This window comes from Solirubrobacter soli DSM 22325 (assembly GCF_000423665.1).
In the GTDB taxonomy this organism is placed as follows: domain Bacteria; phylum Actinomycetota; class Thermoleophilia; order Solirubrobacterales; family Solirubrobacteraceae; genus Solirubrobacter; species Solirubrobacter soli.
The window spans coordinates 114,191-171,066 of sequence record NZ_AUIK01000021.1 but is presented as its reverse complement, the minus strand read 5'-3'; the positions used below and the strand labels follow the sequence as shown (position 1 = coordinate 171,066).

General features: G+C 73.3%; 52 protein-coding genes and 1 pseudogene (1 of these 53 cut by a window edge). 28 read left to right on the top strand and 25 right to left on the bottom strand.

Annotated features, from left to right (window positions below; translation table 11 throughout):
• Positions 1-40: 40 nt before the first annotated feature.
• The 4 genes from G569_RS58140 to G569_RS0116020 all read left to right on the top strand — a co-directional run bounded on the left by G569_RS58140 (position 41) and on the right by G569_RS0116020 (position 3,398).
• A complete protein-coding gene (locus tag G569_RS58140) occupies positions 41-697 on the top strand; it encodes a GNAT family N-acetyltransferase (protein ID WP_053226460.1) in 657 nt (218 codons plus the stop codon).
• Positions 697-1,479, top strand: coding sequence for a polysaccharide deacetylase family protein (locus G569_RS0116030; protein ID WP_053226459.1), 783 nt, complete (start codon positions 697-699; stop codon positions 1,477-1,479). Before G569_RS58140 ends, G569_RS0116030 begins: the two co-directional genes overlap by 1 nt.
• Positions 1,476-3,077, top strand: a complete 1,602-nt coding sequence (locus G569_RS63800; RefSeq protein ID WP_053226458.1) for an MFS transporter — start codon at positions 1,476-1,478, stop codon at positions 3,075-3,077. Before G569_RS0116030 ends, G569_RS63800 begins: the two co-directional genes overlap by 4 nt.
• Positions 3,078-3,185: 108 nt before the next feature.
• Positions 3,186-3,398 carry a helix-turn-helix domain-containing protein gene (locus G569_RS0116020; RefSeq protein ID WP_028064139.1) on the top strand — a complete coding sequence of 71 codons (213 nt, stop codon included), beginning with the start codon at positions 3,186-3,188 and terminating at the stop codon, positions 3,396-3,398.
• Here the strand turns inward: G569_RS0116020 and G569_RS48970 are convergent.
• The 7 genes from G569_RS48970 to G569_RS0115985 are packed head-to-tail and all read right to left on the bottom strand — an operon-like array spanning position 3,364 to position 9,648.
• A complete protein-coding gene (locus tag G569_RS48970; RefSeq protein ID WP_053226457.1) occupies positions 3,364-4,122 on the bottom strand; it encodes a polysaccharide deacetylase family protein in 759 nt (252 codons plus the stop codon). The genes G569_RS0116020 and G569_RS48970 overlap by 35 nt on opposite strands.
• Positions 4,119-5,138, bottom strand: a complete 1,020-nt coding sequence (locus G569_RS0116010) for a C45 family autoproteolytic acyltransferase/hydrolase (protein WP_028064138.1) — start codon at positions 5,136-5,138, stop codon at positions 4,119-4,121. Before G569_RS0116010 ends, G569_RS48970 begins: the two co-directional genes overlap by 4 nt.
• Positions 5,126-6,085: a sugar ABC transporter substrate-binding protein gene (locus tag G569_RS0116005; protein WP_084285029.1), complete on the bottom strand. Its 960-nt coding sequence runs from the start codon at positions 6,083-6,085 to the stop codon at positions 5,126-5,128. Before G569_RS0116005 ends, G569_RS0116010 begins: the two co-directional genes overlap by 13 nt.
• Entirely contained in the window at positions 6,082-6,855 is a 774-nt protein-coding gene (locus G569_RS0116000; RefSeq protein WP_028064136.1) for an ATP-binding cassette domain-containing protein, read from the bottom strand. Before G569_RS0116000 ends, G569_RS0116005 begins: the two co-directional genes overlap by 4 nt.
• Positions 6,852-7,847: an ABC transporter permease gene (locus tag G569_RS0115995; protein WP_211233006.1), complete on the bottom strand. Its 996-nt coding sequence runs from the start codon at positions 7,845-7,847 to the stop codon at positions 6,852-6,854. The genes G569_RS0116000 and G569_RS0115995 overlap by 4 nt, the downstream gene beginning before the upstream one ends.
• Entirely contained in the window at positions 7,844-8,611 is a 768-nt protein-coding gene (locus tag G569_RS0115990; protein ID WP_028064134.1) for an SDR family oxidoreductase, read from the bottom strand. Before G569_RS0115990 ends, G569_RS0115995 begins: the two co-directional genes overlap by 4 nt.
• Positions 8,608-9,648 (bottom strand): Gfo/Idh/MocA family protein, encoded by a 1,041-nt coding sequence (locus G569_RS0115985; protein ID WP_028064133.1) that lies wholly within the window; start codon positions 9,646-9,648, stop codon positions 8,608-8,610. Before G569_RS0115985 ends, G569_RS0115990 begins: the two co-directional genes overlap by 4 nt.
• A 133-nt stretch (positions 9,649-9,781) precedes the next feature.
• On the opposite strand from G569_RS0115985, the gene G569_RS48965 reads away from it, so the two are divergent.
• From G569_RS48965 to G569_RS58130, 3 genes are read left to right on the top strand one after another with little or no spacing between them, the layout of a single operon-like run.
• Positions 9,782-10,507, top strand: a complete 726-nt coding sequence (locus tag G569_RS48965; protein ID WP_084285028.1) for a FadR/GntR family transcriptional regulator — start codon at positions 9,782-9,784, stop codon at positions 10,505-10,507.
• Positions 10,504-11,232: an IclR family transcriptional regulator gene (locus G569_RS48960; protein WP_053226454.1), complete on the top strand. Its 729-nt coding sequence runs from the start codon at positions 10,504-10,506 to the stop codon at positions 11,230-11,232. Before G569_RS48965 ends, G569_RS48960 begins: the two co-directional genes overlap by 4 nt.
• Positions 11,229-12,326, top strand: a complete 1,098-nt coding sequence (locus tag G569_RS58130; RefSeq protein ID WP_053226453.1) for a TOMM precursor leader peptide-binding protein — start codon at positions 11,229-11,231, stop codon at positions 12,324-12,326. The genes G569_RS48960 and G569_RS58130 overlap by 4 nt, the downstream gene beginning before the upstream one ends.
• Here the strand turns inward: G569_RS58130 and G569_RS58125 are convergent.
• Complete coding sequence (locus G569_RS58125; protein ID WP_053226452.1) at positions 12,272-12,700, bottom strand: MarR family winged helix-turn-helix transcriptional regulator; 429 nt, start codon at positions 12,698-12,700, stop codon at positions 12,272-12,274. The genes G569_RS58130 and G569_RS58125 overlap by 55 nt on opposite strands.
• 38 nt (positions 12,701-12,738) lie before the next feature.
• Between G569_RS58125 and G569_RS48945 the strand changes: the two genes are divergently transcribed.
• Entirely contained in the window at positions 12,739-13,458 is a 720-nt protein-coding gene (locus G569_RS48945) for a FadR/GntR family transcriptional regulator (protein ID WP_053226451.1), read from the top strand.
• Between the two features lies 1 nt (position 13,459).
• Here the strand turns inward: G569_RS48945 and G569_RS48940 are convergent, their stop codons facing one another.
• Positions 13,460-14,242 (bottom strand): SMP-30/gluconolactonase/LRE family protein, encoded by a 783-nt coding sequence (locus G569_RS48940; RefSeq protein ID WP_306765043.1) that lies wholly within the window; start codon positions 14,240-14,242, stop codon positions 13,460-13,462.
• A 47-nt stretch (positions 14,243-14,289) separates the two neighbouring features.
• On the opposite strand from G569_RS48940, the gene G569_RS0115950 reads away from it, so the two are divergent.
• From G569_RS0115950 to G569_RS48935, 6 genes are read left to right on the top strand one after another with little or no spacing between them, the layout of a single operon-like run.
• The gene (locus G569_RS0115950) at positions 14,290-15,021 is read left to right on the top strand and encodes an SDR family NAD(P)-dependent oxidoreductase (RefSeq protein ID WP_028064132.1); all 732 of its coding nucleotides are present in this window, start codon (positions 14,290-14,292) and stop codon (positions 15,019-15,021) included.
• A gap of 55 nt (positions 15,022-15,076) precedes the next feature.
• On the top strand, positions 15,077-16,030 hold the full coding sequence (locus G569_RS0115945; RefSeq protein ID WP_053226448.1) for a phosphoglycerate dehydrogenase: 954 nt from the start codon (positions 15,077-15,079) through the stop codon (positions 16,028-16,030).
• Positions 16,027-17,307, top strand: coding sequence for a histidinol dehydrogenase (gene hisD / locus G569_RS0115940; protein WP_028064130.1), 1,281 nt, complete (start codon positions 16,027-16,029; stop codon positions 17,305-17,307). The genes G569_RS0115945 and hisD overlap by 4 nt, the downstream gene beginning before the upstream one ends.
• Complete coding sequence (locus G569_RS58120; protein WP_028064129.1) at positions 17,304-17,507, top strand: hypothetical protein; 204 nt, start codon at positions 17,304-17,306, stop codon at positions 17,505-17,507. Before hisD ends, G569_RS58120 begins: the two co-directional genes overlap by 4 nt.
• A complete protein-coding gene (locus G569_RS0115930; RefSeq protein WP_028064128.1) occupies positions 17,504-18,280 on the top strand; it encodes an SDR family NAD(P)-dependent oxidoreductase in 777 nt (258 codons plus the stop codon). Before G569_RS58120 ends, G569_RS0115930 begins: the two co-directional genes overlap by 4 nt.
• Entirely contained in the window at positions 18,277-20,091 is a 1,815-nt protein-coding gene (locus G569_RS48935) for a thiamine pyrophosphate-dependent enzyme (RefSeq protein WP_064750375.1), read from the top strand. Before G569_RS0115930 ends, G569_RS48935 begins: the two co-directional genes overlap by 4 nt.
• 903 nt (positions 20,092-20,994) lie before the next feature.
• Here G569_RS48935 and G569_RS48930 read toward each other — a convergent pair.
• The 5 genes and pseudogenes from G569_RS48930 to G569_RS0115900 form a co-directional block, all read right to left on the bottom strand.
• A complete protein-coding gene (locus G569_RS48930) occupies positions 20,995-21,843 on the bottom strand; it encodes a sugar phosphate isomerase/epimerase family protein (protein ID WP_053226446.1) in 849 nt (282 codons plus the stop codon).
• Positions 21,844-21,859: 16 nt separating this feature from the next.
• Positions 21,860-23,200, bottom strand: a complete 1,341-nt coding sequence (locus tag G569_RS48925) for an MFS transporter (RefSeq protein WP_053226445.1) — start codon at positions 23,198-23,200, stop codon at positions 21,860-21,862.
• 179 nt (positions 23,201-23,379) lie between these two features.
• Positions 23,380-24,222 (bottom strand): annotated as a pseudogene (locus G569_RS48920) (dihydrodipicolinate synthase family protein); the annotation flags it as partial.
• Complete coding sequence (locus G569_RS0115905; protein ID WP_028064127.1) at positions 24,222-25,646, bottom strand: aminotransferase class I/II-fold pyridoxal phosphate-dependent enzyme; 1,425 nt, start codon at positions 25,644-25,646, stop codon at positions 24,222-24,224. The gene G569_RS0115905 and the pseudogene G569_RS48920, both read right to left, overlap by 1 nt.
• Positions 25,647-25,667: 21 nt before the next feature.
• Positions 25,668-26,516, bottom strand: a complete 849-nt coding sequence (locus tag G569_RS0115900; RefSeq protein WP_028064126.1) for an NAD(P)-dependent oxidoreductase — start codon at positions 26,514-26,516, stop codon at positions 25,668-25,670.
• 82 nt (positions 26,517-26,598) lie between these two features.
• On the opposite strand from G569_RS0115900, the gene G569_RS0115895 reads away from it, so the two are divergent.
• Positions 26,599-30,051, top strand: a complete 3,453-nt coding sequence (locus G569_RS0115895; RefSeq protein ID WP_028064125.1) for a ThuA domain-containing protein — start codon at positions 26,599-26,601, stop codon at positions 30,049-30,051.
• On the opposite strand, the gene G569_RS58115 is transcribed toward G569_RS0115895, so the two are convergent.
• Complete coding sequence (locus G569_RS58115; RefSeq protein ID WP_053226444.1) at positions 30,026-30,631, bottom strand: TetR family transcriptional regulator; 606 nt, start codon at positions 30,629-30,631, stop codon at positions 30,026-30,028. The two genes, G569_RS0115895 and G569_RS58115, sit on opposite strands and share 26 nt — an antisense overlap.
• A gap of 70 nt (positions 30,632-30,701) precedes the next feature.
• On the opposite strand from G569_RS58115, the gene G569_RS48910 reads away from it, so the two are divergent.
• Positions 30,702-32,099: an MMPL family transporter gene (locus G569_RS48910; RefSeq protein ID WP_053226443.1), complete on the top strand. Its 1,398-nt coding sequence runs from the start codon at positions 30,702-30,704 to the stop codon at positions 32,097-32,099.
• Entirely contained in the window at positions 32,096-32,755 is a 660-nt protein-coding gene (locus tag G569_RS63795) for an MMPL family transporter (RefSeq protein ID WP_169542156.1), read from the top strand. Before G569_RS48910 ends, G569_RS63795 begins: the two co-directional genes overlap by 4 nt.
• Before the next feature lie 86 nt (positions 32,756-32,841).
• Here the strand turns inward: G569_RS63795 and G569_RS0115880 are convergent, their stop codons facing one another.
• Both G569_RS0115880 and G569_RS0115875 read right to left on the bottom strand, forming a co-directional pair.
• Positions 32,842-33,198 carry a hypothetical protein gene (locus G569_RS0115880; protein ID WP_028064124.1) on the bottom strand — a complete coding sequence of 119 codons (357 nt, stop codon included), beginning with the start codon at positions 33,196-33,198 and terminating at the stop codon, positions 32,842-32,844.
• Between the two features lie 52 nt (positions 33,199-33,250).
• Positions 33,251-33,811, bottom strand: a complete 561-nt coding sequence (locus G569_RS0115875; RefSeq protein WP_028064123.1) for a TetR/AcrR family transcriptional regulator — start codon at positions 33,809-33,811, stop codon at positions 33,251-33,253.
• An 88-nt stretch (positions 33,812-33,899) separates the two neighbouring features.
• On the opposite strand from G569_RS0115875, the gene G569_RS0115870 reads away from it, so the two are divergent.
• Positions 33,900-34,778 (top strand): SDR family oxidoreductase, encoded by an 879-nt coding sequence (locus G569_RS0115870; protein ID WP_028064122.1) that lies wholly within the window; start codon positions 33,900-33,902, stop codon positions 34,776-34,778.
• 7 nt (positions 34,779-34,785) lie between these two features.
• On the opposite strand, the gene G569_RS48905 is transcribed toward G569_RS0115870, so the two are convergent.
• Positions 34,786-35,304 carry an alpha/beta hydrolase gene (locus G569_RS48905; RefSeq protein WP_053226441.1) on the bottom strand — a complete coding sequence of 173 codons (519 nt, stop codon included), beginning with the start codon at positions 35,302-35,304 and terminating at the stop codon, positions 34,786-34,788.
• A gap of 37 nt (positions 35,305-35,341) precedes the next feature.
• Positions 35,342-36,082, bottom strand: a complete 741-nt coding sequence (locus tag G569_RS0115860; RefSeq protein ID WP_028064121.1) for an SDR family oxidoreductase — start codon at positions 36,080-36,082, stop codon at positions 35,342-35,344.
• Positions 36,083-36,195: 113 nt separating this feature from the next.
• On the opposite strand from G569_RS0115860, the gene G569_RS0115855 reads away from it, so the two are divergent.
• From G569_RS0115855 to G569_RS0115845, 3 genes are all read left to right on the top strand, one after another.
• Entirely contained in the window at positions 36,196-36,636 is a 441-nt protein-coding gene (locus G569_RS0115855; RefSeq protein WP_028064120.1) for a pyridoxamine 5'-phosphate oxidase family protein, read from the top strand.
• Between the two features lie 14 nt (positions 36,637-36,650).
• Positions 36,651-39,011 carry an ATP-binding cassette domain-containing protein gene (locus G569_RS0115850; RefSeq protein ID WP_028064119.1) on the top strand — a complete coding sequence of 787 codons (2,361 nt, stop codon included), beginning with the start codon at positions 36,651-36,653 and terminating at the stop codon, positions 39,009-39,011.
• A gap of 66 nt (positions 39,012-39,077) precedes the next feature.
• Positions 39,078-39,341 (top strand): hypothetical protein, encoded by a 264-nt coding sequence (locus tag G569_RS0115845; RefSeq protein ID WP_028064118.1) that lies wholly within the window; start codon positions 39,078-39,080, stop codon positions 39,339-39,341.
• 160 nt (positions 39,342-39,501) lie between these two features.
• Here G569_RS0115845 and G569_RS48900 read toward each other — a convergent pair whose 3' ends face one another.
• On the bottom strand, positions 39,502-40,344 hold the full coding sequence (locus G569_RS48900; protein ID WP_053226440.1) for a redoxin domain-containing protein: 843 nt from the start codon (positions 40,342-40,344) through the stop codon (positions 39,502-39,504).
• Positions 40,313-42,505: an LLM class flavin-dependent oxidoreductase gene (locus G569_RS0115835; protein WP_028064117.1), complete on the bottom strand. Its 2,193-nt coding sequence runs from the start codon at positions 42,503-42,505 to the stop codon at positions 40,313-40,315. The genes G569_RS48900 and G569_RS0115835 overlap by 32 nt, the downstream gene beginning before the upstream one ends.
• A gap of 73 nt (positions 42,506-42,578) precedes the next feature.
• On the opposite strand from G569_RS0115835, the gene G569_RS0115830 reads away from it, so the two are divergent.
• The gene (locus tag G569_RS0115830) at positions 42,579-42,923 is read left to right on the top strand and encodes a winged helix-turn-helix transcriptional regulator (protein ID WP_053226439.1); all 345 of its coding nucleotides are present in this window, start codon (positions 42,579-42,581) and stop codon (positions 42,921-42,923) included.
• Here the strand turns inward: G569_RS0115830 and G569_RS0115825 are convergent.
• Complete coding sequence (locus tag G569_RS0115825) at positions 42,904-43,086, bottom strand: hypothetical protein (protein WP_157592081.1); 183 nt, start codon at positions 43,084-43,086, stop codon at positions 42,904-42,906. The genes G569_RS0115830 and G569_RS0115825 overlap by 20 nt on opposite strands.
• Before the next feature lie 56 nt (positions 43,087-43,142).
• On the opposite strand from G569_RS0115825, the gene G569_RS0115820 reads away from it, so the two are divergent.
• The 3 genes from G569_RS0115820 to G569_RS48890 all read left to right on the top strand — a co-directional run bounded on the left by G569_RS0115820 (position 43,143) and on the right by G569_RS48890 (position 50,117).
• Positions 43,143-43,520, top strand: a complete 378-nt coding sequence (locus G569_RS0115820) for an arsenate reductase family protein (RefSeq protein WP_028064114.1) — start codon at positions 43,143-43,145, stop codon at positions 43,518-43,520.
• Between the two features lie 43 nt (positions 43,521-43,563).
• Complete coding sequence (locus G569_RS58105) at positions 43,564-46,338, top strand: serine/threonine-protein kinase (RefSeq protein ID WP_157592080.1); 2,775 nt, start codon at positions 43,564-43,566, stop codon at positions 46,336-46,338.
• 86 nt (positions 46,339-46,424) lie between these two features.
• Positions 46,425-50,117: a phosphodiester glycosidase family protein gene (locus tag G569_RS48890; protein ID WP_053226437.1), complete on the top strand. Its 3,693-nt coding sequence runs from the start codon at positions 46,425-46,427 to the stop codon at positions 50,115-50,117.
• A 46-nt stretch (positions 50,118-50,163) separates the two neighbouring features.
• On the opposite strand, the gene G569_RS48885 is transcribed toward G569_RS48890, so the two are convergent.
• Both G569_RS48885 and G569_RS48880 read right to left on the bottom strand, forming a co-directional pair.
• Complete coding sequence (locus tag G569_RS48885) at positions 50,164-50,709, bottom strand: calcium-binding protein (protein WP_053226436.1); 546 nt, start codon at positions 50,707-50,709, stop codon at positions 50,164-50,166.
• Between the two features lie 66 nt (positions 50,710-50,775).
• Positions 50,776-52,647 carry an RNA polymerase sigma factor gene (locus G569_RS48880; protein WP_037496942.1) on the bottom strand — a complete coding sequence of 624 codons (1,872 nt, stop codon included), beginning with the start codon at positions 52,645-52,647 and terminating at the stop codon, positions 50,776-50,778.
• 109 nt (positions 52,648-52,756) lie between these two features.
• Between G569_RS48880 and G569_RS48875 the strand changes: the two genes are divergently transcribed.
• Together G569_RS48875 and G569_RS0115790 are read left to right on the top strand one after the other, a co-directional pair.
• Positions 52,757-53,755, top strand: a complete 999-nt coding sequence (locus G569_RS48875; RefSeq protein WP_037497040.1) for a serine hydrolase domain-containing protein — start codon at positions 52,757-52,759, stop codon at positions 53,753-53,755.
• A gap of 50 nt (positions 53,756-53,805) precedes the next feature.
• Positions 53,806-54,105 (top strand): hypothetical protein, encoded by a 300-nt coding sequence (locus G569_RS0115790; RefSeq protein ID WP_028064113.1) that lies wholly within the window; start codon positions 53,806-53,808, stop codon positions 54,103-54,105.
• Here the strand turns inward: G569_RS0115790 and G569_RS48870 are convergent.
• Positions 54,092-55,801: a sensor histidine kinase gene (locus G569_RS48870; protein ID WP_157592079.1), complete on the bottom strand. Its 1,710-nt coding sequence runs from the start codon at positions 55,799-55,801 to the stop codon at positions 54,092-54,094. The genes G569_RS0115790 and G569_RS48870 overlap by 14 nt on opposite strands.
• 166 nt (positions 55,802-55,967) lie before the next feature.
• Here G569_RS48870 and G569_RS0115780 point away from each other — a divergent pair, with 166 nt between their 5' ends.
• A protein-coding gene (locus G569_RS0115780) for a S53 family peptidase (protein WP_028064112.1) crosses the window boundary here: on the top strand, positions 55,968-56,876 show its 5' portion. The gene runs 594 nt beyond the window's last position; 909 of the gene's 1,503 nt are visible here — the first part of the coding sequence; its start codon is at positions 55,968-55,970; the stop codon falls past the right edge of the window.

Here is a 56,876-nt window from a genome sequence, read left to right as displayed (position 1 = left end):
GGGATGGCGCGCCGGGCTCGCGCGGCCGAGGTTTGCCGGCATGTCCGAAATCCAGTTCCGCGACGCGCGCGGCGCCGAGCTCGCCGACGGCTGCGCGCTGCTCGCCCGGTCGCTCGCCTTCGCAGAGCGCGACGCGTTGCCGCCGTGGCTCGTCCAGACGAGCGCCGCGCACGGCGGGCTCGCGCTCGGCGCGTTCGACGGCAGCAGCCTCGTCGGCTTCTCGTTCGCGCTTCCGGGCGAGCCCTCTACGCTCTTCTCCTGTGGCCTCGCGGTCGCCCCGGGCGTGCGCGGCCGGGGTGTCGGCCGCCGTCTGAAGCAGTTGCAGCGCGACCGCGCGCGGGCCGCCGGCGTGCGGTTGATCCGCTGGACCGCCGATCCCCTGTCGGTGCCGGCCCTCGCCCTCTACCTCGGTCGGCTCAGGGCGCGCCTGGTCGCGTACGCGCCGGCGCTCTACGCCGCCGTGCGGCCGGGGGCGGCGGACGACGTCGTGATCGAGTGGCCGCTCGTTGAAGGTCCGGCTCTGGGGTCACCGTCAGCCCGGGTCGAGATCCCGCTCGACCGTGACGCCGGCGACCGCTGCCGCGGCGAGGTGCGGCGCGCGATGACGGACGCGCTGGCCGCCGGCGGCGTCGGTGTCGACGTCACCGTCGACCGCGCCGCCGGCCGCGCGTGGGTCCTGTTCCGAGAGGGGGCGTGATGGGACTGTCGATCACCGTCGACGTCGACGGCGCCGCGGGCCTGCCCGGCGGTGGCATCGGCTTCGAGCAACGGCTCTCCTGCTGGTCCGAACGCACCTACGGGCTCACCGCCGGCCTGCCTCGGATCCTGCGGGCGCTCGACGAGTTCGAGGCGCGCGCGACGTTCTACGTGGTGGGCGTGACCGCGCAGCGCCACCCGGACGACATCGCGGCGCTCGCGGGTTCGCGCCACGAGATCGGGCACCACGGCCACACGCACCGTCTGCCGTGCCGGATGGACGCGGTCACCCAGCGGCGCGAGATCGCCGACGGCACCCGCGCGCTCTCGGCCGTGACCGGTATCACGCCTCGCGGCTACCGCGCACCGGGCTGGGAGCTCACACGCGCGACGCTCGACGCGCTCGGCGAGGCGGGCTTCGTGTTCGACTCGAGCCTGATGGGCGACGACCGTCCGTACTTCGTCGAGGCCGCCGGCCGGCAGTTGATCGAGCTGCCGGTGCACTGGGCGCTCGACGACGCGCCGCACTTCGCCCACACCACCGATCAGGCCGGCCTGCTCGCCGTCTGGCTCGACGAACTCGCGCTGGCCGTGCGCGAGGACCGCCACCTCACGATCACCTGCCATCCGGAGATCCTCGGCCGCGGCGCCCGCGTCGACGTCCTCCGCCGGCTCCTCGACGCCGCCGCCTCGAGGGGCCTGCGATCGATCCCGCACGGCGAAGTCGCGGACACGGTCGCCGCCGCCCTACCCGCGGACTCGTTCGCCTCCACCTCGCCGTGACCCGCGCGGCGCTGTGCGCGTGTGTTCCGGCGGCGCTGGGCGCGTTCGACTTCGGTCTGCTCGCGCTCGCCGGCCCACGCATCTCATCGGAGCTCGGTGTCAGCGGGGACGCCTACCCGTGGCTCTTCAGCGCGTCCTCGTTCGCGTACGGCGCCGCCGTCATGGCGGCCGCGGCGGTGACCGCCCGGCTCGGCCCGCCGCGCGCACTCGCGCTCGGCCTCGCGGCCGCCGCCCTGGGCGTCGCCACCCTCGCGCTCTCGACGGGCCTGGCGACGACGCTCACCGCCCGCGTGGTGTTCGGCCTCGGCGGCGCGCAGGCGGCAACCGCGGCCCTGGCCCTGCTGGCGTCGGCCGGAGAGACCCGCGGCCGCGCGGCGGGCTTCGCCGCGCTGGGCGGCGCCGTGGCCGCGGGCTTCGCGACCGGCACCCTGGCGGCGGGCGTCACCGACTGGCGACTCGTCCTCGCGGCGGTCGCCGTCCTCACCTTGGCGACCGCCGTCCTCGCGTCCCGGCTCGACGTCGAGCCGAGTAGGCCCGCCGCGCCGCAACGAACGACAGCGCGGCCGGCCGCCGCGCCGACGCCGGCCTCTCTACCGCGGCGCACCGTGTCGCGGGTCGCCGCGCCACGCGCGGCGCCGCCGGCCGTGCCGGCGCGCAACGCCGCGCCGCTCGCAGCTCCGCCGGCCGTCCCGGCGCGGAACGCCGCGCCGCGCTCGGCGCCGCCGGCCGCGCCGGCGCGGAACGCCGCGCCGCGCTCGGCGCCGCCGGCCGTGCCGGCGCGGAACGCCGCGCCGCGCTCGGCGCCGCCGGCCGCGCCCCAACGTCGCGCCCCGGCGCCCGCCTCCCCGCCGCTCGCGGCGCCGTCGGCCGCGCCGGCGCGCAACGCCGCGCCGCCATCCTCCGCGCGGCGCGGCGCGCCGCTCGCCGCGCCACCTCGCGGCGGCGTCGCGCTCACCGCCGCGATCGTCCTCGTCGCCGGCGCCCTCGCGGCCGCCAGGTGGCCCGCCACCGTGCTGGCCGTCGGCGCCGGCGTGGCGTTCGTCGTGTTCGTCCGGCGCGCTCGGTGTGGGGCGGCGCTCGGTGCGGCGTGTGGCGTCGGCGCGGCCACGACCGCCACGGGCGTAGGGGCGACGGTCGTCCTCGGTGCCGCGCTCGCCGCCGAGGGGCTCCCGCCCTCGCTGCTCGTCGTGTTCGGGCTCGGCGTCGTTCCCGGGGCGTGGGTGGCACGGCGGATCGTGGCGCGGGCGGGACCGCAGGCCGGCGCTTCGGCCGGCATCGCGATGCAGGGCCTCGCGCTCGCCGCGGTCGGCCTCGCGCTCGCGACCGAGAGCCCATCGGTCGTGCTCGCGGCGGCCATCGCCTGCTTCGGCGCCGGTCACGTCGCGGCCAACGCCGGCGCGGCGGCCGCGGCGCTCACCACGGGCCCGGCCGCCCGCTCCGCGGCGCTGCTGATCGCGGCGCAGTACGTGGGCGGCGGCGTCGGGTCGTTGGCGGCGACGTCGATCGCTGCCGCTCACGGCGCGCCGGCCGCGGTGTTCGTGACCGCCGCGGTCGCCTTCGCCGGTGTCGTCCCGACACGACTCTTCCGGGCTGCGTGACCCGTCCCGCGACTGGGGCGCGCGGCGGACGAATCTCGCCGAGCATTTGCAGGGACTTGAGGTATTGGCCCTGGTACCGACGAGGGTGAACCCCGAGCATGCGCGCCCGTGGAGCCGCTGGCTCAGTTCTCGGAGAACCTGCGCCGGCTGCGGCTCGCGAACGGCATGACGCAGGAAGCGCTCTCCGATGCCAGCGAGCTCGACCCGGGCGAGATCTCGCGCCTGGAGCGGGGCGACCGCAACCCGCGGCTGTTGACGATCGTCCGGCTTGCGCGCGGGCTCGACGTCACTTTGCCTGAGCTGCTGTCCGGCGTCGAATAGTCTCGGCGGCGAGCGCGCCGTGGGTGACGGCCTCGAACCCGAGCTCGCGGGCGAGGTCGAGCACGCGGCGGAGGATGTCGGCACGGTGCGGTCGACCGAGGATCTCGGGGTGCAGGGTCAACGTGATCGCACGCCGCTCGTCCGCTGCGAGCTCGAGCTCGCGCCGCCACACGTCCCAGAGTCCGCTGCCGGCGGGCGACGCCTCGAAGTACGGCGCGTCGTCGAGGCTCCAGTGCACCGGCAGCTCGACCAGCGGGCCGGCGGTGTACGGCCGGTCGTCGCCCATCAGGCTGGAGTCGTACTCGAAGCCGTGCTCGGCGAGCAGCGCGACCGTCACCGGTGTCAGTTCCCACCCGGGCGCGCGATAGCCGCGCGGCCGGGCCGCGAGGTTCGACAGCGCCGCCACACCGCGCAGGATCTCCTCGCGCTGCTCGGCCGGGCTCAATGTGTCGGGACGGCGGTGCGTGTGCCCGTGGTGGCCGAGCTCGTGACCGCCTGACGCGATGGCATGGATCGCCTCGGGATGCCGCAAGGCGGTGAGCCCTGGCACATAGAAGGTGGCCACGACGCCATACGCATCCAACAGTCCCAGGATCCGCGGAAGCCCCCGCAGCACCCCGTACGTGCGCTCGGAGCGGCTGGAGAGACGGTCGGCGTACGCGCGCCCGCCGTCCGGCAGCCCGGCCTCGCCGTCCACGTCGACCGTGATCGCGAGGCTGGTCACCAAACAACCTCGAACGGCGTCGAACAGGGTGGCCCAGGCGCCACGCGCAGCAACCGCCGCGCGGGCTCCATCCACACCGCGAGCAGCGTCGCGCGGCGCTCATGCCACGGACCCGCACCATCGTCGTGCCGGCAGACCGACTCGAGCCGCCCGTCGTGCAGCGCCAGCGCATCCGGCGGTGCCAGTCCGTCGCGCGCCGCTTCCAGCAGCCGCGAGCGGCGTTCCAAAGTGCCGGGGTGGACACTCGGCGTCGGGTCGCTCCCCGACGCCGGCGGTAGCAGGAAGTGGTTCGTGTGCACGAGCCAACCGTCATCCGCTGGCGAGACGAACCGCGTCCCTCCCGGAGATAGCTCCGCGGCGAACAACGAGTCGCCCGCCGCGACCGTGATGCACGACGACGCCGCCGTCCGGACATCACGCAGCAGCGCCCGCGCCTCCGAGGCAGACGCGCAGCGCTCGAGCACGAGCCGCAGCAACAGGTGGATGGGCATGCCACCCGTCCGTCGGTCCTCCGAGCACGTGAGGAAGTTCAGCCCACACGCCACACCCGCGTCGTTGCACCCGAGCTTGGCGAGCACGCCGGCCTCGGTGACGGTGGTGAAGCGCCCTCCGGCGTGCTCGACCGTCCACGCGATCGCCGCGCCCGCCAGATCGGGATGCCAATCCCACGTCTGCGCGAGCCACGTCCCGCGACGAGCCACCAGCGAGCACTCACCCCGCGCCTGCGTCCCCGCGAGCAACTCGGTGCGAGCGTTGATCGCCAGCAGCTCGCGGGGATCGTGGCCGGCGCCCGCGGCGAGACCTTCGATCTCGTCCACGAGCTCCGGCCACCCCGCGGACACCGCGATGCCGACCTGCTCACCGAGCCGCAACACCTCGTCACGACACAGCCCGGCAGCGTCGGCGAAGAGCCGCCGGTACACCCCGACGGTGCGCGCGACCGCCTCCGCACAGGCGCTGCCGAACGCACGCCCGCGATCCCCCGGGGAGACCTCTCGGGAGACTAGCCCTTCCAACTCGCGGCGTTGTCGGCGCTGACGACCGTGACCGGGACGAGCGTCGTCTTCTCGACCGCCTGCTTGCGCGCGGCGGCAACCGCGGCCTTGACGGCGTCTGCCCCCAGCTCGTGCGCCGACCACGCGACCGACGCGTCCACGACCGTCCCGCTCTCGATGTCCTTGACGATCGCGGGCTGCGCGTCGAAGGACACGACCACCGGGTCCTCCTTGGCCGCCTGCAACGCCTTGATGACGCCGATCGACTGGCTGTCGCTCGTCGAGAACACCGCGTCGAGGTCACGGTGGCGCGCGAGCATGTCCTCCATCGCCTTGCGGCCCTTCTCGGGATCGCAGCCCGCATCGGCCTCGGCGACGTAGGAGAACCCGGGTCCCGCGCCCGCCTTGAAGCCGTCGAGCCGCGCCGTGGTGACCGGATGCCCGGCGACGCACAGGATCACGCCGACCTTCCCACCGTCCGGGAGCTTCTGCTTGAGCCACGCGCCGCCCGCCTCGCCACCCGCGCGGTTGTCGGTGCCGATGAACGCCGCGAGCTTGTCGTTGAGCTCCTCGGCCGGCGCGTCGAAGAGCACGAGCGGGATGCCCGCGTCGATGACACGTCGCAGCGCCGGGAGCAGCGGCTTGGTGTCGGAGCCGTTGACGGCGATGGCATCGACGCGCTTGGCGATCGCGTTCTCGATCAGGGCGACGACGTCGTCGGTCGACCCCTGCGCCCGCCCGGCCGAGACCGTGACCTCCGCTCCCGGCTCCGACGCGGCCTGCGCCTCGGCCCCGGCCTTCTGCGCGATGTAGAAGTCATTGCCGAGCGACGCCATCACCACCGCCACACGCACCGGCTTGGCCTTCGCCGCCGCCGATGCTGCCGGCGCCGCGGGCTCGTCCTCCCCGCCACAGCCGACGACCACGGCGGCCAGGACGGCCACGGCCGCCAATCCACGTCTCCTCATCCAAGCTCCCTCCTCGGGGGCGGCGGAGGCACCGCGCCGACGATCATCGACACGAGCGCCTCGTGGTTTTCGGATGTCGGTGCCGCTACGCCGACCGTCCGGCCCTTACGGAGCACGACCGCGCGGTCGGCGACCTGCGCGACGTGCTCGAGGTTGTGAGAGATCAGGATCACTGCGACGCCGCGCTCGGGCAGGCGGGCGATCAGCTCGAGCACCTTGGCCGACTCACGCAGTCCGAGCGCGGCCGTCGGCTCGTCGAGGATCACCAGCCGCTGGGCGAACGCGACCGCGCGCAGCACCGCGATCGCCTGCCGCTGTCCGCCCGACAGAAGCGCGACCTCCTGACGCGGATCGACGCGATCGACCGCGAGGCGCTCCAACTGCGCGATCCAATCGCGCTCCATCGCGCGCTCACGCAGGAGCCCGAGCCGCCCGAGCGCCCGCGGGCGCCGCAGCTCCCTCCCGATGCGAAAGTTCGCGACCGCGGACAGATTGTCGAAGAGCCCGAGGTCCTGGTGCAGCGTCTCGATCCCCGCGTCGCGCGACGCGCGCGGCGAGCCGAGCACGACCGGCCGGCCGTTGATGCGGATCTCGCCCGCGTCGAGCGTGTGCACGCCGCCGATCGCCTTGATCAGCGTCGACTTCCCCGCGCCGTTGTCGCCGAGCAGCGCGACGACCTCGCCGGCGTGGACCGACAGCTCCGCACCGTCGAGCGCCCGCACCGCGCCGTAGCTCTTGACGGCGCCGCTGACATCGAGCAACGGCGTCATGCGATCGACGCCCGGGTCCGGAGCCGCTGCTCGAGCCGCCCGCGCAGGACGTCGAGCTCCAGCGAGACGATGACGAGCGTCCCGACCGCGATCAGCTGCCAGAACGGGCTCACCCCGAGCAGATCGAGGCCGTTGCGGATCACGCCGATGATCAGCGCGCCCGCCAGCACATTGACCACACGCCCGCGGCCGCCGAGGAAGCTCGCCCCGCCGATGATCACGGCCGTGATGGCATCGAGCTCGAGGAGCTGGCCCGCCTGCGGCGAGGCCGAGTCGGTGCGCCCCGCGACGAGAATGCCCGCGACCCCCGCGAGCAGCCCGCAGAGCGCGTACACCGACAGCAGCACGCCGTCGGCGGGAATGCCCGCGCGGCGCGCCGCCTCCGGGTTGCCGCCGACCGCGTAGATCCAGCGTCCCCACTGGGTGCGACCGAGCAATGTGCCGACGCACAGCGCGAGCGCGGCGACGAGCACGACCGGCACCGGAATCCCCAGCACCGTGCCCGAGCCGAGCGTGCTCACCACCGGCGGCAGCCCGGTGCGCGTCTCGCCGTCGGAGATGACGAGCGCGAGGCCGCGCGCGATGCCGAGCGTTCCCAGCGTGACGATGAACGGGTTCATCACCCGCCCGAAGACGAGGACCGCGCCGTTGACGAGCCCGACCGCGAGGCCGGTCAGCACGAACAGCGCGAGGCTCGTCGGGCCGGACGCCGACGTCGCCGCGATCACGCCCGCAAGCCCGACGACGGATCCGACGGACAGGTCGATCCCGCGGGTGATGATCACCAACAGCTGCCCGAGCGCGAGCACCGCCACGAACGACGCCTGGAAGCCGAGGTTGGTGAGGTTGCGGCTCGTGAGGAAGTACGGCGACAGCAGCGCCATCACGACCAGCAGGACGACGAGGATCACGAGCGGACCGCCTTGGAGCGCCCGCAGGCCGAGGGCGGACGTGCGCCGGTCGGCGGCGGGGGTGACCGCCTCGGCGCTCACGAGCCGCCCTCGACCATGCGCTGCAGCGGGAGCGCCGCCGTCAGCAGCAGCCCGCCGTCGACCACGAACGAGCTGCCGGTCACGTACGCGGCGTCCGCCGACACCAGATGCGCGATCGTGGCCGCGACCTCAGCGGGAGCGCCAGGCCGCCCGAGTGGGATCGGTGGCAGCGACACGGAGTGCGGGTCGACGTCGGCCTTGCCGGTCATCGGCGTGGCGATGTGCCCGGGCGCGACGGCGTTGACCGTGATCCCGAACCGCGCCAGCTCGAGCGCCATCACCTGCGCGGCCATGCCCAGGCCCGCCTTGGCGGCGGAGTAGGCGGCCGCGAAGCGCAGCGGCACGTGCTCGTGCACCGATGTCACGAACACGATCCGACCTCCGGCGCCCGCGGCCACGAGCCGCTGCGCCGCCGCCTGCGCGCAGAGGAACGGGCCGGTCAGGTTGATCTCGAGCGCACGCCGCCACGCGTCTGGCTCGTCGTCGAGGGAGCCGGCCCGATGGTTGGCGCCCGCGCACGCGACGAGTGCCCAGAGGCTGCCGCCGAGCGACGCCGCCAGCTCGGCGATCGCGTCGCCCGGACGGTCCGTCAGATCCAGCCGCGCGACCTTGGCGCCAAGCCCGGCCTGGCGGGCGGTCTCGAGCGCGCCCGCCTCGTCCGTGTGCCACGTGACTCCCACCGCATATCCGGCGCGCGCCAGCGCGATCGCCGTCGCCCGGCCGATGCCGGAGTCCGATCCGGTGACGATCACCGCGCCGCTCACGTCGCCACCGCGCGGTAGAGCTCCGTCAACAGCTCGATGTCACGGGCGCCCTGCTCCGCGGGCGTCCGGCACGGCTCACCGGCGGTGATGCAGGCGTGGAAGTGCTCGAGCTGGCGCACGTAGGCATTCGCGGGTTCCCGCCAGCACGCGTTCCCGACGCGGAGCTCGGCGGGCGCGGACCCGAGATAGGGAGCGGGGAACCGCAGTCGCGAGACGCCGTCGCCGGTGTAGACCGTCAGCTCCTCGCTGAACTCGCCGGCGGGCAGCCGGTACCAGCCGGCCGTCCACCGGGCGCCGTCATCGCGCGCCCACGCGCCGTACGCCGCGTCGGCACCGCCCGCCGCGTCGGTGACGTGCCACGCGCCCGGGCACACGCCCAGCACCAAGTTCACGTCGTGGATCAGCGCACCGAGGAACACGTCCGAGAACGGGGCGACGTGCTGTGGGTCGTCGGTCTCCAGCGCCGTCGCGACCTGCGCCGCGGTGTCACGCCGGTACGCGGCCGTCGCCCGCGGGCGGGGAGCGATGAAGCCGGACGGGCGCAGCCGCTCCCCGATCCCGGGGTCGACGGTCGCGCTGGCGACGAGCCGGAGGTCGCCGGACAGGTTCGCCCGCAGGCGCTCGTACGCGGGGTCGAACCGCTTCATGTACCCGACCTGCACGACGCGCCCGGCGCGGTCGGCCTGCGCGGCGATGTCACGCGCGTCGGCGGGATCGAGGCAGAGCGGCTTCTCGACCAGCACGTGGAGCCCGGCGGAGAGCGCGTCGAGCACGACGCGAGCGTGGGTGCCGTTCGGCGAGCACACGAGCAGCGCGTCGAGGTCGGCGCGCTCGAGCATCGGCGCGTGGTTGGCGTATGTGGCCGCGATCCCGTACCTGCGGGAGAGCGCGTCGCGGGCGGCGAGGTCCGGCTCGGCGAGCGCGACGACCGCGAACAACCGATCGAGCCCGAGCAGCGCGGGGAGATGCGCGACTTGGGAGATCAGACCGCCGCCGACGACGCCGAGCCGGACCACGGCATCGGGGACGTTGAGCACACAGAGATTGGATCATTGGTTGACTTCCGGCGTCAACGCCACGGATCGGTCCAGCGAATCCGCCGATATGTCGGCAGATCGGGGGACGAAGTTCTGACTGGCGGACCTAGGAGGAGGGTGGTCGAATCACCCTATGTCTCGGTTGCACCGCACGCTGCTCGAAGCCTTGGTGGCCGACATCGTGCGCGGAACTCTCCCCGAGGGCGCGCGGCTGCCCACGGAGGCGGCGCTCGCGCAGCGCTTCGGCGTCAGTCGCGGCGTCGCCCGCGAGAGCTTGCGCAGCCTGGAGGAACGCGGGCTCGTGACCGTCAAGCACGGCAGCGGCGCGTCGGTCCGGCCCGCGACGGAGTGGGACATGTTCAACCCTGACGTGATCGCCGCCGTGCTCTCGAGCGACCGCGGGCCGCAACTGCTCGGCGACTATCTCGAGTGCCGCCGGCTGTTGGAGATCGAGGCCGCGGCGCTCGCCGCGCGCCGCGCCACCCGCGCCCACCTCGTCGCCCTCACGGACGCGCTGGACGCGATGACCGCGGCCGCCGTGGAGACGGCGGCGAGCCCGTCCGCCGAGGATCGCTTCCACGCCGCCGACGTCGCGTTCCACCGCGCGGTCATCCATGCCACGGGGAACCGTGCACTGGGCTCGATGACCGAGCCGGTGCACCGGGCTTTGGCCGCGGCGCGGCGCCCGCTCGCGCGGCCGGACCTCCGGCTCGAGCGCAGCCTGCCCGAGCACCGGCGGATCCTCGGGGCGATCGCCGACGGCGATGCCGACGCCGCCCGCGACGCGATGCGCACCCATCTGCTCACCGTCGAGCGCTACCTGTCCGAGTACACCGCGGGCCTGCGGAGCCGCGTGTGAGCGCGACCGAGGCGTACTTCGCGAGCCGCGCGATGCAGGCGCTCGAGGTGCTGGCGTTCGGCCCGTCGACCGCCACCCGGTTGGCGAACGAGCTGCAGGTGCACCCGCGCACGGCGAGACGGCTCCTGAACCGCATGGTCCATGACGGGTGGCTCGTGCGGCGCGAAGGCCCGCGCCCGACGTACACGCCGACGATGCGGATCGTCGCCCTGGCCGCGCAGCTCGCGCATCGGGCGCCGCTCGTCCAATACACGCTCGACGTCGCCGACGGGCTGCATCGCGGCCCGGGTGACGCCGTCCACCTCGCGGTGCCGAGCTACCGCTCGGCGCTGCGGCTCGTGCGGGCGGCGCCGTCAGCAGCGGCGGCGCGCGACCTCACGCCGGCCAACGCGATCGCGGCCGGCAAGCTCCTCCTCGCGTTCCGCGATCCATGGCGCGAGGCGGTCCTGGCATCGCCGCTGACACCGCTGACCGAGCGGACGCTGATCGAGCCCAGCATCCTGCGCGCGGACCTGGAACGCGCACGCGAACGCGGGTACGCGCTCGAGCAGGAGGAGTTCCGGGTCGGCACGTACGCGCTGGCGGTCCCCGTTCGCGGCGACGACGACGAGGTGGTCGCGGCCCTGGCCCTCTCGACCGCGGGCGGGTCGATCGACGGACTGCTGGAGCGCGCCGCGGACGTCGTCGCGGCGGGCGAGGAGATCTCGGCGAGGCTGCAGGCATGAGCGAGCCCCGCTATCGGCTGCGCAGCTCGGTCGAGGCCGTGTGCGGCCGTGACGGGTCGCTGTTCCTCGTGCGGGCGTGCGAGGAGGATCTCCTCGTCCGCGACGCGGTCGAGGCAGATCACGCACTGCTCGCGCTGCTCGGGGCGGGAGAGCCTTCGCTCTCCGAGCTGACCGCGGCGATCGGGCTCGACGCCGAGGCGAAGCTGACGTCGCTGATCGCCGCGGGCGTCGTCGTCCAGGCGGCGAGCTCGCCCGCGCTGGCCGGCGACGACGCGGAGCGGTACGCCAGGCAGCTGCCCTACCTGGCGGACTTCGGCGACGAGCGCGTCCTCCAGCGGCGGCTGGGCAACGCGTGCGTGGCTGTCGTCGGCTGTGGCGGGCTCGGCACGTGGGCGATCTGCGCGCTGGCCGCGGCCGGCGTGCGGCGGTTCCGTGTGGTCGACGATGACACCGTCGAGCTGTCCAACCTCAACCGTCAGGTGCTCTACTCGCCTGCACAGCTCGGCGCGGCGAAGACCGGCGCCACGGAGCAGTGGCTGCGGCGCTTCGACGAACAGGTCGAGGTGGAGGAGCTGCGGCTCCGCGTGGACAGTCCGGCCGCCGCCGACGCGGTCGTCGAGGGCGCGGATGTCCTCGTGCTGGCCGCGGACTCGCCGCCGTACGAGCTGGCGCGGTGGATCAACCAGGCGTGCGTGCGCGAGCGCGTCCCGTTCATCACGGCCGGCCAGCTTCCGCCGCTGGCGAAGGTCGGTCCGCTCTACTGGCCCGGGCGCACCGCGTGCTTCGCCTGCCACGAATTGGCGCTGCGGCGCGAGTCGCAGGACTACGACGCGTACGTGGAGCACATCGGGTCGGCGCCCGTGCGCGGTGCCACCCTCGGCCCTGCGTCCGGCGTGGTCGGGTCGATGCTCGCGATGGAGCTCGTGCATCTGCTGATCGGGGCGGAGCCCGCCAGTGCGGGCGCGGCGCTGCTCGTCGATCTGCGCACGTTCGGGGTGCGACGGGAGCCGATCGCGCGCGATCCCGCCTGTCCGGCGTGTCAGCCCCAGACGCGCCAGATCGGATCGACGGCGTCGGTGACCGGCGGGTCCTGATCGCGTTCCTCCACGAGCTGCCCGAGCGCGACGATGACGTCGGGATCGTGGTCGGCGAGCAGGAACTCGAGCCTCGTGGCCAACGCGTTGCGGCCGCCGGCGGAGAGCCCGACGAGCCTCAGCCGCCGGTCGGCCGGGTCGGTCTGGCGCTCGACGTAGCCCTGCTCCTCCAAGCGCTGCACCAGTGTCCCAGCGCCGCTGCGCGAGAGCCCGGTGACCGCGGCGAGCCGCCCTTGCGGAACGGCGCCGTGGTGCGCGAGGTGGAGCAGCGCGGAGAGCTCCTCGTCGCCGACACGCAGGCGCTGTCGCATGCGCCGGAGGTGCTCGATGGCTGCGAGTTCGAGCGCCGCGAGTGCGCGTTGCACGTCGGTCATTGACGTACGAGTGATCCTGTGATTGGGTCTGTGGACCAATGCGGTTGCACCGCGAGGCCATGCTGCAGTACGTCGCCGACATCGTGGACGGTCGATTGCTGCCGGGCGACGCCCTGCCGCGCGAGGTCGCGGTCGCGGAGCGGTTCGGCATCAGCCGCGGCATCGCGCGCGAGTGCCTGCGCGCGCTGGAGGAGCGTGGACTGGCGACCGTCAAGCACGGGAGCGCGACGACGGTCAATCCCCGCGAGGACTGGGATCTGTTCGATCCCGACGTGATCGCCGCATCGCTCGCCGGGTCGGCCGCGGTCGAGCTGCTGGGGGAGTACCTCGAGTGCCGGCGGATCGTCGAGATCGACGCGGCGGGGCTGGCGGCCCAGCGCGCGACCCCGGAGACGATCTCGGTGTTGGAGGCGCGCCTCGCTGACATCGAGAGTGCGTTGTCGGTCAAGCCCGCCCGTGACCAGGAGGCCGCGTTCCATGCCGCCGACGTCGCGTTCCACACGGCGCTCGTCGAGGCGACCGGCAATCTGGCGCTGCTCGCGTTGGTGCGCCGCGTCGACGCGGCGCTGCTCGCCGCCCGCTACCCGCTCGCCCGCCCCGCGTATCGACGCACGCGCGCGCTGCCGGAGCACGAGGCGATCCTCGCGGCGGTCAGCGCAGGGGACGCGGAGGCGGCGCGCTCGGCGATGCGCGCGCACCTGGACACCGTCGAGGGCTACCTCCAGGAGCATGCCCGCAAGGTCGCGCGGGCGGCCTGAGTCAGGACGCACGGAACCTCCAGGTGACTCGGCCGGCGACGCCTGGGCGCAGACGCATGAGCGGGCCTCGGCGTGCCGACGTGACATAGAGATCGCGCAGGTCCTCGCCCCCGAACGCCATGCTCGTCGGGTGGGTTGCGGGGAGGGGGATATGCGCGTCGAGGCGTCCGTCGGGGAGGTAGCGCCGGAGCGCGCCGCCGCCGAAGAGCGCGATCCAGATGCCACCTTCGGCGTCGACGCACAACCCGTCGGGGAGGCCGTCTGCCGGGTCGATCGCGATCAGCGGCCTGCGGTTGCCGAGCAGCCCGCGGTCGAGGTCGAAGCCGATGGCGTCGATGCGCTGCGTGAGCGAATCGACGTAGTAGAGGCGGGTCGCGTCGCGGTCGAAGTCCAGGCCGTTGGAGATCGTCACGTCGCGGATCGCCGTGTCCGGCGGGCCGTCGCCCGTGTAGCGGTACAGCGCGGCGGTCCCGTGGGTGCGGGTGGTCGACATCGTGCCCGCCCACAGGCGCCCGCGCGGGTCGACGACGGCGTCGTTGAAGCGGTTCTCCGCCCGGTCTGGTTCGACGGTCGCGAGCTCCGCCTGGTCGAGCGCGACCAGCGTGCGTCCGATCCCGGCCAGCAGGCCGCCGTCGGCGGTCGGCACGGCGAAGCCGACGTGGTCGGACACGGCGCGACGCCGCTCGCGGCCCGTGGCGACGTCGCGCACGACGATCGCGGGCGCGTGGATGTCCACCCGCAGCAGCTGCCCGGTGTCCGGGAGCCAGACCGGTCCTTCTCCCAGGATGTCGGCGCTCTCGATGAGGATCTCGACAGTGATAGAGTGATTATATCTCTGGCATCGCGATTGTCACCGGTGGCACTCGAGGAATCGGCCTCGCGGTCGTCGAGCGCCTGCTCCGCGACGGGCTGTCGGTGTGCTTCTGCGGGCGGTCCTCGCCGGACTTCGAGGTCGCGGACCGCGCCTTCTTCGTGCCCGCCGACGTGGCGTCCGAGGACGATGTCCGTGCGCTCGTCGACGCGTGCGTGGCGCGGTTCGGGGCGCCGACGGTGCTCGTCAACAACGCCGGCCGCAACGCGAACTACTCCGCGACAGCGTTGACCGAGGCCGAGTGGGACGCGTTCATGGCCACCGACCTCAAGTCCGCATGGCTGTGCGCGAAGCACGTGCTGCCTTGGATGGGCGAGGGCGGCGCGATCGTCAACGTCTCATCGATCCACGCGGCCGTGACGTTGGACGGCTTCTTCCCGTACGCCGCGGCGAAGGCCGGCCTCGTCGGGCTCACCCGCAGCCTCGCGCTCGACTATGGCCCGCGCGGCATCCGCGTCAACTGCGTGTGCCCCGGCTTCACCGACACGCGGCTCGTGCGCGAGAGCATGGCGCGGGCGGACGACCCGGCGGCGGCCGAGCGGGCGATGGTCGCGGGCGTGGCGCTGGGGCGGATCGCGACGCCGGCCGAGGTCGCGGCGACGATCGCGTTCCTCGCCTCCGACGACGCGAGCTATGTCACCGGAGCCACGCTGTTCGTCGACGGCGGCCTGACGGCTCGCCGGGCGGGGTGAACCCGGACAGATCTGTGTCTACCCCCGCCGGTCGTCCGGTGATTGGATCTCTTTCGTGAACGCGACGATCCTCGTGACCTGGCCGGACTTCGACGTCGACGGTCCTGACGTCGGCCGCCGGTTGTCCGCCGCGGGGCACGAGTTGCGCCTCGCGCCGGGCGTCGGGCGCTCGCGTGATGAGCTGATCGCGCTGCTCGATGGCGTGGAGGCGGCGATCGTGTCCACGGACCCCTTCGACGCCACGGTGCTCGCGGCTGCGCGGCGGTTGCGCGTCATCGCCCGCGTGGGCGTCGGCACCGACTCGATCGACCTCGAGGCCGCCGCCCGGCACGGCGTGGCGGTCTGCACGACACCGGGCGCCAACACCGAGAGCAGCGCCGACCACGCGATCGCCCTGATGCTCGCTGCGTTGCGCCGGGTGCCAGAGCATGATCGCGCCGTGCGCGCGGGGGCGTGGGAGCGGACCGGGAGCGCGACGGGCTGGGAGCTGCACGGTGCGACCGTCGGACTCGTCGGCTGCGGCGCGATCGGTCGCGCCGTCGCGCGCCGGCTCAGCGGCTTCGACGCGCGGGTCCTCGTGTTCGATCCCTACGCGGGCGACGCTCCGGGCACGGAGCGCGTTCCGCTCGAACGCCTGCTGGCCGAAAGCGACGTGATCTCATTGCATCTGCCGCTGACATCGGCGACCCGAGGGCTCCTCGACCGGCGCCGCCTCGCCCAGATGCCCGCTCGGGCGGTGCTGGTCAACACCGCCCGCGGCGGACTGATCGACGAGGACGCCCTCGCCGACGCGCTGGAGCGCGGGGCGCTGCGTGCGGCGGCACTGGACGTCCTGGCGAAGGAGCCGCCGGGGGCGACACGGCTGCGCGCGCTGCCCAACGTCGTGCTCAGCCCGCACGTGGCGGGGCTCAGCGACCGGTCGATCCACGAGATGACCCGGCGGGCGACGGACGTCGTCCTCGATGTGCTCGCGGGGCGTGAGCCTGCCGACCGGGTGGCATCGGCATGATCCACTATCTCAAGAGCGCGCCGTGGCACGCGCCGGCGGCGGCCGCTGCCGTGCGTGAGCGCGTGTCCGAGCTGCTGTTGGAGATCGAGCGTGGCCGCGAGCAGGCGGTGCGCCGGCTCTCCGCCGCGCTCGACGACTGGTCGCCGCCGAGCTTCCTCGTCCCCGATGACGAGATCCGGCGCGCCTCGGAGGTCGTCGAGCCGGTGCTCGCGGAGCACATCGCGTTCGCGCAGCAGCAGGTTCGTGGCTTCGCCCGTGCCCAGCTCGGCACGCTGAGCGAGCTCGAGGTCGAGCCGCTGCCCGGGGTCGTGCTCGGCCACCGCCATCTTCCGGTGGGTGCGGTCGGCGCCTACGTGCCCGGCGGCCGCTACCCGATGCTGGCGTCGTCGTTCATGACGGTGGCCGTGGCGAAGGTGGCCGGCGTCGGCGACGTCACGGCGTGCGCGCCGCCGCGCGGCGGGCAGGGGCTCGATCCGCTGATGATCCACGCGATCGCGACCTCCGGCGCCGATCGGATCCTGTGTCTCGGCGGCGTGCAGGCGGTCGCCGCGATGGCGTTCGGGCTGTGCGGCGCCTCGCCGGCCGACCTCATCGTCGGGCCCGGGAACGCGTACGTCGCCGAGGCCAAGCGTCAGCTCTTCGGAACGGTGGGGGTCGATCTGATCGCGGGCCCGACGGAGATCGCCGTGATCGCGGACGAGACCGCGGACCCACAACGCGTCGCCGCGGACCTGCTCGGGCAGGCCGAGCACGGGCCGACGTCGCCGGCGCTGCTGATCACGACGTCCGACGCCTTCGGTCGGGCCGTGCTCGCGGCGGTGGACGAGCTGCTCGCGACGTGGCCCACTCGCGCGGTCGCAGGCGTCGCCTGGCGCGACCACGGCAGCATCGCGGTGGTCGAGGACGACGAGGCGGCGATGCGCCTCGCCGACCAGCACGCGCCCGAGCACCTCGAGGTGCACGTCGCCGACTCCAAGCTCGACCGCTACCTCGCCGGCCTGCGGTGCTACGGCGGCCTGTTCCTCGGCGCCGAGGCGACCGTGGCCTACGGCGACAAGGCGATCGGCACCAACCACGTCCTCCCGACGATGGGCGCCGCCCGCTACACGGGCGGTCTCTGGGCGGGCTCCTTCCTGCGCACCTGCACCTACCAACGGGTGACACCGGCCGGCACCCGCGCGGTGGCGCGGGCCGTGGCGGCGATCTCCCACGCCGAAGGCTTCGCGGGCCACGCCCGCACCGCCGAGCTGCGCCTCGCCGCCGCGGAGCGGGCATGAGCGCCCCCGACGCGCCCCGCGCCGCGCGCATGAGCGTCCCCGTCGCGCCCCGCGCCGCGCGCATGAGCGTCCCCGACGCGCCCCGCGCCGCGCGCATGAGCGTCCCCGACACGCCCCACGGCGCGCGCATGAGCGTCCCCGACGCGCCCCGCGGCGCGCGTATCGCTGTGCTGCGGCCGGCCGCCGCGGAGCGCCGATGAGCGCCCCCGCGACTTGCGTCGGTACGCCGAGCGCGAGCTTCCGCCTCGACGGTTACCACGCGCTCGTCACTGGCGCGAGCCGTGGGATCGGCGCGGCGATCGCGGTCGCGTTCGCGGCCGCGGGTGCCGCGCGGCTCACGCTCGTCGCCCGCTCGCTGGATGCCCTGGAGGAGGTCGCGCGGTCGGCGCGGCGCCATGGCGCGGACGCCACGGCGTTGGCGTGCGACGTCGCCGACGTCGCTCAGTTGCAGGCGGCGTTCACGCGCGTCGACGCGCTCGACGTCCTCGTCTGCTCGGCGGGCGCCAACGTCCCGCAGCCGCTCGCGCAACTCGATCTCGATGTGGCCGACGCCCTGTGGGCGCTCAACGTGCGGGCGGGTTTGCATGCGGCGCGGGAGGCGACCCGGCGGATGCGCGCGGGCGGCGTGATCGTCTTCCTGTCGTCGCAGATGGGTCACGTCGGCGCGCCACGCCGCAGCGTCTACTGCGCGACCAAGCACGCGGTCGAGGGGATGACCCGTGCGCTGGCGGTCGAGCTCGCGCCGCGCGGAGTCCGAGTCGTGGCGCTGGCGCCGACCTTCGTCGACACGGATCTGACTCTGCCGTTCTTGGCGGACCCGGGGTTCCGCGCCGACGTGGTGCGCCGGATTCCACTCGGGAGGCTCGCGACGGTCGACGAGGTGGCGGCGGCAGCGGTCTTCGCCGCCTCGCCCGCGGCCGGGTCGCTGACGGGATGCAGCCTGCGAATCGACGGAGGGTGGACGGCGCAGTGACCGAACGACTGACGACCGGCCAGGCACTTGTGCGCTGGCTGCAGGCGCAATGGTCCGAACGCGACGGCGAGCGCCGGCGCGCGGTGCCGGCGATGTGGGGGATCTTCGGGCACGGCAACGTGCTCGGGCTCGGGCAGGCGCTCGCGCAGGAGGGCGGGGAGCTGCCGCTCTTTCAGCCCAAGCACGAGCAGTCGATGGTGCACGCGGCGCTCGGCTTCGCCAAGGCCGCCCGAGGGGTGCAGCTCCAGGCGTGCACGGCGTCGATCGGCCCCGGTGCGACGAACCTGCTCACCGGCGCCGCGACGGCCACGGTCAACCGGCTCCCGGTGCTGCTCCTGCCGGCGGACACCTTCGCGTCTCGGCGATCGGGCGTCGTTCTGCAACAGCTGGACGGCGTCGGCGACATCACGGTCAACGACGCGTTCCGCCCGCTCAGTCGCTTCTTCGACCGCGTCAGCCGACCCGAGCAGCTGTTGACCGCGCTCCCGGCCGCGCTGCGGGTCCTGCTCGATCCGGCGGAGACGGGGGCGGTCACCGTGGCACTGCACCAGGACGTGCTCGGCGAGGCCTATGACTGGCCCGGGTCGTTCTTCGCGCCGCGGACGTGGGTGGTGAGCCGGCGGCCGCCGGCGGCCGAGGAGCTCGGCGCGGCGCGGGAGTTGCTCGCCGGCGCGCGCCGCCCGCTGATCATCGCGGGCGGCGGGGTGCGCTACTCGGCGGCTGAGGCGGCGCTGGCGGCATTCGCCGAGGCCGCCGGAATCCCCGTGGCCGAGACGTCAGCGGGCAAGGGCGTGATGGCGCGCGGTCCGCTGAACCTCGGCGGCATCGGCGTCAACGGCACCGCGGCGGCCCGGCAGGTCGCCGAGGACGCCGACCTCGTCGTGTGCGTGGGGACGAGGCTGACGGACTTCACGACCGGCTCGCTCTCGCTGTTCCGGCATCCGTCGGTGCGCTTCCTCTCGATCAACGTGCGCGCGGCGGATGCGGTCAAGCTCGGCGCGACCCCGGTCGTCGCCGACGCCCGGCTCGCCCTCGAGGCGCTACGGCGTGGCCTGACGACCGGTCCCGGAGAGCGTCCCGACGTCGTGTCCGCCTTGGCGTCATGGCGAGTCGACGTGGGCGAGCGCGCCGCGACGTTCGATCGCCGCGCGGTCTACGAGACGATCAACGCGTGCGCCCGCGCGGGCGATTGGGTCGTCGCGGCCGCGGGCTGGGCGCCCGGCGACCTCCTGAAGCTCTACGACGTGCCAGATGGCGGCCATGCCCACCTCGAGTTCGGCTATTCGTGCATGGGACACGAAGTCCCGGCGGGTCTTGGCATCCGCCAGCACGAAGGGCCGGCCGGGGAGGTGGTCGTCGTCGTGGGCGACGGCAGCGCCCTGATGGTCCTCGGCGAGCTGCTCACAGCCGTCCAACACCGCCTGAAGATCACCGTCGTGGTCATCGACAACGCCGGCTTCGGCTCAATCGAAGCCCTCGCCCTCGACCTCACCGGCGTCAGCGTCGGCAACCGCTTCGTGTCCGACTCCGGCGAGCCGCTCCCCGTCGACTACGCCGCCCTGGCCACCGCCCTCGGCTGCCGCGGCACCCGCGCCGACGACACCGAGACCCTCCGCGAGCTGCTCACCCTCGCCCGCACGGGCGACGACACCACCGTCATCCACTGCCCGGTCGTGCCAGGCGAAACACCCCCGAGCGGGGCCTTCTGGGACCTAGGCGTGCCCGAGATCGCAACCGACCCATCCACCCAACGCCGCCTCACCCAGGAGCTCGACCGCCGCCGCACCTTGGCCCAACGCCCACCCGCCTGACCCACACGCCGCCCCACGCGGCGCCATGCCGCCCGGCGCCTCGCCGCGCCGCCCGGCGCGTGGCCACGCCGCCCGGCGCGTCGCCACGCCGCCTCGCGCGCGCCACGCCGCCCCGCCCGGCGCCCTGTCGCGCGGCGCGTCGCCGCGCCGCCCTGCCGCCTCGCGGGCGCCACGCCGCCCCGCCCGGCGCCACGCCGCCCGGCGCGTCGCCGCGCCGCTCTGTCGCCCGGCGCGTCGCCCTGCCGCCCCACGCGTCGCCATGCCGCCCCGCGCGTGGCCACGCTGCCCGGCGTATCGGCACGCCGCCCCACCGGACGTCACGCTGCTCGCGACGCGCCCCCCGCCGCCAGCCCGGCGCCACGCCGCGCGCGCCGACCACGCCCGCCAGGCCGGCCATGTCGCGCCCGCCGCGCCGCGATGCCCGTGGCCGTTCCGCGTCACGTTGCACCGCCCACCCGGCCGCTCGTTCGGCGCGTGACGGGTGGGTTCATTAGGTTGCGCTACGCGCAAGGTTGTTACCCCACCCGTCACGCGGTTCCCCCGGCGCGCCGGGTTCGCCCACTCTGCTTCCGCACGGCGACGACGGCGAGCGCACTTCCGAACTTGAGCGCGCGCCCACGCGCCCTACCCGCGGACCGCGCCGCGCTGCGCCGCGCTGCGCCGCGCTGCGCCGCGCTGGGCCGCGCTGCGCCGCGCTGGGCCGCGCTGCGCCGCGCTGGGCCTTGGGCCGCGCTGCGCCGCGCTGGGCCGCGCTGGGCCGCGCTGCGCCGCGCTGGGCCGCGCTGGGCCGCGCTGCGCCGCGCCGCGCCGCGCTGGGCCGCGCCGCGCGGCGCCCGATCCCGCGGCGTGAGCGACGTCGCCGCCCGGAGCGAGCCCCCCAACGCGCCTCGTCGACAGCGGCGTTCAGCCGATGCCGAGCTCGCGGAGCCGGGTGACGCTGCGGGCGAGGTCGGTGGCCGGGTCGCCCGCGGTGTCGGGGCGGCGGTCCTGCTCGATGGTGGCGAAGCCGGAGTAGCCGGTTGCCGACAAGGTGTCGCGGAGGCCGGGGAGGTCGAGGAGGCCTTCGCCGACCGGGCAGAAGATGCCGGCGGCGACGGCGTCCCAGAAGCCGAGGCCGCGGGCGCGGACCGGGGCGGCGACGTCCTTGAGGTGGAGGTGGCGGATGCGGTCGGCGTGGCGGTGCAGCAATTCGAGGGGGTCGCTGCCCGCGTAGAGGGCGTGGCCGGTGTCCAGGCAGAGGTCGAGGGACGTGTCGGCGAGCAGTCGCGAGATCTCGTCCTCGAACTCGAGGTACCCGCCGGCGTGGGGGTGCACGACCGCGCGGACGCCGCGTGCGGCGGCGCGGTCGGCGGCGGCCACGAACAGCTCCAGCATGCTCGTCCACGCAACGTCGTCGAGTCGCGGCGCCGCAGGAGAGCGCCCGGCGACGGCGGCACGGGCGGCGCTGGGGCGGTCGATCAGGACCAGCAGGGAGCCGCCGGTCGCGGTGATCGCGTCGAGGGCGGCGTCGGTCGCGGCCAGAACCTCGTCCGACGGCGCGCCCGCGTGGAAGTCGTCGAAGACGAACGTCCCGACGGCGCCCAACCCGCGGGACGCGAGGGCATCGCCCGGCAGGTAGCCGACCGGGCCGAGCTCCATCCAGCGCAGGCCGACCGCGGCCAGCGCGTCGAGCACCACGGTGTACGGCGGGTTGCCGGGGGCGTCGGCGAAGTCGACGCCCCAGGAGACCGGTCCTCCGGCGAGTTCGATCACGGAGACATTCAATCACTTATTCTCTGGTGATGAGGCGCACGGTCAGCACGGCACACGCGACGAGCGCGGTCGCAGCGACCAGCAACGCGATCGAGAGCCCGTCGGCGTAGTCGGCGGCACGGCCACTCGCGGCGTGGGTCGTGACGATCGAGCCGAGCGCGGCGACGCCCAACGTCGCGCCCACCTGCCGGCTCGCGTTGTGGATGGCGGACGCCATGCCGGTGCGCCCAGCGGCGACGGCGCTCACCGCCGTCGCGGTGGTGGCGGGCAGCGCGATCCCCGCGCCCGCGCCGAGCAGGAGCAACGCGGGAACGAGCCCGCGGTCGGTGCCGGCGCGGCTCAGAACCAGCGCACCGCCGCCGGCGCACAGCAGGCCGAGGACGATCTGCGTCCGCGCCGGCACGTGCGAGGTCAGGCGGCCGGAGACGGCGGCCAGGACCGCGGTCGCCAGGCCGAGCGGGAGCAGGGCGAGCCCGGCGTCCAACGGCGAGTTCGCGCGGAACGTCTGTAGGAACTCGGAGACGTAGACGCTCGTCGCGAGCATCGCGAACATCATCGTCGCCGCCGAGAGATTGGCGGCGAGGAACTTCGGTCGACGGAGCAGCTCGAAGTCGATCAACGGCGCGGGGTGCGCGCGCTCGGCGAGGACCAGCGCGCCGGCGAGGACTCCGGAGGCGACGAACGCCGCGACCACCGACGCCGAGTTCCACCCGCGCGAGGGACCTTCGATCAGGGCGAACACCAGCCCGCCGATCGCTCCCGTCACCAACACGGCGCCGCGCAGATCGAAGCGCCGCGACGGCGTGGGCGGCCGGTCGGCGGGGATCGAAACCGCGACAGCGACCGCGAGAAGCGACGCGGCGAGCGCGCTGACACCGAACGCCCACCGCCACCCGAGCCCGGCGACGATCAACCCGCCGACCACCGGCCCGACCGCGATCCCGAACCCGGAGCCCGCGCCCCACACGCCGATCGCCTTGGCGCGGGCGGTGGGGGAGGAGAAGGTCGCGCTGACGATCGACAGCGAGGCCGGGAGCACGAGCGGCGGCCCGAGCGCCTGCAACACACGCGCGGCGATCAGCAGCCCCGGGTCGGACACGACCGCGCACGCCACCGAGCCGGCGGCGAACACCGCGAGCCCGGTCAACAGCGCGCGACGTCGCCCATAGCGATCGGCGAGCACGCCCCCGGCGACGAGCAGCGCCGCGAACACCAACACGTAGACATCGACGATCCACTGGCGCTGCACGGCGGTCGCGCCGAGCTCGGCGCTCAGCGGCGGCAGGGCGATCGCGATCAGGTTCGTGTTGGCGACGGTCAGCACCTGGGCGGCCACGAGGACCGCGAGGATCATCATCCGCGCGCCTCGAGCGCCGCCGCCGGCTCGGCGCGTGGCGCGCCGTTGTGCGGCCGCAGGGGGCGCGCGGCCGCCTCGAGCGCCGCCGCCGGCTCGGCGCGTGGCGCGCCGTCGTGCGGCCGCAGGGGGCGCGCGGCTGCCTCGAGCGCCGCCGCCGGCTCGCCGTCGAGGGGGCGCGCGAGCGCCGCGAGCACATCCGCCACCTCGTCCCGCGCCGCGCCGTCGAGGAGGCGCAACGGGCGCGGGAGATTGCGCTCGCCGGCCAGGCCGAGCAGCGCAGCCGCAGTGGCGACCACGCGAATCCCGCCGTGGCGGCGGAACAGCGCCCACAGCGGCTCGAGTCGCGCGGACGCCGCGTCCCCCTCGGCCACCACGGACAGCGCCGCCGACGGAAAGAGCCCGCCGACCACGCTGAACCACACGTCCGCGCCGGCGGACAGCGCGCCCGCCGCGAACTGGTCGCCGCTGACGCCCAGCGCGACCGTGTCGGGAACGAGCGCTCGCAGCACGTCGACACGCTCCGCCGCCCCCGCGCCGGGCAGCTTGATCGCGCCCACGTTGGGCAGCGCCGCCACGCGCGCGTGCAACTCGTCCGTGAACGTGAAGTGCGTCGTTCCGGGGTTGTCGTAGACGCACAGCGGCACCGACAACTCGCGGGTGACGTCGTCGTAGAACCCGAACACCTCGTCCTCGGTCAACGCCTGGTAGGAGACCGGTGCGAGCATGACCGCGGCCGCGCCCGCGTCCTGGGCGTCGACGGCGTGCTCCAGGACATGCTCGGTGCGCACGGCGCCGATGCCGATCATCACCGGCACGCCCTGCGCCGCCTCGACTGCCAACCGTGCCGTGCGCGCCCGCTCGGCGCGGGACAGGTACGCGTAGGAGCCGGTGCTCCCGAGCGCGCCGATCGACTGGACGCCCGCCTCCACCAGGCGCGCGACGAGCCGCACGAACGCGGCCTCGTCGAGCTTGCCGTCGTCGTCGAGCGGGGTGAGGGGGAACGCGCTGAGGCCGGTGAACATCAGGAGAGCTCCTTCAGGTCGGCGGCGAAAGCAGCCGCCTGTTCAGGGGTCATGGTGGAAGTGGTGACGCGGATCGCGCCCATCGGCGAACCGACGGCGAACGCCGTCGCGGGCCGCACGCGCCACCCGCGGGCGGCGAGCGCGTCAACATCGACGCCGGTCTCGATCCAGACGTTGAGCCCGTCGCGCCCGCCGAGCAGCGCCGCGCGCGAGGCGTACGTCGCGGACGCGCGCAGGCGCAGCGCCTCGATCGCCGGGTCCGCGAGCATCGTCGCGACCGCGTGCTGGAGCAGGTGGCTGACCCAGGTCGTCGCCGGCCCGAGCCGCGCGTGCAATCGCGAGGCCGTCGTCGCGTCGGCGGCGACCAACGCGACGCGCACGTCGGGCCCGAGGAACTTGGCGGCGGAGCGCACCAACGCCCAGCGCGAGGTCTCCTCCGGCGTCACCCGTTGATACGGCGCCGTCGAGAGTGCCCAGAAGTGGTCGTCCTCGATGACGAGCACGTGCGGATGACGAGCGAGCACGGAGCGCAATTCGGCGGCGCGGCCCGCGGTCACGCTCGCGCCCGTCGGGTTCTGCGCGCGAGGCGTGCAGATCACCGCCCGCGCGCCCGCCTCGAGTGCGCGCGAAAGCCCATCGGGCGTCATCCCCTGCGCGTCGACCGCGACCGGGAGCGCCGCGAATCCGTTCAGCCGCAAGGTGCTGATGTGCGCGAGGAAGCACGGGTCCTCGACCGCCACCGCGTCCCCGCGGGTCAGGTGCGCGGCCAGGAGACGCTCGATCGCATCGACCGCGCCGTGGGTGACGACGAGTTCGCCGTCGACCTCGAACCGCCCCCGCGCGACATCCAATAGCGCCGGCAGCTCCGCGGGCGAGCCGTAGAGCGCGGGCGAATAGCCGCGGAGATAGGCGCCGATGTCCGGCAAGAGCGCGGGGTCGGGATTGCCGCCGGCGAGGTCGACGAGATCCGCCGCCCGACGGTCCGGCCGCGCGCCGCCGGGCGTCGCGCCCGCGCGGGCGGGCCCGCGCCGAGCCGACGCGCCACCGTGCGCCGACGCGCCACCGCGCGCCGACGCGCCACCGCGCACCGTCGCGCCACCGTGCGCCGACGCGCCACCGCGCCCGGTCGCGCCACCGCGCACCGACGCGCCGTCCCGCGCCGTCGCGTCGTCCTGCGGCGCGGCCCCGTCGCGTGCGACGTCGGGCAGCGCCGCGATCGCCGTCCCGCCGCGTCCGCGCGTCTCCGCCACCCCGGCGGCCACGAGGTGTCGGTACGCCGCGGCCACCGTGTTGCGGTTCACACCCAGGTCGGCGGCCAGCGACCGGATCGGCGGCAGCATGTCGCCAGGCCCGATCCGCCCCGCGCCCACGAGGTCCCGCACGCTTGTCGCAATGCCGGCCGCTGTCGTCCCGCCGATGCTCATCGGCGACGATTCTACTTTGTCCTAGGACAAAAGGGGAACAACGTTGCGCAGCGGCGAGCCCGCCACGTACGCGCGCAGCTGGTCGACGGCGAATTGCGCTGCGCGCGTGTCGGCCTCGAAGCTGTCGCCCGCCTGGTGGCTGGTGATCGAGAGCACGCCGGGAGCGGTCCACAGCGGATGGCCGGTGGGCAGCGGCTCGGGGTCGGTCACGTCGAGGACGGCGCGCAGGCGCGGGAGCTCGGCGAGCAGCGCGTCCTGGTCGACCGTGCCTCCGCGACCCGCGTTGACGAACAACGCGCCGTCGCGCATCGCCCCGAACACGGTGGCGTCGAACATGCCGCGGCTCGCGTCGGTCAGAGGCACGAGGTCGACGACGACATCCGCGTCCGCCACCAGGCGCGACAACTCACCGAGTCGCGACCGGCCCACGCCGACCACCGTCGCGCCGAGTGCGGAGAGTCGCGAGGCCGCGGCGAGCCCGATCGACCCGAACCCGACGATCACGATCCGCGATCCGGACACCTCCGCCGGAACACGGTGCTCCCAGACAACCCGGCGAGCGCCCTCCAACAAGCCGGTCGCGGCGCCGAGGATCGCGCCCACGACCCACTCGGCGACCGGGATGTCGCGGGTCCCGCGGGCGTTGCACAGCACGACGCCCGGCGGGAGCGACGGCTCGATCCAGTCACTTCCCGCCGACAGGATCTGCACGACGCGCAACGCCGGCATCGACGCCAGGTCGGGCACGTCGCCCCACTCGGGGGCGAGGAACTCGACGTCGTCGAGGCGGTCGTGCACGCCGCGGAGTTCGACACCGCCGACGCCGACGGCCAACTCGCGAACGCTGTCGGCCACCGCCGCGACGATCACGCCGCGAACCATAGAGATTGACACGTGTAACTGGCCCTGGTTACGCTCCAGCTTCCTGAACGTGAGGTGAGGGGGAGAGGGCATGTCTGTGAGGGATTCGGTCCGTCGCTGGGCGCTGCCGGGGATCGCCGTATCGCTGCTCGCCGCGGCGCCGGCGTCCGCGGCCGACACCGTGGCGCCGGTCACGGGCACGGCGACGTTCGCCGCAGCGGCCAACGGCAACAGCAACTGGCGGCTGACAGCGCCGCAGACGTTGCAGCTGTCGGCGACGGACGACGTCGCGGTGGCGAAGCTCCAGTACTCGATGGACGGCGGCGCGACGTACGTCGACGTCCCGGTCACGGCCGGACCGTCGGTGAGCGCGAACGTGACGCTCTCCGACGAGGGCAACACGACCGTGCGCTACCGGGCGATCGACAGCTCCGGGAACACGTCGAGGGGCGCGACCACGAACACGACCCTCAACCAGGCCTCGGCGGCCGGGGCGACGGCCGTCCGCCTCACGAGCACGACCGGTCGCGGCGCCGGCGACAGCCTCCTCATCGACACCGGTGCAGGCCAGGAGACGGCGACGATCGCCACGATCGTGACGCCCGCGCCCGCCGCGCCCGCGCCGAACGTCACGCTGACGGCGCCGCTGGCCAACGCGCACGCCGCGAACGCGACGGTCGCCGGCACCGCGCTCTACAGCACGGTCGCGCTGCAGATCGACACCAAGGGTCCCGTGGCGACGTGGGGGACGCAGGCCACGACGCTCAACCAGGGCGTGACGAGCGGGAACACGCAGGTCCGCCTCGCCAGCCTGACCGGCCGCGCCGTGGGGGAGACGCTGCAGCTCGACCAGGGCGGCAACGCCGAGACCGTCAAGATCGCGACCATCATCTCGCCGGAGCCCGCCGCGCCCGCGCCGAACGTCACCCTCACGAGCGCGTTGGCCAAGAGCCACGTCGCCGGTTCGAACGTCTACGTCCCGTCGATCGTCGACGGCAAGATCCTCCAGTCCCAGACGCTGACGCCGCTGCGGACCGACCCGCGCCTGCGCGACGCGACCGACACCGTCGCGAGCGGCGCCGGCGGTGCGGCGCCGCGCCGGATGACCATCGACGGCACGTTCATGGTCCCGAAGACGCTGCAGCTCAACCGGCTCACCACCGGCAAGCACACGCAGACCGTCTCGCTCCAGGACGTCGCGGGCAGCACGGCCAAGTACACGAACACGTTCGTGGTCACGACGTCGTTCGCCGACCTGGCGATCGTGATCGACCAGCTCGCCGACAACGCGCTGCGGACCACGCTCAACGGGGCGACGACGGTAGGAGCGACCGGCCTGCGCCTCGCGACCCCGTTCGGCTTCCGTGAAGGCCAGGAGATCGTCGTCGACACCGGCGACAACCAGGAGAGGGTGACGATCGCCAAGGCGCTCAAGCCGCCGCCGACCCTCAACACGACCCTGTCCGCGGCGGCGAGCGCCGGCGCGACCCAGGTCCGCCTCGCGAGCTACTCCACCGAGACCAACAACGGCGTCAACCCGCCGTCCAACAACGGCCCGATCGTGGGCCAGCCGATCGTGCTCGACACGGGCGCCAACCAGGAGGTCGTGACGGTCAAGCGCCACATCTCGCCGCTCCCCGCGGCGCCGGCGCCGAACGTCGAGCTCAGCGCGCCGCTGGCCAAGGACCACGCGGCCGGGACCGCGACGACGCTCGCCAACGTCATCCTCAGCTCCCCGCTGACCAAGGCGCACGCGACCGGCGTGACCGTCGCCGACCCGCAGCCGTACATCTCCGCCGCGAAGGCGACCGAGCTCAAGGCGCTGCTCGCCGACGCGAAGGCCAAGGCCGACGCGAGCAACACCGCCGGCGCCATCGCCTCTCTGCAGCAGTTCGTCACCGCGGCGGGCTCCGAGGCGCCGCTCTCGAGCGCCGGAACCGCGCTGATCGCACAGCTCAACGGCACCCCGGTCGACACGAGCGGCACCGGCGTGACCGTCGGCGCGGCCGAGCCGGACACGCAGGCGATCCGCGCGTTCTACAACCCCGTCCCGTTCGTCGCCACGCCCGGCGCGACCTACAAGATCCTGATCAGCGGCCGCGCGGGCGGCTTCCGGCACCAGTCGATCGTCGACTTCGAGTGGATGATCCAGCAGCTCGGCGCGACCAACGGCTTCGACGTCGAGATCTGGGACCCGAACATCAACGCGAGCCCCGGCCGCCAAGCCCCGGCCGGCGTGTCGCTCGCGACCAGCCCGTTCATGGATCTGGCGACGCTCAAGCAGTACAAGACGATCGTCATGAACTCGACCGTCGGCATCAACGCGTCGGCGACGTTCAACGCGACGGAGTTCGCGAACCTGCAGGCGTACATCCGCGGGGGCGGCGGCATCGTCGCCATCCACGGCGGCACGGACTCGATGCAGAACGTGCCCTGGTTCATGGACCTCATCGGTGCGGGCTTCAGCAACCACGGCTCAAACCAGGGCGGCATCCTGATCGACACCGAATCAGGCGGCCACGTCGAGCTCGTGACCGCCGATCCCGCCCACACGAGCACGGCGGCGATGCCCGCGCGCTGGTACACGGTGGAGGAGAACTACAACACCAACCGCGACCCGGTCGACCTGGGGATCGCGCACCCGCTGGTCTATGAGAACGAGGACTCGCTCATGGGGCAGATCGGCTACGGCACCGGCTCGCTGCACAACACCGACCGCCACGGAATGGTCTGGTGCCGCAACTTCGACGGCGGCCGTTCCTTCACCTCGACCCTCGGCCACAACTGGCAGTTCGCGACCGAGGCGTGGTTCCGGGGGATGATCCTCAACGCGATCCAGTGGACCGGCGGGCAGGAATACGCCAACTGCGTCACGTTCAACGAGGTCAAGGACCTGCTCTCGGCCGCGGTCGCCGACGGCAACGTCAAGGCGTCGACCGCGATGAGCGCCGCGCTCAACGCCGCCGACACCGCCTACCGCGCCGGCGACAACGCGGCCGCGGCCACCGCCGCCAAGCAGTTCGTCGCCGAGGCCAAGCGGATCTCCAACTGCGGCTGCGCCGACGGCGGCGCCGCGCTGCTGAAGATCCAGTCCAAGGGCGTCGAGCTGGTGAACTGGATGAGCGGGAACGAGGTCGCGCCGCCCACGCCCGCGCTGCAGACCGACACGCCCGGCAGCGTCGGCGGCAGCGTTCCGGCGACGCTGGCGCTGACGCTGGGCGCTCCCGCGACGTTCGGCGCGTTCACGCCGGGCGTGGCGAAGGAGTACACCGCGACGACCACCGCCACCGTGGTCTCGACCGCCGGCGACGCGACGCTGAGCGTCGCCGACCCGAGCACGAACGCCCCAGGCCGGCTCGTCAACGGTACGTTCGCGCTGCCGCAGCCGCTGCAGGGTCTGGGGGTCGTGAAGACGTGGACCGCGCCGACCTCCAACGAGGCCGTCCCGGTCACGTTCAAGCAGGCGATCGCCGCCGGTGACGCCTTGCGAACGGGCACGTACAGCAAAAACGTGACGTTCACATTGTCGACGACAAGCCCGTAACCGCGGCGAGACCCGCCTCGACGTACGTGATCGTGACGTCGAGGATGTGGTCGATCTCAGCAGGGGAGAGCGCGACGCCGCGCTCTCCCATCTGCGCCGCGGCGGTCAATTCGACGGCGTTCAAGCCGCCGATCAGCCCCGCGGCGGTGAGCTGCGCGGCGAGCTCGCGGCCGGGGCCGAGCTCCAGCTTCAGCGCCTCGGTGATCACGTCCTCGATGGCGCCGAGGAGCTGAAGCCGCCGCGCGGCCACGGTCGGCGCCTCCTCGCGCAGGCGCTGCTGCAGCAACAGCTCCGGCTCGAGCCACCCCGTGAGCTGTTTCAGCCACGCCCGCACGGCCACGATGGTCGGCGCGTCGCGCAGCAGTTCGCGAAGCGCGTCGACGGCGACGGCCGCGTCCCCGAAGACGATCTCCTCCTTGGTCGGGAAGTAGGCGAAGACCGTCGCCCGCGAGACGCCGGCGTCCTCGGCGATCTCGTCGATCGTCGTCCCGGCGAACCCACGCTCGGCGAACAGCCGCATGCCCGCGTCGCGGATCGCGATACGGGTCGCGGCCTTCTTGCGTTCCCGGAGTCCCGTCACGCCAGAAAGCATACCGCGTCGAATTTAGAACTCAGTTGAATTTTAGACTGAGTATGAGTACCTTCGATCCATGACCTCCCCGCTCTCCCGTCTGGCCGGACTCGCAGGGCGCCGCCCGCGAGCGACGACGCTCACCGTCATCGCGGTGCTGATCGCGCTGATCGCCGGCGCGGTCTTCGCCGGCGGCTCGTTCAAGGACGACTTCACCGTCCCCGGCATCGAGTCCCAGAAGGCGCAGGACCTGCTCGAGCAGCGCTTCCCCGCGCAGTCGGGCACGCAGACCACGCTCGTGTTCACGGGCTCCAAGCTCGACGGCGTCGACACCGTGCTGGCGACGATCCGGCGCCAGCCGCACGTGACCGCGGTCGAAGACCTCCACGTTGCCAGGGACGGCCGGACCGCGTACACCACCGTCAGCTACGACCAGACGGCGACCGACCTCGACGCCAAGGCGCGCGAGCGCCTCGAGCAGGCCACGGCCGGGCTGCCCGCGGCGGGCATCGCCGTCGCGATGTCCGGTGAGCCGATCGACGGCGCCGCCACCGGTGGGTTCCCGATCGGCGAGGTGATCGGCCTGGTGATCGCCGTGCTGCTGATGCTGCTCGTGCTGCGCAACCTGCGCGCCACGCGCAACGCCCTCGGCGCCGCGTTCGTCGGCATCGGGTTCGGCTTCGCCGCGCTGATGTGGGCCGCGGCCGCCACCGACGTGCCCGGCCTCGCGCCGACGCTCGCCGGCATGCTCGGCCTCGGCGCCGGCATCGACTACGCGCTGCTGCTCGCCGCGCGCCAGCAGGAGGAGCTCCGCGCCGGCTACGGCCCGCTCGAGGCCGCGCAGCGCGCCAACGCCACCGCCGGCGAGTCCGCTCTGACCGCCGCGGGGATCGTGCTCGTCTCGATCTCCGGTCTGCTCGTGACCGGCATCCCGTTCGTGGGTCGCGCCGGCGTCGCCACCGGGCTCGTCGTCCTCGCCTGCGCCGTCGTCTGCGTCGTCCTGCTGCCCGCCCGCTTCGCCCGTGCCGGTCGCAAGCTGCTGCCTCGCAGGGAGCGCAGGGGTGGCGCGGCCCCCGCGAGCGCTCCGCGCGCCCCGTGGGCGACCAAGCGCCCCGTCGTCGCGCTGCTCACCGCGGGCGCCGTGACGGTCGCGCTCGCCGCTCCCGCCGCCGGCCTCGAACTCGGCCAGCCCGACGACCGCAACCTCACCTCCGACACGACCCAGCGCCAGGCCTACGACCGCCTCGCCGAGGGCTTCGGCGCGGGCGTCAACGGGCCGCTCGTGATCGCGGTCTCCAAGCCCGGCGACAAGGCGCTCGCCGGCCTGACCAAGGGGATCGCCGCCGACCGGGAGGTCGCCGCCGTCGCCCAGCCGGTCACCAACAAGGCCGGCGACACCGCGGTGATCACGGTCACCCCGAAGCACGGCCCGCAGGACGAGCAGACCCGCGCGCTGGTGGACCGCCTGCGGTCGTGATCCCGTCCGCATTGCGCGGGTCGGAAGCCACCGCCTTCGTCGGCGGCCGCACGGCGCGCTTCGGCGACGAGGCCGAGAAGATCGCCTCGCGGATCCCGCTGTTCGCCGCGGCCGTAATCGGCCTCTCGCTGCTGCTCCTGCTGGCCGCGTTCCGCTCGTGGCGGATCTCGCTGCTCTCCGCGCTGTTCAACCTGGCGTCGATCGCCGCCGCCTACGGCGTCGTGACGCTCGCGTTCCAGACCGCGGCCGGCGCCTCGTTGCTGGGCGTCGAACAGCAGCCCGTCGTCCCGTACGTGCCGCTCTTCATGTTCGCGATCCTGTTCGGCCTCTCGACCGACTACAACGTGTTCCTGCTCTCGCGGGTCCGCGAGGAATGGGACCGCCACGCGACCCACCACGAAGCGATCGCCGCCGTGTCGGCGGGCACGCGCAAGATCGTCACCGCCGCCGGCGGGATCATGATCGCCGTCTTCCTCGGCTTCGCCACCGACTCGGACCCGGTGATCAAGATGACCGGCATCGGGCTCGCCAGCGCCGTCCTCGTGGACGTGACGCTCGTCCGCCTGCTGATGGCGCCCGCCGCGCTCTCCCTGCTCGGCGACAAGCTCTGGCCGGGCCGCCGCCGACTTGCCGTCAGCCCTGGGTACGCCGCCTGATACGAGGAGCCCGACCGCGAAGATCACGAGCCCTCGAGGCAGCACGCCGCCACGGTTGGCCCGTGGCGGGCGGCGGCGCGATCGCGCTAGCTCACCTGTCCGCCCACGGTCGTGGTGACCGAGACGGAGGTGACCGGCGGCGGCGTGTAGCCGGCGGGGGCGGCGGCGACGGCGGCCTCGTAGGCGGCGACGGCCTCGGCGTAGGTCAGGTTGTAGAAGACGTAGCCGCCGATCGAGATCACGGAGTTGACCGTCGGGGCGGGAGTGGGGGCGGGCGCCGGGGCCGGGGCGGGCGTGGCGGCCGGAGCGGCCTTCGGGACCACCTTCACGGCGGCGGGGCGCTTGGCCTTCGGCTTGCGGTGCTTGGAGGAGGCGGCGTCAGCGGGGCCGGCGCAGACGGCGAGAGCGAGCGTGGCGAGCAGAACGGAACGGAGGGTGGTCACAGCCCCTGTATCGGCATTTCGCGCCGGAAGTTGGGGTCATGAGGGGGACCGATCAGGCGACCAGGGTCGTGAGGTCGGCGAGCGACGCGCGCATGACCTCGGCGAGCGGGCGCTCCACCTCTTCGTCCATCCAACGGGGGAACGCGACGCGGAACACCGCGATCCCGGTCTCGGCCGCCAGGCCGGCCTGCGGCTCGGGCACACCCCGCCGGCGCAGCGCCGCGGCGAGAGCGGCGGCCAGCGACGCCATCTTGATCAGCTCGCGCTCGCGCAACTCGGCGCTGGACGCGAGCACGGCCTGGCGGGCGCGGGAGTGCTCGCGGTTGCCGCCGATCATCGCGGCGGCGGCGTCCAGTGCGGCCGCGACCGCCGCCATCGGCGACGCGTCGGCGGGTGCGGCCTCCAGTGCCTCCACCAGCGGCCGTTCGAACTCGTCCGAGCGCGCGAAGAGCACCTCGCGCTTGTCGGTGAAGTAGCGGAAGAACGTGCGCGAGGTGACCCCGGCCCGCGAGGCGATGTCCGCGACGGTCGTCTGCTCATAGCCGCGCGACGTGAACAGCTCCATCGCGGCTTCGCGCAGTCGTCCCTCGGCGTTTGGCTCCCAACGACCCATCCACTCCAAGGATAGGGCTATGTCACAGTGCGACATCACAGTGCTACGATCCCTGATGTCGCACTGTGACATCACGGAGGTTTCCCAAATGCGCGTATTCGTCACCGGGGCGTCGGGCTGGATCGGCTCGGCCGTCATCCCGGAGCTCATCGGCGCCGGCCACGAGGTGGTCGGGCTGGCCCGTTCAGACCAAGCGGCGGAGAAGGTCGCCGCGCTCGGCGCCACCGTGCGCCGCGGCGACCTCGACGACGTCGACGGCCTACGCGCCGGCGCGGCCGACTCGCAAGGCGTCGTCCACCTCGGCTACAACCACGACTTTTCGCGGATGCCCGACGCGGCGCGGACCGACCTCGCCGCGATCACGGCGATGGGGGAGGCACTGGAGGGCACCGGCGCACCGCTGGTGATGGCTTCCGGAACGCTCGGCCTCGCGCCTGGCAGGGTCGGCACCGAGGACGACATCCCCGACCCGGGCGTCCACCCGCGGGTCGCGAACGCCGAGGTCGCACGCGCGTTCGCCGACCGCGGCGTGCGCCCGATCGTCGCCCGCTTCGCGCCCACCGTGCACGGCCCCGGCGATCACGGCTTCATCGCGGTCCTCGTGGGCGTCGCGAAGGAGAAGGGCGTCTCGGCGTACGTCGGCGGCGGCGCCAACCGCTGGCCGGCGGTCCACCGCCTCGACGCCGGCCGCCTGGTCGCGCTCGCCGTCGACCACGCGCCCGCCGGCAGCATCCTCCACGCCACCGCGGAGACCGGCATCCCCGCGCGCGAGATCGCCGAGGCCATCGGGAACGCGCTCGACGTCCCGACGACCTCGATCGAGCCCGAGCAGGCCGCCGAGCACTTCGGCTGGATCGGCGGCTTCTTCGCCGCCGACGCGCCCGCCTCGAGCGCCAGGACGCGCGCGCTCCTGAACTGGGAGCCAACGCACCCGGGCCTGCTCGAGGACATCCCGCACTACGCCTAGCTCGGGTTCAGAAGAACGCCGCCAGTTCGCGGCCCACGACGTCGGGGGCGTCCTCCACGAGGAAGTGCGAGGCGCCCTCGACCGCGCGGCCGGTGATCGGGGGCGCGAACGCCCGCCACGGCTCGAGCGGGTCCTCGTAGAGGCGCGGCAGCGCCCCTTCACCCGCCCACAGCGCCCGCACCGGGCAGGCGATCGTCCCGCCCTCGTCGTCGTGCTCGCGGTCGATCGTCGCCCCCGCGCGGTAGTCCTCGCACACCGCGGTCACGAAGCCCGGGTCGCCGAGCTGCGTGCGATACGGGTCACCGGGCTTGAGCCCCATCCGTCGTGCCGCGATCCAGAACCCGTCGGGGACGCCGAGGATCAGCCGCTCGGGGAGCGGCGCCGGCTGGGCGAGGAACGCCCAGTGCCAGCAGGTCAGCGCCAACGACGCGTCCGCGCGGCGCCAGACCTCGCCCGTCGGCACGACGTCGAGGACGGCGACCCGCTTCACGACCTCAGGGTCGTCGAGCGCGATCCGGTAGGCCACCCGCCCGCCGCGATCGGGCCGCGCGGCGTGGGGATCCTCATCGCGCGATCCACGTCTCGAAGTCGATCGCTCCGATCCGCGCGCCCTCGCCGGTGGTCAGCTCCCCGCCCGCCAGCTCGGTCCCGAAGTAGCCCGCGCGCGGATCGCCGATCACCGAGCGCCCGTCACCCGTGGCGGCGAACAGCCGCCGCGCCCACGCGTCGATCCCCAGCTTCTCCGGGCCGCCGAGCTCCACGACCCCGCCGACCGGCGAGCCCGTCGCCAGGTCCGTCACGGTGGCGGCGACGTCATCCGCCGCGACCAGTTGCATCAACCCGGTCGACAGCCGCACGTGATCGCCCTCGGCACCCGCCTCGACGATCACCGGCAGGAACTCGAAGAACTGCGTCGCGCGCAACACCGTGTAGGGGACCTCGCCGCCCGCGATCTCCGCCTCCTGCGCGACCTTGGCCCGCAGGTAGCCGCTCTCGGGCAGCCGGTCGGCACCGACGATCGTCACGGCGAGGTGATGGCCGACGCCGGCGGAGCGCTCCGCCGCCAGCAGGTTGCGGGTGGAGGTGACGAAGAACCGCCGGACGGCCTCGTCGTCCCACTCGGGCGCGTTGGACACGTCGACGACGACGTCCGCGCCCGCCAGCGCGGACTCGAGCCCTTCGCCCGTGATGGTGTCGACGCCCGTGGAGGGCGAGGCGGGCACCGGCTCGTGCCCGAGGGCGGTGAGCCGCCGGACGACATTGCCACCGACGCGTCCGGTCCCACCGATGATGACGATCTTCATGACCGTGAAGATCGCGTCTGAACGCACCGGTCGCATCCGTCACCCCACCCAGTCCACCCCCTAGGGCGCGCCGAGCAGGAATCGAGAAACGGTCCGGCAGAACCGCAACTAGAGTGACCGCCGTGGCCCCCCGCTCACGTGATCAACGGCGTCGCGACACCGAGCACCGGCTCGCGCACGACGTCGACCTCTGGGTCGCGACCGCCTCGGCCGACGGCGCGCCGTACCTCGTCCCGCTGTCGTTCGACTGGGACGGCGAGGCGCTGCTGCTCGCGACCCCGGCGAACAGCCCCACCGGCCGCAACCTCGCCGCCACCGGCACCGTGCGGCTCGGCCTCGGCGACACCCGCGACGTGACGATGATCGAAGGGACGGTCGAGGTCGTCGACGTCACACCCGAGGTGGGGGATCGGTTCGCGGCGCGCACCGGGTTCGATCCGCGCGACTTCGCGTACCCCTGGTTCCGCGTCACGCCGCGCCGCATCCAGGCCTGGCGCGAGGTGAACGAGCTGTCCGACCGCGAGCTGATGCGCGACGGGCGGTGGTCGGTTTGATAGATGGAGACTTGATGAGTACGACGATTGCGGCTGACACCCACGACCTGATCCGCGTGACCGGCGCGCGCGTGAACAACCTCAAGGACGTCAGCGTCGAGATCCCGAAGCGGCGGCTGACCGTGTTCACCGGGGTCTCGGGGTCGGGCAAGAGCTCGCTCGTGTTCGGGACGATCGCGTCCGAGTCGCAGCGGCTGATCAACGAGACCTACAGCGCGTTCGTGCAGGGCTTCATGCCGACGCTGTCGCGGCCGGAGGTCGACGTGCTCGACGGCCTGACGACGGCGATCATCGTCGACCAGGAGCGCATGGGAGCCAACCCGCGCTCGACCGTCGGCACCGCCACGGACGCCGACGCGATGCTGCGGATCCTCTTCAGCCGCCTCGGCCGGCCGCACATCGGCGGCCCGGGCGCGTACTCCTTCAACGTCGCCTCCGTGCACGGCAGCGGCGGGATCACGGTCGAGCGCGGCAACAAGACGATCACCGAGAAGGCCAGCTTCAGCCGCACCGGCGGCATGTGCCCGCGCTGCGAGGGCCGCGGCTCGGTCTCGGACTTCGACCTGCACGCGCTCTACGACGAGGACAAGTCGCTCAACGAGGGCGCGCTGACGATCCCCGGATACAGCATGGAGGGCTGGTACGGGCGGATCTTCCGCGGCTCCGGCTACTTCGACGCGGACAAGCCGATCAAGAAGTACAACAAGCGCGAGCTGCACGACCTGCTCTACCGCGAGCCCACGAAGATCAAGGTCGAGGGCATCAACCTCACCTACCTCGGGCTGATCCCGGCGATCCAGAAGTCGATGCTCGCCAAGGACGTCGACGCGATGCAGCCGCACATCCGCGCCTTCGTCGAGCGCGCGGTCGTGTTCACCACCTGCCCCGACTGCGACGGGACGCGGCTGAGCGAGGCGACCCGCTCGTCGAAGATCGACGGCGTCAGCATCGCCGACGTCTCGGCGATGCAGATCACCGACCTGGCGGAGTGGGCCTCGGGCCTGGACGAGCCGTCGGTCGCGCCGCTGCTGAAGTCGCTGCGCGCGACGCTCGACTCGTTCGTCGAGATCGGGCTCGGCTACCTGTCGCTCAACCGCCCGTCGGGCACGCTCTCGGGCGGCGAGTCGCAGCGCACGAAAATGATCCGCCACCTCGGCTCCTCGCTCACCGACGTCACGTACGTGTTCGACGAGCCGACGATCGGCATGCACCCGCACGACATCCAGCGGATGAACGACCTGCTGATCCAGTTGCGCGACAAGGGCAACACCGTGCTCGTGGTCGAGCACAAGCCGGAGGCGATCGCGATCGCCGACCACGTCGTCGACCTCGGCCCCGGGGCGGGGAAGGACGGCGGCACGGTCTGCTTCGAGGGGACCGTCGAAGAGCTGCGGGCGAGCGGGACGCTGACCGGGCGCCACCTGGACGACCGCGCCTCCTTGAAGCCGTCGGTGCGCTCGTCTTCCAACTCCTTGCCGGTGCGCGGCGCCTCGACCAACAACCTGCAGGGCGTGGACGTCGACATCCCGCTCGGCGTGCTCGTGGTGGTCACCGGCGTGGCCGGGTCGGGCAAGAGCTCGCTGATCCACGGCTCCGTCTCGCCGCTCGACGACGTCGTGGCGATCGACCAGGCCGCGATCCGCGGGTCGCGGCGTTCGAATCCGGCCACCTACACCGGCCTGCTCGATCCGATCCGCAAGGCGTTCGCCAAGGCCAACGGCGTCAAGCCGGCGCTGTTCAGCGCCAACTCCGAGGGCGCCTGCCCGAACTGCAACGGCGCGGGCGTCGTCTACACCGACCTGGGGATGATGGCCAGCGTCGCGTCGACGTGCGAGGAGTGCGAAGGCAAGCGCTTCGACGCCTCCGTGCTCGAGTACCACCTCGGCGGGCGCGACATCAGCGAGGTGCTGGCGATGTCGGTCGACGAGGCCGAGCAGTTCTTCGCCGGCGGCGACTCGAAGGTGCCCGCCGCCCACAAGATCCTCGGCCGGCTCGCCGACGTCGGCCTCGGCTACCTCACCATCGGCCAGCCGCTGACGACGCTGTCCGGCGGCGAGCGCCAGCGCCTGAAGTTGGCCACCCACATGGTGGAGAAGGGCGGCGTGCTGGTGTTGGACGAGCCGACGACCGGCCTGCACCTCGCCGACGTCGAACAGCTGCTCGGCCTGCTCGACCGGCTCGTGGACTCCGGCAAGTCCGTGATCGTGATCGAGCACCACCAGGCGGTCATGGCGCACGCCGACTGGATCATCGATCTCGGCCCGGGCGCGGGCCAGGACGGCGGCCGGATCGTGTTCGAGGGCACGCCGTCCGATCTCGTCGGCGGGCGTTCGACGCTCACGGGCGAGCATCTCGCGGACTACGTCGCCGGTTGAGACGCCACCGGCGCGCGTCTATCATGCCCGCGCCCGCACCACCGATTCAACGAGGACGGATGCCGTATGGCCGAGAAGAAGAAGAACGCGAAGATGGCCAACCGCAACGTCGGCGCCGAGGTCATCAAGGACGACGGTGACAAGTACGCCGTCGTGCGCGATGGCATTCGCGTCTACGGCGGCACCGGGGTCTCCCTCGGCGAGGCGGTCCGGCTGGCCACCAGCCTCGAGGCCGGCGCCGGCATCGCGAAGGTCGACAACGGCTCGCTGATCGTCGGCTCGGTCACCGCCGCCGGCGACTTCGTCGCCTTCGAAGGCGCCGCGGCCTGAGAGCCTGCTGACGGATACCGGTACGCCCGCTGCGGCACATCCGCAGCGCCTCGCGCCGCCCGCGCTGCTCACGGCCCAGAGGGCCGCATCGCGAGCGCGGCCGGCGCGAGCCACTGGCGGCTGCACCACATCGGTCGGACCGACCATTCGTCAACAGGCTCTAGCCGAACGTGAACACGTAGGCGCGCGCGCCGGGGTCGTCGAACGCGATCTCGAACGTGCGCGCCACGATGTCGCCGCGCTGGCGGATCAGCTGGTACATGCGCGGCTCGTCGAAGGACCCCTCGCCGTCGGCGGTCACGTCGACGCCATGGTCATCCCCCGGCGGCTCGCCGTCGAGGTGGACCGTGAAGCGGCCGGTTCCGGACATGACCAGGTTGAGGTCGCGCGCCTGGAAGTCGAACGCGAGCGTCCCTGAGCCGGACTCGAGGAGGGCGGACTCGTCGCCGACCGTCCACGCTCCCCTCAGGTCGAGCGCGGTGTCGCCGCGCGCCGTGCCGACGTAGGTCTCGGGAGTGCCGACGTTGGCCCAGTCGGCGGCCTTCGTCACGCCGTCGGCGTCGACCTCCACCAGGTCGCCGTCCACGCCCAGCAGTGCCTGGATCGCGCGCTCGATCCCGTCGTAGTTGCCCTCGCCGAAGTGCTCGAAGCGCACGTTCCCGTCGCCGTCGACGAGGTAGGTCGCCGGCCAGTAGTGGTTCCCGAACGCGCGCCAGATCGTGAAGTCGTTGTCGATCGCGACCGGGTACGGGACGTCCAGCGTGGCGACCGCCCGGCGGACGTGGTCCAGTTCGTGCTCGAAGCTGAACTCCGGCGAGTGCGCGCCCACGACGGTCAGGCCCTCGTAGCGCTCGTGCCACGCCCGCACGTACGGCAGCGTCCGCAGCCAGTTCACGCAGGTGTACGTCCAGAAGTCGACCAGCACGATGCGTCCGCGCAGGTCCGGCTCGCCGTTGATCCAGACGGGCGCCTCAGCGAGCGCCCAGCGGGGAGAGGTCGCCATACGTCGAAGGATCGCCGATCGGCATGTTCTGGTCGAAGACGTTGTCGGGGTCGTAGACCGCCTTCAGCTCTCGCAACCGGTCGAGCGTCGCGCCGGGGAAGCCCTCGGCGAGCCGCTCGGGCCGCGGATCGGTGTTGAAGCTCAGGTACATGCCGTCCGTGTGCGGGGCGATCACCTCGTCCCAGACCGGGTTGAGCCGCTCGAGCGAGCCGCTGACCGCGTTGAGCGAGAAGTTCTGGTGGCGGTGGGCGTACGCGGTCGCCATCGGGTCGACGTCGTTGACCGCGCCGCCAACCGCCCGCAGCTGGATGAACGGGGCGACGGGGAGGATCTCGACCAGCCCTTGCGCGAGCGCCGGCGTGACGTGGTCGATCAGGCCCGAGCGGATCGCGGGCGGTCGCGAGCTGCCCGTGTGCAGCCCGCCCTGGGGGGCGACGACCGCGTGGTAGGGGACGAGCGAGGCCTGCTGGTCGAGGAGGCGGCCGGCTTGCAGGAGGGGCGTCAGCGCCTCGACGGCCGAGTCCGTGTCTCCCGCGTAGACCGTGTAGAGCTGCGCGAGGTCGGACGCGATCGTGAGGAAGCTCGTGAGCTCCCGCGGAGAGGCTTCTACGAGGCGTCCCCACCGCTCGAGCATGTCCGCGTCGGCGGCGAAGACCATGCGGCTGAAGACGACGTCGCCGACCGGGTACGGGGCGAGCTCGAGGTTCGTGACGATGCCGAAGTTCCCGCCCGCGCCGCGCAGGGCCCAGAAGAGGTCGGGGTGCTCGTCGCGATCGGCGTGGACGATGCGGCCGTCGGCCAGGACGACGTCGGCGGCGGTGACATGGTCGAGCGTCAGCCCGTGCTTGCGCCCGAGGAAGCCGATGCCGCCCGCGGTCGCGAGGCCGCCGACGCCCACGTCCCCGTAGTCGCCGGAGCTCATTCCCAGGCCGTAGGGCGCCAGCGCCTGCGCGACGTCGCCCCAGCGGGCGCCTGCGCCCACCCGTGCGCGGCCGTCTGTCAGCGTGACTTCGTTGATGCGGCCGAGGTCGATCACGATCCCGCCGTCGTTGGTCGAGCGGCCGCTGATGCCGTGCCCGCCGGAGCGGACCGCCAGCGGGACGTCCTGTTCGCGGGCGTAGACGAGCGCGTGCGCGACCTCGGCGGTGTCCTTCGGGCGCAGCACGAGCCCGGGCGTGCCGCTGCGCACGTAGGTCGAGCGGACCTTGTCGTACCCGCGATCGCCGGGCTCGACGGCGTCCACCGGGGCGGCGTCGTAGTCGATGCCGTCGCGGCGCGCCGCGAGGGCGTTCGCGCCGCGGGGCGGGCCGCTCGGCGCGCCGGAGGTCTCGCGGAACTCGGCGACGGCGTCGCGCAGGGCGGGTGCGATCTCCTGGCCGAAGCGCTGGATCTCCTGCGGGTCGTCGGAGGCGAGGATGAACGTGCTGAAGCCGTGCTCGGTGGTGAGCTCGAGCAGGCGGTCGACGGTCAGCTCCGCTGACGTGATGTTCAACAGGCGCCGGATCTCGCGTGGGTCGCGGCCGGCGGCGAGGGCGGCGGCGTCGATCGTGCGGTTGGACTCCGCGATCTGCTCGAGGTAGCCGAGCGTCGGGAGCCAGCCGTCGGCCTTGGTGCCCGTCAACCGCAGCATCCGCGGCTTGTAGGCGCCGAGCCAGATCTCGATGTCGTGCGCGGGCGCCGGGCCGCGCTTGGCGCCTTTCGCGGAGCCGCTGATCTTGACCCCGCCACGCCGGCTCGTGTCCCAGATGCCGCGGATGACGTCGATCGCCTCGTCGAGCGCGGTGACCGCCTCGCCCGGCGTGCGGCGTGGGCCGCCCATCGCCTCGATCGCGTCCCAGAACGCGCCCGCCCCGAGCCCGAGCTCCAACCGGCCCTTTGAGAGCAGGTCGAGGCTCGCCGCGGACCGTGCGAGCACCGCCGGCGGCCGCAGCGGCAGGTTGAGCACGTTGGCCGCGACGCGCAGCGTGGTGGTCTGGGCCGCCACCCACGAGAGCAGCGTCCAGGTGTCCAGGAACGCGGGCTGGTACGGGTGATCCTGGAACGTCGCCAGGTCGAGCCCCGCCGCCTCAGTCAGCTGGGCGAGCGCGACCACGTCCTCGGGTCGCTGGTTCTGCGGGGTGATGAAGGTGCCGAAGGCAAGGTCGTGGCCGTAGTCGGGCATGTAGTCAGCTCTCTCGCAAAGTCGAAGTCGCTTCGAAAAAACTAGCAGCTTCGATCGCGCTAGCATCGTTCCCGTGACGGAACCGCTCTCGCCCGACCAGTGCGTGCCGCGGGCCGAGTCGCTCGCGCGGGCCTTCCGCTTCCTCGGCAAGCGCTGGACCGCGGTTCTCCTGGGCCGCCTGAGCGAAGGCCCGGCGGGGTTCCGCGAGCTCTCGCGCGCGGTCGGCGGCGTCAGCGACTCCGTGCTGTCGGACCGGCTGTCCGACCTGACCGAGGGCGGCCTCGTGACGCGCACCGTCGACGAGGGGCCGCCGCTCAGCGTGACCTATGCGCTCACGGACTCAGGCCGCGCCCTCATGCCCGCGCTCGAGCAGATCGCCCTGTGGGCCAACGAGCACCTCAAGGCCGACGCGTGCTAGTCAGCATCACGTCGTCCGTGTAGTCCATGAAGCTCGGCGCGACGGGTCGCTGTCGCAGCTCGGCGACCATGATCGTGTTCGAGGTGCCGTCGTTCGCCGCCAGCGCGGTGGCGGGCAGCGCGAGGGTGAACGTGGCGAGGAGGGGGAGGAGGATGCGGGTCATGCGGGTCAAGACCCTGTCGCGCGGGCCGAGGTTGGCCACTTGCCTACGATCTTCGCGTGACCACCCTGACGCTGCTGCACAACCCGCACTGCTCGACGTCCGTCCACGCGCTCGACGCGCTCGAGGCCGCCGGGCGGGACGTGACGGTCCGCAAGTACCTGCTCAAGGCCGAGCGGCTGGACGAGGCCGAGCTGCGGTCGCTCGCCGAGCGCCTGGTGGGCGACCCGCCGGACGCGCTGATCCGGCGCGATAAGAAGTACGCGGAGCTCGGGCTGAACGCGGACGGGCTGGGCGTCGACGAGGTCGTCGCGATCCTCGTCGAGCACCCGTCGCTGCTGCAGCGGCCGATCCTGGACGACGGCACGGCGGCGATGATCGGCCGCCCGCGGACGCGCGCCGCCGAGTGGGCGGCGGCCGGCAAGATCACCAGCTAGCACGAGTTTTCAGGCCCGATCGCGGTGGTAGCTTCGACTGGCGGTGACGCCCGAACAGGTTGGCCCCTACCGGATCGTGAGTCAGCTCGGGCGGGGCGGGATGGCGGTCGTCTACCTCGCCCGCCAGCCCGCGTTGGCGCGCAGCGTGGCGCTGAAGGAGCTCGCGCCGTTCCTCGCCGGTGACCCCGCGCTCGCGCAGCGCTTCATCCGCGAGGCGCGCGTCGCGGGCTCGTTGAACCATCCGAACGTCGTCACCGTCTTCGACTTCCTCGAGCAGGACGGCGTCCCCTACATCGCGATGGAGTACCTCGAGCGGGGCTCGCTGCGGCCGTTCGTGGGGCGGATGTCGCTGGCGCAGGTCGCGGGCGTCTTGGAGGGCCTGCTGGCCGCTCTGTCGCACGCCGAGGCGATGAACATCGTCCACCGCGACGTCAAGCCCGAGAACCTGCTGGTGACCGGCGAGGGTGGCGTCAAGATCGCCGACTTCGGCATCGCCAAGGCCATGCAGCAGGTGGCCACGGAGGAGATGCTGACGCCCGCGGGCGCGACCGTCGGCACCCCCGCCTACATGGCCCCCGAGCAGGCGATGGCGCAGGAGATCGGCGGCTGGACCGACCTCTACCAGACCGGCGTCGTCGCCTTCGAGCTGCTGGCCGGAGCGGTGCCGTTCCGTTCCGACGGCTCCCCGGTCGCGGTCCTGATGCAGCACATCACCGACCCCGCTCCGCCCCTTCCCGCGGGCACCCCGCCGGCGCTCGAGGCGTGGGTCGGGCGGATGATGGCCAAGGACCCGTCCGACCGCCCCGCCGACGCCCGCGCCGCCTGGAACGAGCTCGAGGACATCGTGTTGTCGATCGAAGGCCCGCGCTGGCGCCGCGACGCCCGCCTCGGCGAACACGAGCCGACCGTCGAGCACCCGGCCTCCCTGACCCCTGCCCGCTTCTCGTCGTGGCAGAACTACGTGCCGGAGAGCCCGTCGACGCCACCACCCCCACCGCCGCCGACGCCGGTCCCGACCTCGGACCCGATGTTCACGTCGGGCTACGTCGACTTCGTGCGCACACCGCCGCGGGGCGTGCCGGACGACGCGCCCGCCCCGGACGACGTGGCGCCGCCCGGCGACATCCCCGCGCGGCCCGCCGCCGCGCCCGCGCCGGCCGACGACGTGCCCGCGCCGGCAGACGACGTCGCCGCGCCGGCCGACGCCGCGCCCGCGCCGGCCGACGACGTGCCCGCGCCGGCCGACGACGTGCCCGCGCCGGCCGACGCCGTGCCCGCGCCGGCCGACGCCGCGCCCGCGCCGGCCGACGCCGCGCCCGCTCCGCCCGACGACCCGCCCGCGCCGGCCGACGCCGCGCCCGCGCCGGCCGACGCCGCGCCCGCGCCGGCCGACGACCTGCCCGCTCCGGCCGACGACCTGCCCGCTCCGGCCGACGCCGCGCCCGCGCCGGCCGACGACGCGCCCGCGCCGGCCGATGGCTCGCCCGACGACGTCGACCTCGGGCCCGTCACGACGGGCTTCCACGACTATGTCCCGGTCGGGCCACCGGCCGTGCGCGAAGACGCGCCGCCCGAGCAGCCGGCGGCGCGCCTGCCCGCGGTCACGCCTCCGCCCGCGGACACGCCCCCGCCGCTCGCGGACACGCCCGCCACGGAAGTGCCGCCGCCCGCGGAGACGCCCGCCGCGGAAGCGGCGCCGCCCGCGGAGACGTTCCCGCGCGCCGACACGCCGGCTCCGCGCGCGGACACGCCGCCGCCCGCCGCGTTCGCGCCGACCGTCGCGCCCACCACGCCCCTCCCTCCGCCTCCGCCCACGCGGCGCCGCTCCAAGGCCGTTCCGTTCGGCCTGCTCGGGGCAGTGGTCGCCGCGGTCGTCGTCGTGGTCGTCGTCATCTCGAGTGGCGGCGGCGACACGCCCACGCCCACGCCGACACCCACCGCGACCGCCACCGCCACACCGACCGCGACCACCGCGCAACCGCCCGCCGGGCCGTTCACGGTCGGGGACGCTCCTGACGGGATCGCGGTCGGGGCCGGGGCGGTGTGGGCGGTCGGCAGCGGCGACGGCACGCTCACGCGGATCGACCCGCAAACGGGCAAGACCACGAGCGTCGACGTCGGCGACAACCCCGACAGCGTCATCGTGGCGCTCGACTCCGTGTGGGTGTCGGTCACCGGCGAGAACAAGGTCGTGCGGCTGAGCGCCGGCGCACAGCCCAAGATCCAGAAGACCTACGCCGTCGGCAACGGCCCGGAAGGGCTCGCAGCGTCCGACAAGGCGATCTGGGTCGCCGACTCCGGCGACGGGAGCGTCTCGCAGATCATCGCCCGGACCGGTGAGGTCAACCAGATCGACGTCGGCGGCGAGCCCGTGGACCTCGAGATCGGCGCCGGCGCGGTGTGGGTCGCGGACGCGAAGAACGCCAGCGTCGCGCGCGTCGACGGCGGCACCGGCAAGCTCGTCACGAAGGTGAAGGTCGGTCCGAACCCGCGGGCGGTGGCGATCATCGACCGGGACGTCTGGGTCGCGACCGCGGATGACGGCAAGGTCTGGCGGATCGCGGGCGACGACAACAAGACCACCGGCACGGTCGACGTCGGCGGCCAGCCCCGTGACATCGCCACCGATGGCAAGCGCCTCTACGTCACCGACCGCCAGGGCGACAGAGTCATCACGATCGACCCGGCCGGACCGAAGGTCGTCAAGGAGGACCCGGTCCAGGACGGCCCGCTCTCGGTCGCTCCGGACGCCGAGGACCTCTGGGTGACACGAATCGACGCGAACGCCGTCGCGCGCGTCCCGTTGGCTTCCGGCTGACAGTTCACAGCACCGTCACGTAAACCGGGCGCGCCGTCATTTAGATCGCCGGTCTCCCCGCAGTACCTCTCTCAATAGGAGCCCGGATGCTCGAACCACGCCCGCGCACCCTCGTGCGTGCGGTCATAGCGGCGGCTGCGATCGTCGCCGCCACGCCGTCCTTCGCACACGCGGCGGATCGGCTGAGCCTGATCGACACGTCGGAGCCGGTCGGTCCCGGCATCACGCTGCAGCATCACAAGTTCCTCGACTCGTCGGGCTGGTACGACGAGCAGGTCCTGACCGTCGACCTGTCCAACTCGGCGGTGAAGTCGGACCTGCTGACCGCGCCGAAGGTCGCGCAAGGCGAGGCCTTGACGACGATGGCCAACCGCGTCGGCGCGGCTGCCGGCGTGAACGGCGACTTCTTCGACATCGACAGCACCCAGGCCTCGCTCGGCGGCGAGGTCAAGGCAGGCGAGCTGATCAAGAGCGCCGACTTCTCCGGCTGGGCGCACGTCGGTGTCACGAAGGACGGCCTCGGCCGCCTGGTCGACCTCACGCTGCAGGCCACCGCGAACCTCAACAGCACCGAGAAGCCGGTCGTCACGCTCAACGCGGCCAGCTCGGGCGGCGTCCCGGCAGGCAGCATCGTCGCCTACACCTCGGCGTGGGGCAGCCAGATCCGCGGGCGCAGCTTCGCCGGCGTCGCCAATGTCGCCGAGGTCCTGGTCCAGGACGGCAAGGTCGTCCAGGTCAACAACGCGGCGGGAACGGGCGCGATCCCGGACGGCGCGTTCTACCTCGTCGGCCGTGACGCCGGTGCCGATGCCATCAAGGCGCTCAAGCCCGGCGACCCGGTCACGCTGACGTACGGCCTGAAGGACGAGGCCGCACGCCAGATGCAGTGGGCGATCGGCACCAACAAGCCGCTGATCCAGAACGGCGACATCGTCCCGCAGGGCGACACGTCCGTCGCGCCGCGCACCGCCATCGGCTTCAAGGACGGCGGCAAGACGATGTTCCTGCTGATCACCGACGGCCGCCAGCAGCAGGTCGCGCTCGGCACGACGCTCACGCAGACCGCGCAGATGCTCAAGGACCTCGGCGCCGACACCGGCCTGAACCTCGACGGCGGTGGCTCCACCACGCTCGTGGCCCGCCCGCTCGGCGCAACTGCCGCGACCCTGCGCAACACGCCCTCCGACGGGCAGGAGCGCGCCGATCCGACTGGCATCGGCCTCTTCGTCGCGGCGGGGTCGGGCAAGACCGAGGACATCGTGGTCTCGCCTGAGGAGCCGCGCATCTTCCCCGGTCTGCACCGCACGCTGACCGGCGTCGGCATCGACTCCAACCAGGTGCGCGTCGACGGCGCGACCTGGACCCGCACCGTCTCCGACGGTGGCACCGTGGCCGCGCAGATCGGCGACGTCTCCAAGAACGTCAAGGTGCGCACCCTGCACGCGTTGCGCACGCTCGAGCTCTCGACCACGCGCATGTCCTTCGCCGACGTCACCGGCAGCCAGACATTGAAGGTCGTCGGCCGCGACGACGAGGGCTACACCGCCCCGATCGAACTCCAGGACATGACCCTCGACTACGACCACGAGCTGATCAAGGTCGAGGAGTCCGCGGCGGGCTCGCTGAAGGTCACGCCGCTGAAGGCCGGCGGCACGACGCTCTCGATCAAGGTCGCGGGCGAGACGGAGCTGCTCCCGATCACGATCGGGGTCGTCCAGCAGAACGTCTACTCCTTCAACCACGCCGACGAGGTCTCGCGCTGGAACGTCAACGGCACGTCCGCGGCGAACCAGAAGCTCGACACGGACGCCGGCGGCAACCTGCGCCTGACCTACAAGGCCGAGCGCAACAGTGGCATCAGCGCCAAGACCACCGCGTTCCGGATCCCGGTCCCGGGCGCGCCGCTGCGCATCCACCTGAAGCTGAACTCGACGCAGGCGCTGCAGTTCTCCTACATCTCCTACGTCGACGCCGCCGGCGTCTCGCGCGGGCCGCTCGGCACGCCGATCAAGGTCGGCGACGGTGACTACGTGTTCACGCCGCCGGCGGACACGAAGTTCCCGGTCACGATCACCTCCTCGCAGGTGATCGAGACCAACGCGGCGCTCCAGAAGGACGGCGTCGTCACGTACAAGTCGATCGACGCGGACTACTCGGCGACCGTCGACAACCCGCCGGTCAAGCCGCTGAAGGCCGACGCGCTCTTCTCGCCCGACGGCTCGACCAACGGCAAGGACGACTGGAGCTTCGGCACGCTCTCTGACGTCCAGTTCACCGCCGCGGACCCGACGCTGGCCAAGGTCGGCGTGGCCGCCCTGCAGCGCATCCGCAAGACCAACCCGGACCTGATCGTGCTCAACGGCGACATCACGGACCTCGGCGCCGCCGCCGACCTGACGCTCGCCCGCCAGACGCTCGAGGCCGGCGGCTGCCGGCTGATCCCGCTGACCTCGACGATCGGTCGTGACGACACGCCGGCGCCGACCGCCGACAAGACGCCGTGCTACTACGTGCCGGGCAACCACGAGTCCTACCGCTCCAACGGCCAGGGCGACCTGGCGCCGTTCCAGGCCGAGTTCGGCCAGCCCTACGGCACGTTCGACCACAACGGCACGCGCTTCATCCTGCTGGCCTCGTCCTACGGCACGCTGCGCGGCACGTTCTGGGCGCAGATGCCGATGTTCGCATCCGCGCTCGAGCAGGCCGAGACCGACCCCGCGGTGAAGAACGTGATGGTCTTCGCCCACCACCCGGTGGACGATCCTGACATCGCGGACGCCTCGCAACTCGGCGACCGCACCGAGGTCGCGCTGGTCGAGAAGATGCTGTCCGACTTCCGCGACGCGTCCGACAAGGGCGTCTCGATGGTCGGCTCGCACGCCCAGATCGCCAGCGTCGAGCGCATCGAGGGCGTCCCGTACACGGTGCTCCCGTCGTCCGGCAAGGCGCCCTACGGCACGCCGGACCGCGGCGGCTTCACCGGCTGGCTGGACTGGCACGTCGACAAGGACGCGTCCGCCGGACAGCAGTGGCTGACGGCCGACGTCCGCGCGTTCGCGCAGTCGATCGCGCTCGACGCACCCGCCGTCCTGGAGAAGGGCGACTCCGCCGAGATCAACGGCACCATCGTGCAGCCGTCGGGCGTGCAGAACGGCACGCGCGTCGTGCCGCTGCGCTACCCGATGTCGGTGCACTTCGGCGGCTCCGGCAACCTCGCGATCGGTACTGACATCGCGGCCGCCAAGGCCGCCGGCAAGGCGGCGATCCTGGACCCGGCGACCCGCAAGCTCACCGCGCTCGCCAACGGCGACGTGACGGTGCGCGTGACCAACGACTCCATGCGCGAGTACACGGGCGAGGACTCGCTCGCTCCGGTCTCCACCGAGAAGGTCGTGCACATCCAGACGACGCACGTCTCGGCGGATGCGCCCGTCGGCGGTCAGGTCCCGGCGACGCTGGCGCTGACGCTCGGCGGGCCGGCCTCGTTCGGCGCCTTCACGCCGGGCGTCGCGAAGGAGTACACCGCGTCGACGACGGCCAACGTCACCTCGACCGCGGGCGACGCCGCGCTGACCGCCTCGGCGGCCACGCTGGCCAACGGCGCGTTCAAGCTCGCGAAGCCGGTGGTCATCACGCCCGAGAAGACGGCGTGGACCGGCCCGGTGACCGCCGACGCGTTCGCGATCGCCTTCAAGCAGTCGATCGACGCGAACGACCCGCTGCGCACGGGCGCCTACAGCGCCGCGGTGACGTTCACGCTGTCCACCACCACGCCGTAGTGGTGCGCGCCCCGGCGGCATCATGCCGCCGGGGCGCGCGGGTGGGCTACACCGGTCGACGCAGCACGTGCTCGCAGTCGGAAGCGACGTCGTCCTTGAGGTCGGCGAAGACCGTGTCGTCGCCGGCGCCGCAGGCGATCCGGTCCTCGCTGCCGTCGCGGGCGTGGATCACGTCGTCGCCCGGCCCGGCGTCGATCGTGTCGGTCTTCCCGCCGCGGCCCTTGGCCCAGATCCGGTCGTTGCCGTCGCCGCCCAGGATCGTGTCCGAGCCGGCGCGACCTTCGATCCTGTCGTCACCCGCGCCGCCGTCGAGCACATCCGCCCCGCGGCCGCCGCGGAGGACGTCGTTTCCGTCGCCTCCGGAGATCTTGTCGTCGCCCTGCCCGCCATAGATCCGGTCGGGACCGGCCAGGCCGGCGATCGTGTCGTTCCCCGCGAAGGCGAAGATGACATCGATGCCCGGGGTTCCCTGCAAGGTGTCATCGGCCTCGGTACCGCGGATGACATTGACCGACGTCGTCGACTGCGCCGACGCGGCGGCCGGTGCCACGAGCGCCATGGCGGCGAGCAGAGCGATGGTGATGCGAAGCAATTCGAAGCCTCCCAAATGAGGTGTGCGGACACCCGTTGAGACCTCGCCCACCCCGCGAGGTTGCAATCAAGACCCGGAGATTCGCCGCCGCAGCCGCTCGAGCCGCGACGGCTCGGACTCGGGCGTCGCGGTAGGGGAGGGCGTGGCGGTGGGCTCCGGCGTGGGGGCGGGCGTCGGCTGGGCGGCGGCTTGGGGCTGGTCGGACGTGGCGGCCTCAATCGCGGCGCGGCGTTGCGCGGGGGTGAGGTCGGCGGCGGCCTGGCGTTGCGCGGGCGTGGCGTTGTTGGCGGCCTCGACGACGGCGCGGCGTTGCGCGGGCGTGAGGTCGGCCGCGGGGTTGATGGCGGCGCGGCGCTGCGCGGGCGTCATGTCGCGGCCGGTGGTGATGAGCGCGCGGCGTTGCGCGGGGGTGAGGTCGGCGGCGGCGTTGATGGCGGCGCGCCGTTGCGCAGGCGTCATGTCGCGGCCGGCGTTGATGAGCGCGCGGCGTTGCGCGGGGGTGAGGTCGGCGGCGGCGTTGATGGCGGCGCGCCGTTGCGCAGGCGTCATGCCGCGGCCGGCGTTGATGAGCGCGCGGCGTTGGGCGGGCGTGAGGTTCCGGGCGGCCCTGATGGCGGCGCGGCGTTGCGCGGGCGTCAGGTTGGCGGCGGCACGCCGAGCGACGCGCCGTTGTGCCGGCGTGAGGCGGGCAGCGGCCCGACGTCGTGCCGCCGCGCGCCGCGCCGCCCGCCGGTGTGCCCTGGCGACGCGCTTGCGGGCCCGGCGTTGCGCGGCCGTGAGGCGCCGGGCGGCGCGGCGATGCCGCGCCGCTCGCCGCTCGGCGCGCGCGTCGTCGCGCGTGGTCTTCGCGTCGCCCGGCGCGGGCGTCGCGCCGGGCGTCGGCGGCGTGGCGGCGACGAAGACCGGCGACGGCGTGGGCGTGACCGTCGCCGAGACGGTCCGGAACGGCACCGCGCCGGCGCTCTCGGCGCGCGCGTCCGGCGCGGCGCCAAGGTGCGCGGCGGCCGCGCCGCCGACCGCCGTCCCGCCGACGACCACCACGACCGCGACCTTGACGAGCACGGCCACCGCGCCGCCGCCGGCCGTCACCGCCGCGACGCCGCCGCCGGCCACCGCGCCCGCGCCGCCGGCCGCCGCCCCCGCGCCGCCGGCCGCCGCCCCCGCGCCGCCGGCTGCCGCGCCTGCGCCGCCCGTGCCTGTCGCGCCGCCGGCTGCTGCGCCCGCGCCGCCCGCGCTCGCCGCGCCGCCGCCCACGTTTCCTCCCAGGACTCGCGCGAGGATGCTCGCCGGGGCGCTCGCCGGGAGCAGCGTCGCGAGCGCGGCGCGTTGGGACGTCACGCCGCGGTGGAACGCGCGGCAGCTCGGGCATTGGCGGAGATGGCGGCGCAGGCGGGAGCGGCGGAGGTCGGGGCCGTGGGCGATGGAGAGCTCGGCGCGGATCTCGCCGCAGGGGACCGCGCGGGCGGCGCGGTCGGCCATCAACGCCTGGCGGGCGCGGAACACGAGCGCCTTGACGCGGGCCTCGCTGGTGCCCATCACCTCGGCGATCCGACGCTGCGGGAAGTCCGACAGCTGGGCGAGCAAGAGCGCGGCTCGCTGGGGTTCGGGAAGCGCGGCGATGTCCGCCAGGAGCGCGCGCAGCTCGGCGCGGCGCTCGACGGACTCCGCCAGCCCTTCGACCTCGACCACGACCTCGTCGCTCACCACCTCGCGCCGCGCGGCGAGCACGCTCAACGCGCGGTTGCGGGCGATCGTGAACAGCCACGCCCGCGGGTGCTGCGGGACGACGCCGCCGCGCAACGCGTCGAGCGCGCGGACGAAGGTCTGCTGCAGCACGTCCTCGGCCTCCTCGTGGGAGCCCAGCAGGTGCCGGCAGAACGACAGCAGCTCGGCGGCGTGTGCCGCGTACAGGTCTTCCAACGCGCGTTCGCTCGTCATCGCTCGCCCCATCGACCCGCGCGAAGCCCGGAAGTTCGCATCAAGCCATGAGCTGGCGCGTAGGCGCTCAAGCGATGAAAAGGAGGACCATCGGCAGTCTGGACCCACCATGGACGAGATCTGGCGCATCCCCGAGGAACGGCTCCACGGCGGCGAGATCCCCGGCTACGTGGGCGCGGTCCGCATCAACGGCGAGACCCACGTCCGCGCGGCGGGAGCGATGGCGTTCGGCGGGCCGCCGATGCGACCCGACAGCCGCTTCCGCATTGCGTCGGTGACGAAGCCGATCGGCGGCGCGCTGACGCTGCTCGCGATCGAGGACGGAACGATCACCCTGGACGACGAGGTCGAGCACTACGTCCCGGAACTCCCCGGCGACGCGACCGTCCGCCACCTGTTGACGTTCACGTCGGGCTGGGGCGTGACGATGACGCAAACGCCCGCGAGTCAGAAGATGCTGGAGCTCGACATCCATCCGGGCCCGCTCACGCCGCAGATGACCGGGGACGAGTTCGTGCGCCGCCTCGCTCAGGTCCCGCGTCCGTTCGCCCCCGGCGAAGGCTGGCTGTATGACACGAGCATGGACGTGCTCGCGGTCCTCCTCGCACGCGCGACCGGGCAACGCGTCAGCGCCCTGCTCGAAGAACGCATCTTCGCCCCGCTGGGCATGACCGACACCGCCTACTTCGCCACCGACCGCATGACCACGGCGTACATGAACGGCGAGGTGCTCGACCCGCCCGACGGCACCCACGCGACGCCGCCGCTCTTCGAGGAGCTGGCATCGGGCCTCGTCTCGACGGCAGAGGACGTCCTGCGCTTCTACACCGCCGTCGCCGAGCTCGTCGACACCGAAGCGATGACCCGCGACCAGCTCACCCCACGACAACGCGAAGCCGCGGAACCGTTCCTCGGCGCCACCACCAGCTGGGGCTACGCGACCGGCGTCGACGACAGCGGCCGCTGGGGGTGGGACGGGGGAACCGGCACGACCGCGCGGGTCGATCCGGCCAACGACACCGTCGCCGTCCTGCTCACGCAGCGCGCCATGACGAGCCCGAAAGACGGGTTCGATGACTTTCACGACGCGGTGCGGGCCGCCGCGTAAAGGGGGGAGAACGCAGTCAAGGATGGGCGCCAGGGGTCGACGTAGAGGACATGCCCTCCCACCCGTATTGGACGATCGAGACGGCGCGCCCGCGCGGGTTCTGGCGCCGGCGCCGCGAAACCCTGATGGCCCCGCAGACGCGTCCCGAGTGCGTCGGCACGTGGCTGATCGAGTACCTCGAGCAGCACCCCCGGGACCACACGTTCTCCCGCATTCGCGTGCTCGAGCATCCGATCGAGGGCATCGCGCCGCTCGTGGTCGACCGCCCGCGCGGCTTCATCGACTACGCCCGCGACCCGCTCGCGGGTCTCACCTACCTGCCGGACCTGCAGCTCGTCAGCGTGGGATGACGGCGCGGACGGTCGTTCCGCGCCCCACGGGCGAGACGACCTCGAGCCGCCCGTCCAGCGCCGCGATCCGGTCGCTCAGGCCGCGCAGGCCCGACCCGCTGCCCGGGTCGGCCCCGCCGACCCCATCGTCGACGACGGTCACGACCACACGCCCGTCCACGCACTGCACCTCCACCGAGGCGTGTGACGCGTCCGCGTAGCGGGCGACGTTCGTGATCGCCTCGGCGACGACGAAGTAGGCCGCGGCCTCGATCGGCGCCGGCAGCCGCTCGGCCGGCACCGCGGTGATCTCGATCGGCAACGGCATCCGCCCGGCGAGCGCTTCAAGGGCGGACCCGAGCCCACGATCGGACAAGACCGCCGGATGGATCCCGCGCGCGAGCTCGCGCAGCTCACGGATCGCTTCGTCGAGGTTCGCTGCCGCGTCGTCGAGCAACTCGCCCGCGGCGGAAGGATCGCCCGCCACCCGCGACCGCGCGAGCCGCAACGACAACGCCAAGGCCACGAGCCGCTGCTGCGCCCCGTCATGCAGGTCGCGCTCGATCTTGCGGCGCGCCGCGTCGGCGCTCTCCACGATCCGCGCCCGCGACGCGCGCAGCTCGGACACCGTCGCGCGCAGGTCCGCCGTCAACCGCTCGTTCTCCAACGCCAGCGCTGCCGCGCCGCCCACGGCGTGCACGAGCTCCGGCTCCTCCGCCAGCGACGGGTCGTGGACCAGCATCGCGATCGTGTGCCCGTCGCGCGAGACCGGCGTGCAGCGGCCTTCGTCGGCCGGCAGCACGACCACGTCACCGCGCGCGTCGACCCACTCGCCCCGCTCGGGCAACCAGTAGGCCAGCGCGAGCGACGGATCGCGCAGCGCATCGGCCAGCGCGCCCTGCAGGTCACCGGTGCCCGCGCCGAGCCGCGCGACGAGCTCGTTGACCGCGCCCGCCCCGACGACCCGCGCCCGCAGCAGCCCCGCGAGGAACGCGAACGGCACCGTCGCCAGCGCGATCACCCGCGCCCGTTCGAGCGTCTCCTGAAAGCCCGGGGCCACGTCCAACATGCCGAGCACCGACCAGACGGCGTACAAACCGAGCACCAGGCCGCCGCTCGCGTACACCAACGTCAAAGCGCGCCGCGACGGCCTCGTCGCCCCGCTCCAGCGCCGCACGATCACCACGCCGAGCACCGCGATCAACAGGGCGACGACACCCAGCCGCACCCGCGACAGGACGTCGAACAGCGACGGCCGGGCGTCGACCAGCAGCGGGTTGGCCGGGAGCCCGAACGCTCCGGTGTCCTCGATCACCATGCACGCCCACCAGAACACGGTGGCCGTGAAGTACATGAGCCCCGCCAGCACGAGCTCGAAACGCGTGACCAGCCGCCCCGACGGGAACGCGAGCAGGATGTGGAAGAGGATCGCGTACGGCACCGCGATCAGCGCGAGGCCGATGATGAACGGCCACGAGTCCGTGGTCACGATCAGCCCGGACAGGCAGTAGGTGAACCCGACCGCGACCAGCAGCGCGCCGAACGGGTTCTCGGGCCGTCGCTGCCACGCGCGCAGGCCGGTGAAGATCGACGCGCCGCCGATCACCGGCCCGAACACGGCGATCAGGTCGCGATGGTGGCCTCCGACGCTGTGGACCGCGACCGCGAGCGGCACGGCCGAAGCGACGAGACCGAGCGCAGCGAGGCCTCCCAGCACGCGCTGCAGGCTTGGTGAGGAAGCCGGCAAGGCGGTGTCCAGACTAGCCGTCAATCCCACGTGACGATCGCGCCGACTTCATCGTCATTTCAGCGTTCGCCGAAAAGGTGAGATGAAAGAGGGCGGCACTCGCGGGGGGTGCCGCGTTTCACAGAAGGAGCTTGTCTTGACGAAGCGATTCGCATTCGCTGCGGCGATCGGCGCTGCGCTCTCGATGGCCGTGGCGACGTCCGCATCGGCGACGCCGCAGGCCATCCAGGCGCCCGAGCCCGTCGCGAGCACCGGCGATGCCACAACACCGGACTGCGTCACGCCGGCACCAGCCGTGGCCTACGCCTGGCTGCACTGCTACACGGCCCAGCAGATCCGGGCGGCCTACGGCGTCGATCAGCTGTCCAACAAGGGCGATGGGCAGACGATCGTCCTGGTCGATTCCTACGGCAGCCCGACGGCCGCGCAGGACCTGAAGACGTTCCATGACACGTTCTTCCCGACCGAACCCGCGCCCGACTTCACGGCCGTGTATCCCAACGGGCAGCCCGACTTCAAGAACGTCGGCAACGGACAGTCCGGCTCCGCGGGCGCCGAGGGCTGGGCCGGCGAGGCGACGCTGGACATCGAGTGGGCGTACGCGATCGCGCCGCACGCCCACATCGTCCTGCTCGGCGTCCCGCCGGCCGAGACGGAGGGCGTCCAGGGCTTCCCGAACCTGTTCAAGGCGATCTCCGACGCGATCGACCAGTACCCGCCCGGCACCGTCTTCTCGCAGTCCTTCGGGGTGACCGAGCAGACCTTCGGGGGCGCTGCGCAGGCCCAGACCGCGCGCTTCGACGCCGTCTACCAGAAGGCGATCGCCAAGGGCGACACGGTCCTCGCCTCGTCAGGCGACGACGGCACGACCGGGCCCTCAAAGCAGCACCGCGACTCGGTGAACTACACCGTGCCGACCGTCGGCTGGCCGGCGTCGAGCCCGTACGTCACGGCGGTCGGCGGCACGCAGCTGCAGTACGGCTGGACGTGGAACCCGAGCAGCGACGTCCCGTTCACCGCCGACGGCGACTACAACCCCGCGTAC

What these genes read in the sequence shown, in the direction of transcription:
- G569_RS58140 (WP_053226460.1), top strand. Translation starts at nt 41, where the DNA reads ATGTCCGAAATCCAGTTCCGCGACGCGCGCGGCGCCGAGCTCGCCGAC.
- G569_RS0116030 (WP_053226459.1), top strand. Translation starts at nt 697, where the DNA reads ATGGGACTGTCGATCACCGTCGACGTCGACGGCGCCGCGGGCCTGCCC.
- G569_RS0116005 (WP_084285029.1), bottom strand. Translation starts at nt 6,085, where the DNA reads ATGAGGAGACGTGGATTGGCGGCCGTGGCCGTCCTGGCCGCCGTGGTC.
- G569_RS0116000 (WP_028064136.1), bottom strand. Translation starts at nt 6,855, where the DNA reads ATGACGCCGTTGCTCGATGTCAGCGGCGCCGTCAAGAGCTACGGCGCG.
- G569_RS48965 (WP_084285028.1), top strand. Translation starts at nt 9,782, where the DNA reads ATGTCTCGGTTGCACCGCACGCTGCTCGAAGCCTTGGTGGCCGACATC.
- G569_RS58130 (WP_053226453.1), top strand. Translation starts at nt 11,229, where the DNA reads ATGAGCGAGCCCCGCTATCGGCTGCGCAGCTCGGTCGAGGCCGTGTGC.
- G569_RS58125 (WP_053226452.1), bottom strand. Translation starts at nt 12,700, where the DNA reads ATGACCGACGTGCAACGCGCACTCGCGGCGCTCGAACTCGCAGCCATC.
- G569_RS48945 (WP_053226451.1), top strand. Translation starts at nt 12,739, where the DNA reads ATGCGGTTGCACCGCGAGGCCATGCTGCAGTACGTCGCCGACATCGTG.
- hisD (WP_028064130.1), top strand. Translation starts at nt 16,027, where the DNA reads ATGATCCACTATCTCAAGAGCGCGCCGTGGCACGCGCCGGCGGCGGCC.
- G569_RS58120 (WP_028064129.1), top strand. Translation starts at nt 17,304, where the DNA reads ATGAGCGCCCCCGACGCGCCCCGCGCCGCGCGCATGAGCGTCCCCGTC.
- G569_RS0115930 (WP_028064128.1), top strand. Translation starts at nt 17,504, where the DNA reads ATGAGCGCCCCCGCGACTTGCGTCGGTACGCCGAGCGCGAGCTTCCGC.
- G569_RS48925 (WP_053226445.1), bottom strand. Translation starts at nt 23,200, where the DNA reads ATGATGATCCTCGCGGTCCTCGTGGCCGCCCAGGTGCTGACCGTCGCC.
- G569_RS0115905 (WP_028064127.1), bottom strand. Translation starts at nt 25,646, where the DNA reads ATGAGCATCGGCGGGACGACAGCGGCCGGCATTGCGACAAGCGTGCGG.
- G569_RS0115895 (WP_028064125.1), top strand. Translation starts at nt 26,599, where the DNA reads ATGTCTGTGAGGGATTCGGTCCGTCGCTGGGCGCTGCCGGGGATCGCC.
- G569_RS48910 (WP_053226443.1), top strand. Translation starts at nt 30,702, where the DNA reads ATGACCTCCCCGCTCTCCCGTCTGGCCGGACTCGCAGGGCGCCGCCCG.
- G569_RS0115875 (WP_028064123.1), bottom strand. Translation starts at nt 33,811, where the DNA reads ATGGGTCGTTGGGAGCCAAACGCCGAGGGACGACTGCGCGAAGCCGCG.
- G569_RS0115870 (WP_028064122.1), top strand. Translation starts at nt 33,900, where the DNA reads ATGCGCGTATTCGTCACCGGGGCGTCGGGCTGGATCGGCTCGGCCGTC.
- G569_RS0115860 (WP_028064121.1), bottom strand. Translation starts at nt 36,082, where the DNA reads ATGAAGATCGTCATCATCGGTGGGACCGGACGCGTCGGTGGCAATGTC.
- G569_RS0115850 (WP_028064119.1), top strand. Translation starts at nt 36,651, where the DNA reads ATGAGTACGACGATTGCGGCTGACACCCACGACCTGATCCGCGTGACC.
- G569_RS0115845 (WP_028064118.1), top strand. Translation starts at nt 39,078, where the DNA reads ATGGCCGAGAAGAAGAAGAACGCGAAGATGGCCAACCGCAACGTCGGC.
- G569_RS48900 (WP_053226440.1), bottom strand. Translation starts at nt 40,344, where the DNA reads ATGGCGACCTCTCCCCGCTGGGCGCTCGCTGAGGCGCCCGTCTGGATC.
- G569_RS0115835 (WP_028064117.1), bottom strand. Translation starts at nt 42,505, where the DNA reads ATGCCCGACTACGGCCACGACCTTGCCTTCGGCACCTTCATCACCCCG.
- G569_RS0115825 (WP_157592081.1), bottom strand. Translation starts at nt 43,086, where the DNA reads ATGACCCGCATCCTCCTCCCCCTCCTCGCCACGTTCACCCTCGCGCTG.
- G569_RS48890 (WP_053226437.1), top strand. Translation starts at nt 46,425, where the DNA reads ATGCTCGAACCACGCCCGCGCACCCTCGTGCGTGCGGTCATAGCGGCG.
- G569_RS48880 (WP_037496942.1), bottom strand. Translation starts at nt 52,647, where the DNA reads ATGACGAGCGAACGCGCGTTGGAAGACCTGTACGCGGCACACGCCGCC.
- G569_RS48875 (WP_037497040.1), top strand. Translation starts at nt 52,757, where the DNA reads ATGGACGAGATCTGGCGCATCCCCGAGGAACGGCTCCACGGCGGCGAG.
- G569_RS0115790 (WP_028064113.1), top strand. Translation starts at nt 53,806, where the DNA reads ATGCCCTCCCACCCGTATTGGACGATCGAGACGGCGCGCCCGCGCGGG.